The sequence below is a fragment of the Nocardioides agariphilus genome (assembly GCF_015352445.1).
Taxonomy (GTDB): Bacteria; Actinomycetota; Actinomycetes; order Propionibacteriales; family Nocardioidaceae; genus Nocardioides; species Nocardioides agariphilus.
Window position 1 is genome coordinate 279,278 of record NZ_JADKPO010000001.1, and the last position, 57,193, is coordinate 336,470.

Here is a 57,193-nt window from a genome sequence, read left to right on the forward strand (position 1 = left end):
GTGACGGTCATCGCCAACAACGGCGACGACTGGTGGGTACACGGCGTCAAGGTCTGCCCCGACCTCGACACCGTGATGTACACCCTCGGCAACGGCATCGACCACGAGCGCGGGTGGGGCCGGCGCGAGGAGACCTGGCACGCCAAGGAGGAGCTCGCCAACTACGGCGTGGAGCCGACCTGGTTCGGGCTCGGCGACCGCGACCTGGCCACCCACCTGGTCCGGACGCAGATGCTCGACGCCGGCTACCCCCTGTCCCAGGTCACCGAGGCGCTGTGCCGACGCTGGCTCGCCCCGACGTACGCTGACCGGCTGCGGCTGCTGCCGATGACCGACGACCGCGTGGAGACGCACCTGGCGATCACCGACGCCGACTCGCCCAGCGGTCGGCGCGTGGTGCACTTCCAGGAGTACTGGGTCAAGCTCCGCGCCGAGGCAGAGGTCGAGGCCCTCCTGTTCGTCGGGCTCGACGACTCCTCCCCCGCCCCCGGCGTGATCGACGCGATCACCGACACCGATCTCGTCATCGTGCCGCCCAGCAACCCGATCGTGTCGGTCGGCCCGATCCTCGGCGTACCCCGCGTGCGCGAGGCCCTGGTCGCGACCCGGGCTCCTGTCGTCGGCCTCTCCCCCATCGTCGGCGGCCGTCACCTGCGGGGGATGGCCGAGCAGCTCCTCAAGGCCTCCGGCGTCGAGGTCAGCGCGGCGGCGGTCGGGCTGCACTACGGCGCCCGCTCCGACGGCGGCGTCCTCGACGGCTGGCTGGTCGACGAGGTCGACGCCCACGACGTACGCCGGGTGGCCGAGGCCGGGCTGGCCTGTCGCGCCGTACCGCTGCTGATGACCGACCTCGACGCAACGGCCGCGATGGCGGCAGCGGCGGTCGAGCTGGTCGGGCCAGCAAGACCAGCAGCATGACCGGCAGCATGACCGGCAGCATGACCGGCAGCATGACCAGCGGCATCACGATCTGGGCGCCCGACGGTGCCCCCGAGATCTCCGATAGCGACGACCTCGCGGCGGTCCTCGTCGGCCTACTCGGTGACGACGGCCTCCTCGACGGCGACATCGTCGCGGTGACCAGCAAGGTGGTGGCCAAGGCCGAGGGCCGAGTGCGCGCCGGCGACAAGGACGCCGCGGTCGACGACGAGACGGTGCGCGTGGTGGCCAGACGCGGGGCCACGACGATCGTGCGCACGCGCCACGGACTGACGATGGCGGCCGCCGGGGTCGACGCCTCCAACGTCGCGTCGGGCCACGTGGTGCTGCTGCCGACCGACCCCGACGCCTCCGCGAGTGCCGTCCGTCGCCGGCTGCACGAGCTGACCGGACGGGTCGTCGGCGTCCTCGTCACCGACACGGCCGGGCGCGCCTGGCGCGAGGGCCAGAGCGACATCGCGATCGGGGCAGCCGGCATCCGGGTCATCGAGGACTTCTCCGGCCGCGCCGACCCGCACGGCAACCTGCTCGTGGTCACCGCCCCCGCCGTCGCCGACGAGATCGCCGGTGCTGTCGAGCTGGCCCAGGGCAAGCTGGGCCGCCGGCCGTTCGCGGTCGTGCGCGGCCGGGCCGACCTGGTGCTGCCGGCCGGTGACGACGGGACGGGCGCAGCCGCGCTGGTGCGAGCCGAGGGAGCCGACATGTTCGGTCTCGGCAGCCGCGAGGCCGTGGTCCGGGCCCTGGTCGGCGACCCCGACGACGTCGACCTCTACGGCCGCCCCGCACCGGCCGAGGAGCTGGCCGCCGTGCTGCGCGAGCTGCCCGGGGTCGAGTCAGCCCCGCGCGAGGACACCGTCCGCGTCACCACCGCCGATGCGCGAGCGGCCTGGGCGGCTGGCGTCGCGGCGTACGCCCACGGCTGGGAGCCGGTGCCGGGTGCCCCCGATGGCGTCGTCGATCTCCGTCCGTCACGTCCTCTTACGTAGACTCTGCCGACGATTCCCCGAGCAGTCTTCCGACCGCGCCCCTGAACAGCACGAGGACCATCCGTGGCCAAGCAAGCCAAGACCGACCGCCAGGCGGTCATCGAGTCGATCCGCACCCGGCAGAAGAGCGAGGAGCGGCGGCGCGGCCTGATGATCGTCGGCGTCTGCGCGACCGTCGCCCTGCTGATCGTCTTGGCAGCGGCCTACCGGCCCCTCAAGAACTGGTGGGACCTGCGTCAGTTCCGCGACGTCGCCATCGACAAGATCGGTGCGCCGGCCTCGGTCTGCGAGAAGCCGACCACCAAGAAGGCCTCCGGCAACCAGCAGCACGTGCCCGACGGCCAGGCGATCTTCTACGACGACGCGCCGCCGGCCTTCGGCGAGCACTACGGCACTCCCGACCCGATGACCCGCAAGCTCTACACCAAGGGCGACCGACCCGATCTCGGCGTCCTGGTGCACAACCTCGAGCACGGCTACACGGTCGTCTGGTACGACGAGACGGTCGCCGCCGACAGCAGCCAGATGAGCGAGCTGCGCGGTCTGGCCGACAAGTTCGCCGGCACCTCCAACTACCGCTTCAAGTTCAAGGCGGTGCCCTGGCTCGAGAGTGACGGCAAGGCGTTCCCCAAGGGCGAGCACATCGCCTTCACCCACTGGTCGATCGGCGGCGCCGACCAGGACCCCTCGGGCGACAAGCAGGTCGGCGTGTGGCAGTACTGCTCGGAGATCTCCGGCGATGCTCTCAACACCTTCATGATCGACTATCCCTACATGGACTCCCCCGAGCCCAACGGCATGTAACGTCGCGCCGGTGACGCTCCGCGAGCTGGGTCCGTCCGTACACCGGGCAGCCATCGTCAGTGGCTACTTCAACCCGCTGCACGTCGGGCACCTCGACATGATGGAGGCGGCCCGCGCCCTCGGTGACGCCCTGGTGGTGATCGTCAACAACGACGCCCAGCAGGTGCTCAAGAAGGGCAAGGTCATCACGACCCAGACCGACCGCCTGCGCATCGTCGACGCGCTGCGCGTCGCCGACTCCGCCCTCGTGGCGGTCGACGAGGACGGCTCGGTGGCTGCGTCGCTGGAGGTCATCCACGCGGCCTACCCCGGTGTCGACCTCGTCTTCTGCAACGGCGGCGACCGCTCCCCCGACGGCGACGCCGTCCCCGGCGCCGAGGTCGCGGTCTGCGAGCGGCTCGGCATCGAGATGGCCTGGGGCGTCGGCGGCCAGACCAAGGCCGACTCCTCCTCGCGGATCAACGAGGCCCTGGGTCACTGACCTGGGTTACTGACGGCCGCCTGACACCGTTCCCCAGCGTCTGTCGGGGACTTGACGCTGCTGACACCAATTTGAGCCCAATGTCGGCTCGAGAACAGTTCGCCGACCGTTCCTGACCACACACTTCTCGTGGCGCGTCTGGGGATTCGCGCCGGGCCACTCGGGACGGCCCATCGTGTCTATCAAAGGTGGGAGTCGCTGTGGCGTCTCGGCGTGTCTATTTCAGGTTGTCCAAGGCGGTCATCGGTCTTGTCGTCTCGTTGGTGACGGCGGTCGTGGTGGGGCTGCTGCCCGGCCCCGCGGCCGTCACGGCCTATGCCGCCACGAGTTACGGCGGGTCCAACCCGCTTCCCGACACATGTTGGCTCGAAGGCAGCAATGTCGAGTGCCCGCCTGTCTTCGGCCCACCTGATCTCATTCCGCCGAAGACCATGGAGGGTCTGCTTCCTGAAGCCGCGGACGCCTTGAGGACCATGGAGGACCAAGCCGTCGCGGATGTGCTGACCGAGCATGACCTGCCCTCGAGTCAGCGCGCCGCGGTGCTGAGCTATGCCCGGGAAGAAGCGCTCGCGAAGCTGTGGCTGCGGATCGCCGACGCGTTCGAGACCCCGTCAGCCCAGCGGACGGCACGGCAACAGGCCGTCGTCGACTGGCTGGGGCGCAGGTACCGGCAGATGCGGATGGTGGCACCACCGTTCGCCGCCCGCGAGTACGCCCGCTTTGCCGGCAAGAACCTGGCCGCGTTCGACCAGCTGATGTACACCAACGCCAGCGAGGCCGAGATCAGGACCTTCCTCTCCGGGCCTTCGGAGCCATACAACGTCTCGGACCCCGACCAGGCGACCGGCGGCTACTGCAAGTACCGCCCACCCGCTCCTTATCAGGACGAGTACAACGAGTCCACGAGGCAGAGCTGCTTCACTCCCTGCCAGAACTACTTCGGGTGCACCCCGCCGACTCCCGACTACCAGCAGTTCGTGAAGTGGGGGAACACCCACATCGACTCCTACTTCGACAACGGCGCTGTGATGCCCATGTCTGCGGCCATCGCGGGGGCGTGGCTCGGCTCGGCAGCCGTCGTCACCGCGGGAGGGGCGATCGCCGGCGGTCTGGCCGTCACTACGATCGCGCCCCTGGTCAACGCCGTCATGCCGTTTGCAGCGGGATCGGTCGTCGAGATGACACTCGTGGGCCAGGGAGTCCAGCTCGCGGGAACCTTGGGTGGCGCCGCTGTCGGTAGCGCCCTTGCGATCGCCGCTGTTGCCATCACTGCCGCCGTCCTCGTGGGCATCTCCGTCGCGAACATCGACCAGATGGCCGGGAAGCTGGCTTCGGCCATCGCGCAGTCCCGCGAGCCCGTCAACGCCGACGACCTGTGGAACAGCAGCGACCGCAGCGGTCAGATGGTCCTACTGACACTGTTCGTCGACGCCGTCACTCCCTCCCCACGCCAGGACCGCGAGTGCGACAACCTCCAGGTCACCAACCTGTGGCGAACCTGGTTCGACGGGCTTCCCGTGGTCCCGTTCGCCTGGGAGCTGGAGGACCTCAACGTCTACCCGTGTCTCAACCCGATCGCAGTGCCCTCGGCAAACGAGACGGACCCCTTCTTCCAGGTGACCAATGTCGACACCGGCGTGAGCGAATTCTCACCGACCATTTCCGCCGCGGTCATCGACGACGGCAGCGTCGTGATGAGCCACACCGTGAGTCTCAAGGGAGACAACTGGTTCGTGGTGGAGCGGCCCGACGGCTCTCGCTGGCAGATGCTGCGGCTCACCTACACCGACTGGGAGGGGCGACTGGCCCACTCCTGGTTGAGACGCACCCCGTCCGGCTACCAGTTCTACGGCATCGCGCTGCGGCCAGGTGAGGACAACCAGGTCGACCTCGACAACTGCCAGCAGTGCTTCGGCAGCGACGAGCTGAGATTCCTCGGTCCCGACGGCCAGCGCCGGAAGGCGAAGGTCCAGCTCTACACCCCTCCGGTCGGCCAACCGACCTTCAGCGCCGCTCGGCTCGAGAGCCACAGCGCGATCACCTTCGACGCGAACGGCTTCAAGCCCGCGAACCCGGTTGGTGGGATCACCTACCGGTGGCGCTTCCAGAAGATCGGCTGCGAGACGGCCATTGGCACTCCCTTGGGCTGCCAGGTCTACGACACCGGATCCAACAGGTTCGTGCCCGAGTACGGCGACTGGCAGACCGGCGCGAAAGTCACCTACGTGTGGGAGTCGGCAGGATCTCACTGGGCCCAGGTCGAGGGGACTGACTTGGAGGGTCACGCCATCACGCACGACCTCAGGGTGAATGTCGCTTCCGTACCTGCGATCGTCTCGCTGGCCAGGGACTGCTCGGTGACCGCGGTGCCCGTGGGCTGCAACAACTACCCCACGTCGGTCGGCGCGGAGAGCGTGGTCTTCGGCGGTTTGGAGCTTCCGGGCCGTTGGGAGCGCGAGAGCGTGCGCGTTGACTGGGGCGACGGCACGGGTAGCGCGCAAGAGGTCGGCTACCTCGCCGAGAACGATGCGACCTCTGGCATCCACCTCACTCGAGAGTCGAGCACCAACCCCTACCTGTACGACCTCAGGGCGACCCACACCTACCCGCGCGCGGGCTACTACACCGTCGTCCTGGCGGCCTCTGACCAGTACGGCGCGTCCGTGACGAAGTCGACCGTGGTCCACGTCAAGGGTGCCAGCGAGATCACCTTCGCTCAGCCGGGCGCCAAGCGGTACGGCGAGGTGTTCTTGCCGCAGGCGAGAGCCACCTACGAGGGCTCGTCGGTGACCTATACGGCCGCGCCCGACGACGTGTGTCAGACGGCGGAAGGCCCGAGCCCGCAGATCACCATGGTCGGGATCGGGCAGTGCACCGTAACGGCACACCAGCAGGGCGGCGGACCCGTGTTCACCGACGCTGCACCGGTGACCCGCACGTTCGACGTCCTTCCCGCACCGCTGATGGTCAAGGTAGACAACAAGACGAAGACCTACGGGGAACCCAACCCGGAGTTCGCCACTGAGGTCAGGGGTCTGCGCAACGGCGACACCGCACCCAGCCTCGGCGTCACGGTCGTCGGGCCGGCCCCAGACAGCCCTGCGGGTGACTACGACCTGGTGGCGTCCGGGGTCACCAGCCCCAACTACACCGTCGAGTACACCAAGGGTCGGCTCACGGTCACTCGCGCTCCGTTGACCATCACGGCTGACGACAAGACCCGGCGCTACGGTCAGGACAAGCCGACGTACACGGCAGAGTTCGACGGGCTCGTCAACGGCGACACACCCGCCAGCATCACCGGGCTCGCCTTCAACGGCCCGCCGAAGGACGCGCACGTCGGTACCTACGACATCCGGCCGGACGGGGCGACGAACCGCAACTACGACATCAGCTTCGTGACCGGCACCGAGACGGTCACCCCGGCACCGTTGAGCATCAGCGCCAACGACGTGTTCCGTCAGTACGGCGAGACCGCGAAGTACGACGTCAACTACAACGGCATGCTCGTCAACGGCGACCAGTCGGTGCCTGGCCTGGTCTTCGAGGGCGCAGCCAAGGAGGCGGGCGTCGGCACGTACCCCATCACGGTGTCGGGCTCCACGACCGAGGACTACGACATCACCTACTTCGGTGGCACTGAGGTCGTCACGCCCGCCCCGCTCACGATCCGCGTCGACGACAAGGCGCGTACCTATGGCGGCGCGAGCCCGGCGTACACCGCGAAGGTCCAGGGACTCCTGTTCCAAGACGACGTCAGCATGCTGGGCGGTTGGACCTACACCGGGGCTCCGGCCGACGCAGGAGTCGGCGCATACCCCATCAAGGCCCAAGGCGCCGCCAACACCAACTACCGGATCAGCTACGTCGACGGCACCGAGACGGTGACCAAGGCTCCGCTGACCATCACGGCTCACGACAAGAGCAAGGTGTACGGCGCTCCCGACCCGGTCTTCACCGCGAAGTACGACGGCCTGGTCAACGGCGATACCTCCAGCGTGGTCAGCGGTCTGGAGTTCGCCAGCGCGCCCACCGGGAGCGACGTCGGCACCTACCCGATCGTGCCCAGCAAGGCGACGAGTCCCAACTACGACATCGCCTTCGCCAACGGCACCGAGACCATCACCAAGGCGCCACTGACGGTCCGGGCGCAGGACGAGACCATCAGGTACGGCACGCTCGGCACCTACACGTGGAAGGGCGACGGCTGGGTCAACGGTGACACCGACGCGTCGATGGACACGGCTCCGGTCTGCGAGGCCACCATCCAGGGCGCGGCAGCCTCGGTGACCACGGCGCCGGGACCCTACGTGGGCGCGATCACCTGCGCGGGGGCAGCCGACCAGAACTACTCCATCGACTACGCCGGTGCGGACCTGACCATCAACCCGGTCATCCGGCTCGACCAGGCCGGACTGCCGACCACGGTAGCGCGGCAAGCAACGCTCGACGGGCAGACAGTCACGCTGCCGACCACCGAGAGCGAGGTCGGGTTCGGCACGGCGCACACCTACTCGTTCCCGAGCGTGGTGGTCGACGCCAACGGCGTGCCGTACATGACACGTCAAGGTGGCTTCGTCGGCCCGGTCGTGACCAACATCCAGGTCACGGCGTCCTACACGACGATGCCTGCGTTGCTGACCGCTGCGGTCACCAGCAAGGGCATGGACCAGAAGACGGCCAACTCCCTGGGCAAGCTCTGGAACGACGTCATGGCCGGACTCAAGGCAGGCAACGTCAACAAGACCCGCGGCGCGCTCACGCAGTTCGCCGACTCGGTCCGCTCGCAGTCGGGCAAGAAGATCCAGAAGGCGACGGCTGACAACCTGCTCGCCTACGCCCAGCTGGTCTACGTGAGCGTAGGAGGCAGCGGCACCGTCTGAGCCAGCCGTTGGCCAGCAAGGCACCTGCGAACCGGGGCCTCTCCTCACGGAGGGGCCCCGGTTCACATCTCCACTCGTCGGCCCGGTCTTCGTGGTTGTGTCAGCGCGCTGACAGACGCACCGCCTCGTGACGACGAGAGTTGGGCTCGCTCCCTCTGGGGGAAGGAGCACGACGCTCGACGTCCGGTTGGGGGTTCCGGGCGGAGCGTCACAGTGGGCGCCGGTCTCCAGGTCTCGGAGGACGGCGCCCGCTCCGTCTTCTGGTGGTGATGCCATCGGCGGCCGGCGGTGGGTGAGAGGCACCGTTCTCGACCCCCGGACGGCGCCTCGCCCATGGCTGCCCCGGCCACCCGGCACGGTGCCGTCTCGTTGCCATCGGCACGAGACGGCACTGTGTCGCCGACCCGACGGTCCCGCAGCCCCGCGTACGGCGAGCCTGGACGTACTCGGTTCTCGTGGAAGGAATCTCTCGGATGAAGCAACGAGACGAACAGCAGCTGCGCGCCTGGCCGGTGAGCTCGCCCGGGCGGCGCGTGGTGCGCGACCACCTGCTCGACCACCTGCTGGGCGAGCACCGTGCGGTCAGGCCCACCGACGAGGTCGTCGAGGACCCACCGGCCGATCAGGCGGACGACTAGTTCTCGGCGGCCCGCTCGGCGCCGCGCCGCCAGCGGATGCCGGCCTCGATGAAGGCGTCGATGTCGCCGTCGAAGACGGCCTGCGGGTTGCCGACCTCGTAGCCGGTGCGCAGGTCCTTGACCATCTGGTAGGGGTTCAGCACGTAGTTGCGCATCTGGTCGCCCCAGGCAGCCAGGACGTCGCCCTTGAGCTCCTTCATCTGGGCGGCCTCCTCGGCCTTCTTGATCGCCAGCAGCTTGGCCTTGAGGATCACCATCGCCGAGGCCTTGTTCTGCAGCTGCGACTTCTCGTTCTGGCAGGAGACCACGATGCCCGTCGGGATGTGGGTCAGGCGGACCGCCGAGTCGGTGGTGTTGACCGACTGGCCGCCCGGACCAGACGACCGGTAGACATCGGTGCGGATCTCCTCGTCGGGGATGTCCACCTCGTCGGTCTGCTCGAGCACCGGCACGACCTCGACCGCGGCGAACGACGTCTGACGGCGACCCTGGTTGTCGAAGGGGCTGATGCGCACCAGGCGATGGGTGCCCGCCTCGACCGAGAGCGTGCCGAAGGCGTAAGGCGCGTGGATCGCGAACGTCGCCGACTTCAGGCCGGCCTCCTCGGCGTAGGAGGTGTCGAAGACCTCGACGGGGTACTTGTGCTGCTCGGCCCAGCGCACGTACATCCGCATCAGCATCTCGGCGAAGTCGGCGGCGTCGACCCCTCCTGCGCCCGAACGAATGGTGATCAGCGCCTCGCGCGCGTCGTACTCGCCGGAGAGGAGCGTGCGGACCTCGAGCGCCTCCACGGCCTTCTTGACCTTGGGCAGCTCCGCCTCGGCCTCGGCCAGCGAGGCTGCGTCGTCGACCTCCAAGCCGAGCTCGACGAGCGCGCCGAGGTCGCCGATCCGGCTGTCGAGCTCGGTGAAGCGGTCCAGCTCACCTTGCAGCGCGGAGAGCCGACCGGTCACCCGGGTGGCGTTGTCCTGGTCGTCCCACAGGTCCGGGGCCGCGACCTGCTCACCCAGGTCAGCGATCTCGCGCCGCATGCCGTCGAGGTCGAGCACCTGGCCGATCGTGCTCATCGTCGCCTGGAGCTGCTTGATCTCGGAGTCGTAGTCGGGTCCTGCCACAAGGGTCAAGGCTACGGGGCTGCGGAAGCATGCCGCGAATCTGGCGGTCGTGCGGTCAAGGCAGAACGTGCACCGCGATCGGTGTCGCCTAGCTGGCGTTCGCGTGCCGCCACGCCCCAGGGCGTGGCGGCACCCCAGTCCCTACCTCCCGAATAGTCCCTTTGGGTCATGCCACCCGGGGGTACTCCGAGGCAGAGTCTTTGCTTTCTGGCAACCGACTGGGGAGAAGCAATGAGCCTGAAAGACTTCCAACGGCCGAAGATCACCTCGGCCCACATCATCGCCGTCGCAGCGCTGGTCATCAGCTGCGCCGGAAGCGCCAGCGCCGCCATCGTGATCACCAGCGCACAGATCAAGGACGGCACGGTCACCACCAAGGACATCAAGAACCGGACGCTCCAGCTCAGGGACATCAACCCGACCGATCGCGCCAAGCTCAAGGGTGCCGACGGCGCCAGCGCGTTCGAGCCGCCGCCGGCGGGCACGCTTGTCGTCGGTGGCGGGCTGATCCAGGGCTATGTCGCGACGGCAGGTGGTCAGCTCACGACCTACACGGCACTCGGCTTCACCCCCGCGGCCCCGCTGAGCGAGGACAACCCGACCCGCAACGTCTACTTCGCCCCGCACGCGTCGGTCATCGACACCAACGAGAACGGCACGCTGTGCCCCGGGACGGCCGCAGCGCCCGACGCGACGCCCGGAATCACGTGTATCTACGTCGCGGCGACCACCAACGTCGAGCCCAACTCGACCGCGGTGTATGCCGGCGTCACGGCCAGCACTGAAGGCGCCGACGGCCACGGGTTCAACGTCACTCCTGACGCCAACGCGGTCGGACAGATGATCTTCCGCTACGTGTGGGCCTATCGCGCACCCTGACCGTCTGCGCGTCGGGCTGATCGTCTGAAGAAGCCGCGCTGGGCGGCGTACAGCTTGGGCAGCTCCGCTGCCAGGGCGTCGTACGTCGCCCGGCGCTGCGGGTCTGGACGGAACGGCGGATCGGTGGGGACGAGCCCGCGGAGCTCGTCCTTGCGCACCTCGCCCAACGCGAGTGCGGCGAACAGCGCGGCTCCTCGCAGACCGGCCAGCCACGGGTCGCTGACCCGCACGATGGTGCGGTCGGTGACATCGGCGAGCACCTGGCACCACAGGTGCGACCTGGCGCCGCCGCCGACGAGACGGATGTCGTCGAGCCGTCCGCCGACGAACCTCTCGGCCGCGCCGAGAAGCCAGCCGGCATTGAGGGCGACCCCCTCCAGCACCGCCCGCGTGAGGTGAGCGCGGGTGCTGCTCTCACCGATGCCGTGGAAGCCGGCGCGCGCGTTGCGGTCGTCGATCGGCGACCGCTCACCGGTGAGCCACGGCGCGAAGACCACGCCGCCAGATCCCGGCGGGACCTGCGCTGCCTCGGCGAGGAGCACGTCGTACGACGTGTCGGGGGCGACCAAGTCGCGCCACCACTGCAGGTTGCGGCCGGCCGAGTCCTGGTTGTTGGCCAGCAGGTACGACGCGTTGTCCAGGCCCGGCACGCTCGCCTGCTGCCGCATCACGTCGGTCTTCTTGCGAGGCACGGGTGCGCTGATCCAGGCCGTGGTGCCGATCGAGGCATGGGGCTGGCCGAGCTCGACGGCGCCGGCTCCGACGGCGGCGGAGTGGAGGTCGGGCAGCCCGGTCACCGCGACGGCTGTGGCCGGGATGCCCAGGGCCGCCGCTACGTCGGGGAGCACCGGCCCGACGACCGAGCCCGTGGGCACGAGCGGGGGCAGGTTCCGCGCGTCGATGCCGGTCGCCCGCACCAGCACCTCGTCATAGGCCAGCTTCGCCAGCGACCGGTTGTCGGTCAGCCACGCGCCCGTCATCGAGGCCAGGGTCGCCGCCGGCACACCCGTGAAGCGCATCGTCAGGTAGTCCACCGGCTCCAGCACCCAGCGGGCCCGGGCCAGCACGTCCGGGCGCTCGTGCTTCCAGAACAGCAGGTGCCCGACGGGGTCGGCCCCTGACGTCGTCGGGATGCCGCCACTGCGGCGCAGCCAGGTCGCCAGCGGCTTGGGTGCGTACCCGGACACAGGTCCACCGACCAGCTCGGCCGAGTACGGCGCGCCTCTGGTGTCGCTCCACAGCACGCACTCGTCCACCGGTCGGCCGGCCTCGTCGACGGGGACGGTGCTGGCCCACTGCCCGGTGACGCTGACGGCGACGACGTGCTCGCCGCCCACCGCGGCGACCCCGCGGCGTACGGACTCGCAGATCACCGTCCACCAGAGCTCGGCATCCTGCGTGCGGGCGCCGCCGTCGGCTGCGTTCGTCGGGACCGGCGTGTGCTCCCACCAGATGATGTCGCCACGCATCGAGACGAAGCCCACCTTGGGTCCGCCCGTGCCCAGGTCGACGGCGAGGACGACGTCGCTCTCGGTCATGCAGGCGGCAGCGACTGCTGCTTGTCGAGCATGTCGTCCATGACCGCGACGATGAAGTCGGCTGTCGCCTGGTCGAGCCCGCCGGCGACTCCGCCGTAGATCGCGCCGGCGTAGGCCTGCTCGCCCGACGACTCCTTCTGCTTCGCATAGGCGATGGCCTCGGCGAGGTCCGCGGTGAACTGCTCGACCACGCCGGCGCGCGTCTGCGGGCGCGTGACGGCCATGTGGATCGCGTTGGGGTACTGCTGGCCGTTGAAGCGCCAGCCCTTCGGGCCCAGGAAGTCGACGAGGTGGTAGATCTCGAACTCGTCACTGGTGAAGGAGAAGCAGAACGTCGGTGCGCCGCTGGTGCCGTCGCCCATGATGCGCAGCTCGGGGTGGGAGCGGACCACGTCCATCATGGCCGCGGCGGTAGCGAAGATCTCGCGTGCGTGCTCGCGGTACCCCTCGCGGCCGAGCGAGACCATCGAGGCCCAGGTGCTGGCGATCAGGCCGCCGGAGCGAGAGCCCTCCATGCCGGGCGACATGTACTTCCCGCCGCTCCAGTCGAGCAGGTGGAAGTACTGCGCCTGGCGCAGCGCCTTGTCGCGGAACAGCAGCGTGGAGCTGCCCTTGAAGGCATAGCCGTACTTGTGGGTGTCGGCCGAGATGGACGTGACCCCCGGGACGCGGAAGTCGAAGAGCGGGATGTCAAGGCCGGCGTCCTCGGCGAACGGGAGGATGAAGCCGCCCAGGCAGCCGTCGACGTGCATGCCGACACCGCGCTCGGCGGCCAGTGCGGCCAGCTCGGCGATCGGGTCGATCGTGCCGTAGGCGTAGTTGCCGGCCGAGCCCATGATCGCGATCGTCTGGTCGTCGATCAGGGCGGCCATCGCGTCGACGTCGGCGAGGGTCGTCTTCGGGTCGACGGGAGCTACGCGCAGCTCGATCCCGAACAGGTGACAGCCCTTGTCGAACGCCGCGTGCCCCGTCTCGGGCTTCACGAAGTTGGGGCGCGTGACACCCCGGGTCTCGCGCGCATGCTCGCGGTAGGCCACCAGCGCATGCAGGATGCTCCCCGTCCCGCCGGTGGTGAGCAGGCCCGCCGGCTCCGTGTCGGTCACCGCGTCGGCGTGCATGAGGTCGAGTGCCATCGCGATGACCTCGCCCTCGAACTTGGTCTGGCTGGGGCACATGTCGCGCTGGAGGGCGTTGACGTGGGCGAACATGCCGAACGCGTCCGCGAGGAAGTCGTAGTGCTCGTGGTCCCCGCAGTACATCGTCCCCGAGACCTTCCCGGTCTCCCAGAACGCGTCCTCCTCCTGCGCCATGGACCGCATCTCCGCAAGTACGTCGGAACGCGGCCGCCCGCTCTCCGGAAGGGTGCGGTTGACGCTGAACCGCTCGGCGTAGGGAAAGTCGTTCACGATCGGCGATCCTACGGATGGGGCACACTCAGGCCCATGAGCGAAGGACCGACCGCCGACACCAGCTGGCTCGAGTCCATGCCGGAGGTCTACGACCGGTGCCTCGGGCTCGCGATCTTCGCGCCCTACGCCGCCGAGCTCGCCCTGCGGGCATCGGCCGTCCCCCACGGTCGTGTCCTCGAGCTGGCCGCCGGCACGGGCATCGTGACCGCCGGACTGGTCGAGGCACTGCCGGACGCCGAGATCACCGCGACCGACCTCAACCAGGCGATGGTGGCCTACGCCTCGGCCCGCACTCCAGGACCGACGTGGGAGGTCGCGGACGCGCAGGCCCTGTCCTATGCCGACGACTCGTTCGACCTGGTGGTCTGCCAGTTCGGCGTGATGTTCCTGCCCGATCGCATCGGCGCCTACCGTGGCGTGCGCCGGGTGCTTGCACCGGGCGGATCGTTCCTCTTCAACGTCTGGGACACCTTGGAGAGCCACGAGGTCGAGAGCGCCGTCATCGACACCATGGCCGAGCTGTTCCCCGACGACCCGCCCGACTTCTTGCGCCGGGTCCCGCACGGGTACGCCGACCCGTCCCGACTGCGCGCCGACGTCCAGGCCGCGGGGCTCACCCTGGCCGACCTGGACCGGGTGCAGCTGACCGGCAAGGCACCCTCGGCCGCCGTGCTGGCCGAGGGCTACTGCCTCGGCACTCCCCTGCGCTTCGAGCTCCAGGAGCGCGGCGACCTCGCCGACCTGGTGCCCCGGGTCACCAAGGCCCTGACCCGTCGGCTCGGCGACGGGCTCATCGAGGGTGAGATGTCGGCGTACGTCGTCCGCGCGGTCGCTCCCGCCTGAGAGCCGTCCGTGTTCGAGCCCTGGTCCACCTCGCACCTGGTGGTGCTGGGGGTGTTCGTGCTCGGCGTGGTCGTGCTACTCGCCGTCGGCCCGGTCCTTCGCGGCAGCCACGTCGAGCAGCCACTGGCCGTCGCGATGGCGCTGGGCAACATCGGCTTCGGCCTGATCGGCGTCGTCACCGAGTTCGGTGACGGCGACGTCAAGGGCAACCTGCCGCTCCAGCTGTGCGACTTCGCCTGGATCCCGGTCGCGTGGGCCCTGCTGACCCGGCACCGGTTCGCGTTGGCCCTCGCCTACTTCTGGGGTCTGACCCTCGCCCTCCAGGCCTTGGTGCAGCCGACCCTCGACGAGGCCTTCCCCGACCCGAACTTCTTCGCGTTCTGGGGCAAGCACGTGCTGTTGGTCTGGGGCGCGGTCTACGCGACTCTCACCCTGCGTCAGGGCCCGAGCTGGCGCGGGTACCGGCAGGCCGTCTTGGCCACCTTCGCCTGGCTCGCGACTGCCATGACCATCAACACCGCCCTCGACACCAACTACGGCTACTTCAACGCCAAGCCCAAGGGCACCGTCTTGGACTACCTCGGTCCCTGGCCCTGGTACGTCCTCGCCGAGATGGCCATCGTCCTCCTCGTCTGGGCGTTGATCACCTGGCCGTGGGTGCGGCGGCCATCGGGATAGTCCGGTACGAACCGAACCCTGGGACAGCCCCCTCAGGGTGCGGTTCGTACCGGACTATCCGGGCAGACCTGTGGAGAGAGCCCAACGCGAGCGACTCGCCTCGTGCAGGCTCACCTGGCATGTACTCCGGAGTGACCGTCATGCCGAGGCCGTTCCATCCGCGCAGAGCAAACCTGGTGAATCCCGTTCGGGTGGCGCAGCGCAGCGGGGGCTACCGGCCGACCAAGCGGGCGGCTCAGTGTGGCCGCTGGCGCCGAAGCAGCCACGGGCTCTACGTACCGTGGTGGGTCGACTCCACGATCGTCGAGCAACGCATCGTCGAGGCGGCCGCCGTAGAGCCTGGGTACGCCGCAGTCACCGACTGGGGTGCGCTGCGTTGGCTCGGGGGCAGGTGGTTCACCGGCACCCGAGCCGACGGCTCCCTGATACCGGTCACTCTGGCCGCCGACACGATCCGGGCGCAGCCAGGCATCGCCGTCTCCGAGGAGCGCATCAATGCCTCCGAGATCACGGCTGTCGACCGGTTGTGGATCACCCGGCCGCTGCACGCGACGCTGTTCGCGATGCGGTACGCCGACTCGATGTGGGACGCAGTCATCGTCGCGGACATGGCGGCGTTCAACGACCTGGTGGCGATCGACGAGCTGTGGTCCTATGCCCTCAGACATCCTGGCATGACCGGCATCCCCCAGGCGCGCAACGCCATCGTGCTGGCCGACGAGAACAGCTGGTCGCCCATGGAGACCGTCATGCGGCTGATCTGGGAGCTCGTGGCCGAGCAGCCGAGGCCGCTGACCAACACGCCGGTCTTCGACCTCCAAGGACGCCACATCGGTACGCCGGACCTGCTCGACGTCGAGTCCGGAACCTACGGCGAGTACGACTCGGCGTACCACCTCGACGGCGCGCGCCGGGTCGCCGACCTCCGCCGCGAGCACGCGTTCAAGAGCGTCGGCCTCGAACCGGTCGTGATGATGGCGGGCGAGCCCGGCGGCCGAGACGCAGTGGCAGCACGTATCGTCGCCACCCGCGACCGCGCCCTGCGGCAGGGTCGAGACCGCCTGTGGACCATCGACCAGCCCGACTGGTGGCTCCCCACCCAGACCGTCGCCCAACGTCGCGCCCTCTCCGACGTCGACCGCGCTCGCCTTCTCGCCCACCGCCAGATCTGAGCGGACCCCGGGATAGTCCGGTACGAAGCGAACCGTGGTTCGCGCGTTCGAGGGTTCCGATCGTCGGGGACTACCGGGATTTCCCGCATTTCTCGCGCGTCGACGTAACACCGGGGCGTGGTGGCGACAAGTCAGGGTGCACGACGTACCCCCATCCCCCCGAAGGAGATCGATCACATGCAGCGATCCACCATCCGCCGGGCCATCGGCCTCGGCTCCGCCATCGCCCTCCTGGGCTTCGGCGGTGCGTACGCCGTCGGCTCGACCGTGGCCGGCAACGCCGCCCCCGTCGACGAGACCGGCAAGCCCGACGTCGTTCCTGTCGGTCCGGCCGCCCTGCCCAGCCAGGCCGCCGACCGTGCCGAGCAGGCGATCGCAGAGCGCGGTCGCGACGCCCACGCACAGGGCCCGAAGGACGACGCCACCACCGAGGCCGCCGACGAGACGACCGACGAGACGACCGACGACACGACAGACGAGTCAGGCGACGAGTCAGGCGACGAGAACGAGGGCAGCGGCCCCGGCTACGGCCCCGGCGTGCACGCCGGACCGCACGGCGACTATGGCCCGGAGGTCCACCCCGACTCGACGAACCACCCGAGCGCCGATGACCACCCGGACTCGGAGAGCCACCCCGACACGACCAACCACCCCGGCGGTCAGCCCGACTGAACGCCGCACGAACCCACGGCAGCCCGGTCCTGTCCCCGTCCGGACCGGGCTGCCGTGACTGTTGAGGCTGGCCGCCACTCTCCGTGACGACGTGACATCCTCGCCAAGCTGCCCAGTACTCCGGAGGTCCACGTGACCAGCACCCGCCGCTCGCTGCGGGTCGAGGCACCCGCTCTCGAGCCCGACGACGCCCTCGTGGCGCGACTGGCCGACAGCGCACGTGACTCCCTCCCGACCCGCAGGCGCAAGGCGCTGGCGCAGTGGCGGGTCGCGCTGGGAGCTGCGGGAGTCGTCGTCGTCACCACCGGCGGCGCCTACGCCACCGGCGTGCTCGGTCCCCTGCCCGGGTTCAACCCCCTCGATCGCCCGTCCCACCCCTCAGAGGAGACCGAACCGGTGCCGGGCTCCTCCTCCGGGAACGGGACCGACACCGAGCCGCCGGTGGGCCGGCCGAGCGTCCTCCCGACGGAGGGGCCGGGCGGACCGACCGACCGACCCACCGGCCCGCCCTCTGGCAGGCCGACGGGCAAGCCCACCGGCCACCCCACGGGCAGTCCCACCAGCCACCCCACCGGGCCTCCGTCCGGCGTGCCTACCCAGCCGCCCACCCAGCCGCCAACCCAGCCGCCCACCCAGCCGCCCGGCCAGCCGTCCAGCCTGCCCACGACTGAGCCGCCGACCGGCAGGCCCACGACCCTGCCCAACCCGTTGAACCGACCGACCAGCCCGGCGGCTCCTACCGACCTGCCACCGTAGGAGGCGATGACGGACGGGGACGACGGGCTGCGCGACGACGAACTCGTCGCGCGGGCCAAGGCGGGTGACGAAGAAGCCTGGCGGGAGCTCTACCGAGCCCACGCCGGGCGTTTGGTCGTGTGGCTGCGCACCATCGCGGGCGGCGACCCGGCCGTCTCGCCCGAGGACCTGGCCGCCGAGGCGTGGCTGACGGCTGCCGCCAAGGTCGCCGACTTCGAGGGCACGTCCTCGCAGTTCGCCGGCTACCTGTTCGGCATCGGCCGGCACCTGGCCGCCAACGACCGGCGTCGCGTCGGGAGGCGCCAGACCTTCGACGTCGACCCGGCTGACCTCACCGCCGCCGGACCAGCCGAGGAGCCGCACCAAGAGGTCGACGACCAGGCGTGGGTGCGTTGGAGGCTCTCAGCCCTGCCCACTCGCGAGCGCGAGGTGATCGCCTGCCTGGAGGTCGTCGGACTCGACATCGCCACCACGGCCGCAGCCCTGGGCATGTCAGCCACAGCCGTGCGCGTCGCCCGTCACCGGGGCCTGCGGCGCCTGCGTGCCACCTCCGACACGCCCACGACGACGAGCACCACGACGACCACCAAGAGCCACCCGGCGGTGTAGCCGCGGTCGAGGATCGTCGGATTGTCCGGACGCTCACCGAACCGTCCGATGACAGGGATGGCCAGCACCGTGAGCGTGCCGAGCACGACCAGGCCGGCGGCAGCACGAGGGCGCAGGCCCGCCGGCACCAACCGCGAGACCAGCCACCCGAGTGCCAGCGTCAGCGGGACCAGCACGAAGTCGTGGAGCACGACTCCGGCGCCGAGCCACACCGCGGCGTCGACGAGGTCCGCGAGGTCTTCGGCGAGCAGCAGCCAGGCGCCGTACGCCGCGAAGGCGACGCCGACGACCGCGATCCCGATCCGGGCGATCACGCCTCCACCTCCAGGCGGGCGACCCACTTGGTCTGCAGGACACCCGGGCGGTTCGGGGCGATCAGCCGGGCCGGGTAGCCGTGGTCGATCGACAGCGACTCACCGTCGAGCCCCAGCGCGAGCAGGGTGAGGTCGTCGTCGGCGAACTGTCCCGGCAGGTGCGTCACCTTGAACGCCCCCCGCTGCTGCAGCGAGGTCACCTTGACCGCCGCTCCCGTCGGCGCCTCGACGAGGTCGAGCAGGTCCCGAAGGCGCACTCCGGTCCAGTCGCCATGGGCGCTCCAGCCCTCCACGCACGCGATCGGCAGTCCCGAGGTCTGCTGCCGCATGGCCAGCAGCTCCTCGCGGGCCAGGGAGACCGAGCGGTCGCCGTACGTCACGACCAGGCGGTACGCCGGGTCGGTCGCGCTCGCAGTGACACGTGCGGCCCGAGCGCTCTTGTTGATCGGTATCCCCTGGGGGCCGTCGCCCGACCGCGGCGCAAACACCGAGACGCGCCGCAGCCACGGCACCGCGCCTCCGGCGGTCAGCAAGACGGCAGCCACCGATGCGACGCCGGCGATGCGTACCAGGCCCCGACGGGTCAGACCCTCGCCGGGTGGTTCGTCCACGTCGGGCCGGGCGAACGCCGCGCGCACGATCGGCAGCTTCACCGCGATGTGCAGCACCAGAGCCCCGACGACCACCCACGCGACCGCGAAGTGCGTGGGCCGGAAGGAGAAGGACCACGGGTACCACGTGGTGACGTTGGCCAGCCCGGTCGCCAGCTGGAAGATCGCGGCGGCCACCAGCACGCCGATGGAGGTGCGCTCGGCGGCGTGCAGCAGCAGCTCGCGCGAGGGTCGGGGCGGGCGGATCCAGAACCGCGGGTAGACGGTCCACAGCTTGACCAGGAGCAAGGGCACGCACGCCGTCCCGGCTGCGACGTGGACTCCCTGGGTGACGCGGTAGCCCCAGACCGGCCGGCTGGGCAGCCAGCTGTCCGGCTGTTGCGCCAGGTGGCTGATCACCCCGGTGACGAAGGCGACCAGGAAGCAGATGCCGAGCCAGGCGCCGATCCGTGCGGCGACGTGCGGGTGGTGCAGCCGCGAGGGGAAGTCGCGCTGCTCGGGCGCTCGCAGGGCCGTCATGCGGCCGCCTCCTGCAGCACACCGACCCAGCGGCCGTCGAGGTCGAGCGTGCGCGCCGAGAACCCCGCCCGGGTGGCCACCTCCCCCAGTGCGTCGGCACCGACCACTGCCCAGGGGAACGGCTCCGACGTCATGCCGCCGGAGGTGAGCCGCACCGTGCCGGTGTGCCAGCCCGTACCTGGAGGTGCCACGTCGGCGACGACCCGGCCGCCTGGTGTCAGGAGCTGGGCCACTCGCCGCAGCAGCCGGACGGGGTCGCCGCCGATGCCGAGGTTGCCGTCGGCGAGCAGCACGGTGTGCCAGCGTCCCTCGGCTGGCACGCTCTCGAAGACGTCGCGCAGGATCGCTGCGACGCCGCGGTCCCGGGTCTGCCACACGGCTTCGGGAACGACGTCGATGCCCAGAGCGACCCGCCCTCGTTCGGCGAGCAGCTCGGTCATCCGCCCCGGGCCGCACCCGACATCGAGCGTCGGTCCGTCACACAGGTCGAGCAGGGCATGGTCGCCGGCCATCGTGCCGGTCCAGCCATGTTGGACGTCGAAGGGCGTGGCCACGTGAGCGGAGACGTCCTCGTGCTCGGCGGTGGCCACCACGCAGGGATGCCCGCGGAAGGCCTGGGCGAAGACGGCGGAGACGGGGTAGCCGCTCATCGCGCACGCACCTGCATCCCCGACCACAGCCGCGCGAACGCCGAGTCGTCGGGGCACTCGGCCACGACCGAGGCCGCGTCGACAGCGGTGTCGACGTCGTCGAGGACGGCCGTCCGACCCACGCTGAGCCCCGCTGCCTCCAGGGCCCTGCGGGTGTCGATCCCGGTGGTAGGCGTGGACATCGGTACTGCGCGCAGCACGGTCGCCTTTCGCGGATCGGCGAGCCCGAGCACCCACCATCCGCCGTCCTCGGCGTCTCCGAGGACGGCGTCGTGGTCGGCGAGCCCGTCGATGACGTGACCGAGCAGGTCAGCGGTCACCTGGGGAGTGTCCATGCCGACCTGCACGACCGGACCGGGCGCCTCATCGGCGAGGTCGAGGTGCGCCGCCGCGAGCCGGTCCCCCAGCCCGTGGCCACGCTGCGGATGGATCCGCCAGCCCACCAACGCGGCCAACAGGCGACGGCCGTCCACGGCCTCGGTCAGGTCGCCGTGCAAGGCCAGCCGGCACCGCTCGGCCCCGACCGTCGCCGTACAGGTCCTCAGCGTGTCGAGCAGGGCGGCGGCTGCGAGCTCGGCTGCTCGCTCCATGCCGACCTCGGCCCCGAGCCGGGTCTTGACCAGGCCGGCGACGGGCGCCTTGGCGACGACCAGCAGTCGCGGTGTCATCGCAGCACCCGGGCGAAGTCGCGTGCCGCCCGGGCGCTGCCGACCAGAGAGCCCGAGACCTTGGACCGCGTACCTGCCGCCCGCGGGTGGTAGGCCACGTCGCGCTCGCTGAACCTCCAGCCGGCCCCGACGGCGCGTTGCATGAGCTCGACCGGGTAGCCGAACGCTCGATCGCGAACGCCCAGGTCGAGCAGCGCCTGTCGGCGACTGACCCGCATCGGCGCGATGTCGTGGGCCGGCATGCCGATCCGGCGACGCAGCCAGGCCACCACCAGGGCGTTGCCGGCGCGGGCATGCCAGGGCCAGACGCCTCGGGAGGTCGGGCGGCGCCGACCGACGGCCAGGTCCGCACGACCCTCGCGCACGTCGTCCAGCAGCGCCGCCAGGTCGGCGGGGTCGAACGAGCCGTCACCGTCCATGAACGCCACGTACTCCCCCGTCGCTGCCTCCAGCCCCGCGTGGACAGCCGCCCCATAGCCTGGCTGGTCCTCAGTGACGACTCGGGCACCGAGGTCCCGGGCCACCTGCGCGGTGTCGTCCTGGGAGCCGTTGTCGACGACGATCACCGCGTAGGACTCAGGGATCCGCGGCAGCAGGCCGGCGAGCGCGGGGCCTTCGTCGCGGCACGGAAGCACCAGGTCGCACCTGTCTCGAGACATGCCAGCCACGGTAGGTACGGCAGGTGGGGCCACACACGCCCCTGCGGCTTACGAAGTCCTCACGTCTGGCTGCACCACCGGGTCGCGGCGCCTTGGCTCCGTAGGCTCGACCGGTGCCCCGGACAACGCGCGCCGCCGCCGTCGGCCTCGCGGCCGCGGTCGTGCTGATGGCCGCGGCGATGGCCGTGCCAGCGGCGCTGGACTGGAATGTCCACGTCCGCTGGTTCCCGCCGCTGCACGCGGACTGGGACCCCCGACTCGGTGCGGGCACGCTTCCGGCACTGGCCCTCGGCGCGGTGTGCGTGCGGTTCGCCGTAGATCTCGCGCAGCGGCTGCCGTGGCGCCGCCTGCTGCTCGCGTCGTACGTCGGTGGGCTGGCGTGGATGGTCTCGCTCGCGCTGGTCGACGGGGCCGGTGGCATCGGCGACGTGCTCGACGGGCCGTACGAGTACCTGCGCACGGCTCGGGCGACCGACGACCTGCCCCACACGCTCGACATCTACATCAGCCGGATACCGGCCGACGCGCTGCCCAGCAACTGGCCGGTGCACATCGCCGGTCACCCGCCCGGAGCGCTCACGTTCTTCGTGCTCCTGGCCCGCCTCGGACTCGGCAGCGGCCTGGCCGCCGGTCTCGTGGTCACGCTCATCGCGGCGTCGACCGCGGTGGCCGTCCTGCAGACGCTGCGCATCCTGGGCGCGGAGCAGCACGCGCGCCATGCCGCACCGTTCCTGGTCATCGGACCGGCTGCGATCTGGCAGTGCGTGTCGGCCGACGGCATGTTCGCGGCGTGGGCCGCCTGGGGCATCTGCACGCTGGCCCTGGCGGCGACACGGCCCTGGCGTTGGACGGGCCTCGGCTGGTCCGTCGTCGCGGGCCTGCTGCTCGGGTGGTGTGTGATGAACAGCTACGGCCTGCCGCTACTGGGCCTGCTGGCGGTGGCCGTGCTGGTGGTCGCCCGTGCGTGGCGCCCGGTGGTGCCTGCCGCCGTCGCGGCCCTGGCCGTGGTGCTCGCCTACGTGCCGTTCGGCTACTCCTGGTGGGAGGCACTGCCAGTGCTGCGCGAGCGCTACTGGGCGGGTGTGGCGAGCAACCGGCCCCCGCAGTACTGGATGTGGGGCAACCTGGCCGCCCTCGCCTTCAGCGCCGGGCCGATGTCGTTCGCCGGTGTCGCGCACGCACTGTCACGCCGGTCCGGTCCGTCGACGCGGGCGGTGTGGTGGCTGGTCCTGGGGGGTACGGCGATGGTCGTGGCCGCCGACCTGTCGCAGATGAGCCGTGCCGAGGTCGAGAGGATCTGGCTGCCGTTCGTGCCGTGGCTGCTGATCGGGTGCGCGCTCCTGCCCGAGTCCTGGCGGCGCCGCGGGCTGGCCGTGCAGGTGGTGCTGGCCCTGGCGGTCCAGCACCTGCTGTTCACCGGATGGTGAGGCTCAGTCGCGCAGTGGCGCGGAGGCGAACCCCGCGAGTCCCTCGTAGGGGCTGATCTGAGCCGCGAAGCCCAGCTCGCGCGCGGAAAGCGCCGGTGAAGCGACCACGTGGCGCACGTCGCCCGAGCGGTACTGCCCGGTGACGACCGGCTCGGCCCCGCCGGCCTGCCGGGCCAAGATACGCGCGACGTCGAGGATCGAGACGGGGCTCCCGGAGCACACGTTGTAGGCCGACAGCTCACCCACCTCGCGGGCTCCCACCGCGCGCACCGCCGCGAGGTTGGCGCGGGCCACGTCGTCGACATGCACGAAGTCGCGCATCTGGCCGCCGTCCTCGAAGACCCGCGGCGCCTCGCCACGCGCCAGTGACGACCGGAAGATCGCCGCAACCCCGGAGTACGGCGTGTCCCGCGGCATCCCGGGTCCGTAGACGTTGTGGTACCTCAGCGCGACTGCCGATGCCCCGGCCTGCCGGGCCCACGCCGACGCGTAGTGCTCCTGGGCCACCTTGCTCGCGGCATAGGAGCTGCGCGGGTCGAGCCTTGCCGACTCCTCGACGAGCTCCCAGGCCAGCACCCGGTCACAGGCCGGGCAGTGGTTGTCGAAGTCCCCGGCGTCGAGTGCGGCGACCGACCTCGGGACCGGGGCGACCGTGGCGTGCTCGGGGCAGGCGTAGCGACCCTCGCCGTAGACCACCATCGACGAGGCCAGCACCAGGTTGCCCACGTCGTGGGCTGACATGGCGGCCAGCAGTGCTGCCGTACCGAGGTCGTTGTGGGCGGCGTACTCCGGCAGGTCGGCCACCGTGACACCAGCCCCGACCAGTGCTGCCTGGTGGCAGACGACGTCGACGCCGTCGAGGAGGTCGCCCCACTCGCCCGCGTCGCGTACGTCGAGCCGGTGCACGCCCTCCACGTCCGGCGGCGTGCGGTGCGCCTGCGGCAGCAGCGCGTCGACCGGCACCACGTCGTGGCCGTCGGTCTCGAGCGTGCGTCGGACGGCCGTGCCGATGAAGCCGGCCGCCCCGGTCAGCAGAACCCTCACGGCACCTCGTAGGTGAGGTCGATGCCCTCGGCCCACGACGAGCACGCGCAGCCATCGGGCGACGGCAGGTCGCCCAGCACCCGCGTCAGGATCTGCTTGAGCCGCGCGATGTTGGCGGCGAACATCGCGAACACCTCAGCCTGTCCGACGCCCTCACCGGCCTCGATGCCGGCGTCCATGTCGGTGACCAGAGCGATGGCCGAGTAGCACATCAGCAGCTCGCGGGCGAGGACCGCCTCGGGGTGGCCGGTCATGTTGACCAGGCTCCAGCCCTGGGCGGCGTAGGACAGCGACTCGGCGCGCGAGGAGAACCGCGGGCCCTCGATCACCACCATCGCCCCGCCCTGCTTCACGTCGGGGTCGACGCCGGCCACGGCGTTCGACAACCGCTCGCAGTAGGGGTCGGCGAACGGTGCGTGCACCGCACCGCGCTCGACGTAGGTCTGCACGCGCCCGCTGGTGCGGTCGACGAGCTGGTCGGGCACCACGATGTCGCCGGGCGACACGCTCGGCAGCAGCCCGCCGACGGCGCAGGGCGCCAGCACCTGCCGCACCCCGAGCGACCGGAGCGCCCACAGGTTGGCGCGGTAGTTGATCAGGTGCGGCGGGTAGGCGTGGTGCTCGCCGTGGCGCGGGACGAACGCGACGCGAGTGCCGCCCACGGTGCCGATGGCCACCGGCGCCGACGGATCGCCGTACGGCGTGGTGAGCGGTACGTGGGTCGCGTCGTCGAGGAACTCATAGAAGCCACTGCCACCGATCACGGCGACCTCGGCACGGGAATCTGCCACGGGCCAACCCTGGCAGACCGTCGGTCGCGGCCCCACGCGGACGTCATACCGGACGTCATACGAAGTGGTCGCTATAGCGACCAGAACGTATGACGTCCGGGCCGCCAATCAGAGAATCGTCAGCACAGCTTGGGCGTAGGCCTTCTCCGGGTCGACGTCGACGTGACGGGAGCCGTCGGCGAGGACGACCGCGTAGGCCTCGACCTCACCCAGCTCCTGGTCCATCGGCACCCGCTCCATCGACGCGAACCGCTCGCCGAGCAGCGCCCGCAACTGGTGCTCCCACGGCACCCACAAGACCTCGTCGGCCGGCACGCTGTCGAGTGCCCACTCGGTCGTCCCGTTGAAGCGCAGGAGCCGCCCGCTCGGGTGGTCGTGCACCTCGATCACCATCTCGCTGACGATGAACGGCTCGTCGAAGTCGCGGTCGGGTACCAGGAACCGGTCGCCCGGCGCCGGCGTCCACGGCACCTGTGCCCGCTCCATCGCCTCGCGCAGGGTACGAGCGGTCTCGAGGGTGATCACCCGACCATTGTTGCTAGCGTCGGCGCGTGCTGAAGACGATCGCGGTCAGATGGGTCAAGCCGGTGCTGAGCGACGGGGCGTGGCAGCGCCTGCGCCGGCTCGGCGACCAGGCCACCGACGTGGTCGACGAGCGCAAGCGCCAGCGACGGCTGGCCGCGATGAGCCTCACCGAGCTGGGCCGGGAGTTCGGCACCGACAAGGTGGGCCTGCACCACTACACCCAGCACTACGAGCGGCACCTGCGCCACCTGCGCGACGAGTCGTTCACGCTCCTGGAGATCGGCATCGGGGGGTACGAGAAGCAGCTCAAGGGCGGCCACTCCCTGCGGATGTGGAAGCAGTTCTTCCCCCGAGCCCAGATCGTCGGCCTCGACATCCACGACAAGTCCTTCGCCCAGGAGGACCGCATCCGCACCTACCAGGGCAGCCAGGTCGACCCCGCGGTCCTCGACCGGATCGTCAAGGACGCCCATGACCTGCGCGTGGTCATCGACGACGGCAGCCACGAGTGCGAGCACGTGCGCGAGACCTTCCGGCTGCTCTTCCCCCGGCTGCCGGACGGCGCCATCTACTGCATCGAGGACACCCAGACGTCGTACTGGCCCGAGCGCGGCGGCAGCGCCGACCTCGACGCCAAGACGACCTCGATGGCCCTGGTCAAGGAGCTGGTCGACGGACTCAACTACGAGGAGTTCATCGACGACGACTACGAGCCGACCTACACCGACCTCAACGTCGTGGCCGTGCACTGCTACCACAACCTCGTCGTCATCGAGAAGGGCACCAACGTCGAGGGCACCAACCGCGTCAACGTACGCCGGCGCTACGAGCTGCGGAAGCAACGAGGGCGCGTCGCGCCGGTGTGACCACCCTCGGTCGGCGGACGGCGTCTGGCTGCTTCTGGCATACCGGCTATTGGCGGCGGTGCAAGGTGGTGGTGCCGTCGGGGTGGTAGGGGGGCGCCCCGGGCACACCAGCGGAGGTCGAGCGCCCGCGCGAGACTTCCGCGCTGGTTGGGTGGCGACGATCCGGTGATCGCGTCACTCGTCGACCGCCACCACCGCAGCCCCCGTCGCGCCGATCCGTGCGGACTCCTGTCCGCCCGGCACCTTGAGCGGGAGCCGCAGCGGCGCGGTCAAGCGCACCCGTACGGACTGGGTGGCGACCTCGGCGTCGACGGAGACCGCGAGGCCGGGGTACCTCTCGAAGGCCTGGGCGCGACGCAGGTAGTCGAGCACGGCGGCTTGAGCCTCACGCTCGGTGACCGCGAGTCGCCCGTCGTCGAGGCCACCGGCGTACACGTCGTCACTGGAGGCACCGAGGTCCGCGCCGGCCAGGGCGGCGCCGTCGGCGAGGTTGTCGAGACCTTGACGCTGGAGGTAGGCAGCCGAGGCGTCGGTGACCACAGCGACGCCCATCGCGAGGACCGTCGCCAGGCCGACGATCAAGATCGTGACCTGCCCGGACTCGCTGCGACGACCGGTCACGGGTCACCGCCGGCCTCTTGGTACTGCCCGATCGGCACCCGGTGGGTCGCGTCGAGCGCGAAGCCCATCGCGCCGCCCAGCAGGTCGGGGACGAACGGCAGCTCCACGCGGGTCGCCACCCACACGGTCACCACGGCGCCACCGACATGGCAGTCGCGACGCGGCGGACAGGAGATCGCCAGGCGCCAGCCCGGTGAGTCGAGACCCTGGTCGGACAACGCCACCTCTGCAGCCGCACGAGCCTGGCGACTTCCCGTGGCGTCGTCAGGAGCCAGGGCGTAGGCCCGTCCCGCCGAACGCGCCGCAGCCGTCACGGCGAACGCCCCACGCTGCACCTCGAAGACCGACAGCACGATCCACACCATCGGCAGCAACAACAAGATGCCGAGCCAGGTCAGCTCGACCAGCGCACTCCCGCTCTCATCACGGCGCCGCCTCACTGCTGCTCCTCGATCGCGTGGCCCGACACGTCGAGCTCGACCGCAGGCCCGCCGAGCCCGAGAGCGGGTACGACGACGTGCACGGTCACCTCGACCCCGGGCGAGCCATCGACCAGGACAGGGTGCGCGTCGACATCCTCGGCGTACCTCGCCGCCAGCGCCCCCGCGATCTGCGCGCGGGTCTTGGCGACGCCGTCCTCGGGTCCGCGGTCGAGGGTCGCGGCGTACCTCGCCCCCTCGGAGGCAGCAGCCGCCAACGTATTGCGCACCAGCAGCACCAGCGCGAGCTGGAGGATGCCCAAGAACACCGGCACCAGCACGGCCAGCACCAGCACGAAGTCGACGACCGCCGACCCTCGCGCGGACCGCGCCGGCACGGTCAGTTCTTCACCGAGTCGAGCGCGTCGCGCAGCATCTGCCGCAGCTGGTCGTCGGCCAGGCCCCACAGGCCCATCACCAGGCCGGCGGTCATCACGGTCACGAGCACCCACCCAGGCACGTCGCCACGCTCGTCGTCGACCGGCCACAGCCGGCTGTGCACCAGGATGGCAAGGAGTCGGTTCATCGGTTCCTCTCTCACGGGATGGTCAGGCTCAGGCCGATCACGCCCGGGAAGAACGCGAACAGCACGGTCACGGGCAGCACGAGGAACACGACGGGCACCATCATGAAGACCTCCTTGCGCGCGGCGGTCTCGATGAGCTCGCGACGCGAGGCCTCACGTACGTCGCCCGCCTGCGCGTGCAAGACATCGGCCAAGGGCGTGCCGCGCTCGACGGCGACAGCGACGCCCTGGGCGAAGCGCGCCACGACCGGCACTCCGGTGCGAGCGGCGAGAGCGTCGAAGGCCACCGCAACAGGCACGCCGGTGCGCACGGAGGCCAGCACGCGACCGAGCTCTTCGGAGAGGTCGCCGCGACTGCGCGCACAGACCCGGTCGAGCGCGGCCACCGGCCCCTCGCCAGCGGCCACCGCGAGCGAGAGCAGCTCGGCGAGGGTCGGGAACTCGGCCAGGATCCGGCGCTCGCGCTGCTTGACCTGTGACGAGAGGTGGTTGTCGCGGAGCACCACGCCGCCCACGAATCCCAAGCAGGACAGGAGAAACGACGAACCCAAGCCTGCTCCGCCACCCAGCGCACGCAGCAGCGAGTAGGCCGCTGCCAGGGAGAACCCGACCAGTCCCCACACGACCTGCTCGATCCCTAGCTCGTGCACGGTCTTGTCCATGGCGGCGCGGTCGAGGCGCCGTCGTACGGAGCTGGCGCCGCCGAGCACCGCCTCGACCGCGGCTGCAGCGGAGGCGAGGAACGGCCCGAACACCACGACCGGTGCCGAGCGAGGCCTTGCCGGCATCGCACGTAGCGGCTGCGTGCCGCCGCGACGCGGGACGTCGCGCAGGTATGGCAACACCCGAGAGCTCAGCGTCTGCTTGCGCAGCGCGACGACCCGGGAGGACGAGAGGACCAGACCCGCCGCCGCGAGCCCGCCCAGCACAGCGCCCCACCATGCGAGGCTCACCGCAGGATCCGCCTCTCCACGGGCAGGCGACCGATCCGCATCATCGACCAGTACGCGACGACGCAGAGCACCGCTCCGAGCCACAGGATCACCACACCGGCCGGCGAGGCGTAGCGGCGGATGACATCAGACTGGAACGACATGATCAGCAGCACCAGCCAGGGTGCGGCGACCGCGAGTCGTGCACCGTTGACCGTCCAGGCCTGACGCGACTCCATCTCCGAGCGGGTGCGGGCGTCGTCGCGCAAGTACGCCGAGAGGTTGCGCAGCAACCGTCCGAGCTCTCCCCCGCCCACCTCGCGAGCGATGCGCAGGCCTTCGACGACGCGGTCGCCGACCGGGTCGGCGAGCTCGTCCTTGAGCCGGTCGAGGCAGTCGCCGAAACGACCCGTCACCTGGTAGTCGAGGGCGAACGCGTCGAACGCCGGACGCAGCGGCGCTGGTCCGCGGACGCCGAGCCCGGCCAGCGCGTCGGGAAGCGACAGTCCAGCACGCACCGCCGAGGCGAGGTTGTCGACGGCCTCGGGCCACACCTCCGCGAACTCCCGCCGACGACGCCGCGCACGCGCCGCCACGACAGCGAGTGGCAGGTAGGCGGCCATCGCAGCGAACACGAGCGCGACGGGCGGGGTGTGGGACACCAGCTGGATCACGGCTGCTGCGACAGTTCCGAGTGCCAGGCACATGGCGAGCAGACCTGGCACCGAGACCTGGCTCATGCCTGCCTCGCCCAGGCGACGAGCCAGCCAACCTGTACGCCGGGCGGCAGACCGCGGCGCGGGAGTGGTGGTGAGCGCCCACCACACCAGCAAGAGTCCGACGCCGACGCCGAGCCCGACCAGCGCACCCATCAGGACACCGCCCGCCCCGACAAGATCGCGTGGACATCGATGCCCGCGCGCTCGAACCTGTCCAGGCGCGGCGGCATGCCGCCCGTCGCGACCAGCTCTCCCCGCACGCGCTCGAACACCGTCTCGGTCTCGATCACGTCGTTCTCCACGCGGCCGGGCACGGCCACCACCTCGTTGACCCGGCGTACGCCGGTCGCATCGACGCCGAGGTGCACGACCAGGTCGACCGACGCCGCCACCGTCGGCAGCACGAACCGAGCCGAGATGTTCTCCCCGGCGAGCAGGGGCAAGGTGCACATCTTCACGAGCGCCTCCCGCGCGCTGTTGGCGTGAAGCGTGCACATGCCCGGCAGGCCGGAGTTGAGTGCGAGCAGGAGGTCGAGGCATTCCTCGGCCCGGACCTCGCCCACGATGATCCGGCTGGGCCGCATCCGCAGGCTCTCGCGCACCAGGTCGCGCAGCGCGATCTCGCCCGTGCCCTCGAGCCCGGCCTGCCGGGTCTGCATCGGTACCCAGTCGGGGTGGGGAAAGCGCAGCTCGAAGACCTCCTCGGCGCTGACCACCCGATCGCCTCCCGGGATCGCCGCGGCCAGACAGTTGAGGAGCGTCGTCTTGCCCGCCTGCGTGCCACCGGCGACCAAGATGTTGAGACCGGCCCGCACGCTCGCCGCGAGGAACGCCGCGGCAGCCGGCGAGAGACTGCCGAGCTCGACGAGGTCGGACAGCCGGGCTGCCTTCAGCACGAACTTGCGGATGTTGACCGCCGAGAAGCCGCGGCTGATGCCTTCGAGCACGACGTGCAGGCGGTGCCCCTCGGGCAGCATCGCGTCGACGAACGGCCGGCTCACGTCGATGCGCCGGCCACTCGACTTCAGCATCCGCTCGACCAGCTCCTCGACCTGGCCGCGGGTCAGCAGGAGGTTGGTGAGCTCGTGGCGACCGTGCCGCGCGATGAAGACCCGCGAGGGCTCGTTGACCCAGATCTCCTCCACCGCCGGGTCGTCGAGGAACGGCTGCAGCGGTCCGAACCCCGACAGTCGCGCCACCAGCTCGTCGACCACGGCGTCGGCGTCGACCACCGGCACGACCTCGCCGGTGAGGCTGCGCTCGTCGTGGTCGCGTACGACGGTCTCGGCGATCCGGCGTACGACGGAGGCCTGGCGCTGGGGATCGACGCCCTGACGCCGCACCGCATCGCGCACCTGCACGTCGAGCTCGTCGACCAGGGCCAGCGTGTGACCGCGCGCCTGATCGTCGACAGCCGTTGCCGACATGCCGCCACCTTCCCGAGAGATTCAGTTTCTGGACGGGAAGGTAGCGGCGTTCGAGGTGCTCGGTCGCCCCCCAGAACTGAATCTGTGGAGAACTTGGTGCCAGCCCGGATCTCCGCCGACGACGACCTCACGTGCACGTCCCGGTGAGTTGACCACTCGGTCGCCACACCGATCTGCCACCAAATCAGTGGTTCTGTCAGGAAGCGAACACGTCTCCCACGAAACTCGCGACGCTGTCGGTCTCACCAGTGGAAGACGATGCTCGGGCCTCGGACCGCAGTGAGTGCACAAGAGCGGCCCCGGGATGCCACGTTCGTCGCCCCGCCCGCCCGCCCGACCATGCCGCCCGGCCTGCCCCGCCACATATAAGGCACCCGGTGGTGCCCGGCCGGCGCACGATCATGGCCGAACGGTCGGTCGATCGTGCCAGCGACTTTCATGAGGGGACCGCGGCCTGCTGACGTCCGTTGACCGATCGCTGCCTACGGCTTAGACCGTTCTCATTCGTGCTGGCCGGCAGGGACGGCCCCAGGCAGCAAGCCAGGGTCTGCCTCGTTGTGGCTAAGGTCTGGAGCGAACACGTCCCCGTCGACAACTGGTGCTTGACCTTTGGTGACCAGGATCGAGCGGGCATCCGAGGCGCCTCGCCCCAGTCATCGAGGTGCTGCCGCTAAACCTCCTGAAAGAAGTGTGCTGTTGCTAGTCCTGCGCTGGTGTGAGGGACTCGGCCAGCTTAACGAGCTCCGACATTGGCACTGAGCCATCGTTCGTGATCCGGATCTGCGTCCCGTTAACCTCGAACTCGACAAGGGACATAAGATTCTCTGGGTAACGAGGAACTACGAGCGCGGGCACATTCTGCACCACCGTTACCATCGGTTCGGAACCATCCGTCGACTTCGTCGCCTTTTCGCTGACTGACTCCACATACGACCTGTAGTTGGCGCTCCGGTCAGCATCGGAAAGTTCCTCATCCTCACCAACCTGCCCGCTCAGAACTATCGTATTCCCTGGGAGTAGCGCAGCAATTCCCGACCCGCTGCAAGACCAGATCGTGATCGCTTGTTCGAGCGAGCTGCCCGCGGGTAGATACACCGGCTGCTTCCCAGAACCTGCTAGGGCCGACTTGGCGTCGACCTCCTGCGCCCCCAAGCACGGCGGCCCCTCTCCAGGCGTCATGGGTGGGGCAAGAATCGACATCGGGCCAGCCACATTCGAGTCCGGGGAGGCGGAGCTGAAACCACCCGCTGCCCCTATCGCAGCTACGCTCGCCGCAAACGCGGCGACGGCGATCAGCGACAGGCCGGCGATTCCAGGGCGCCGATCCATTGGCGCAGTGTCCTTCAACTTGGCCTTGACGCGCGTGACGCTGTCGCTTCCAATGAGTTCGCTCTCAGCCTCGAAGGCTGCCCGGACGTCATGATCACTTATATGGGACATCTCGCTCCTTGTCATCCTGAAGTCGCGTGCCGTGAAGTTTGATTCGCAGGGTCGCATGGCCACGGTTCAAGCTGCTTCTGACAGTGCTCTCTCGAATGTTCAGCGCGTCGGCTATCTCTCGTGTACTCAGGTTCTCAAAGTGCTTCAGGGTCACGACTGCCTGCTGGTGGGGCGGGAGGCTTCGAACGGCCGCTCTGATCTCACGATCCAGTTCACGGTTAAGCAGGACGCCCTCGGGGGTGACTCCGCCGTGTTCGCCCACTTCCGTGGGCCTGGAAGGCTGGGCACTAGCCCGGCTCTTGCGCGCTAGGTCGATGTGGGCGTTGACCAAAGAGCGCCGGGCATACGCATAGCGGCCTCGCGCATCCAACCTCGCCCACCTCCTAAACGCCACAATCAGCGCTTCCTGGACCAGATCCTCCGCCGTGGCCAAAGACCCTGTGAGGGCAAGACCCAAACGCAGGAGCCTTGGCGTAGCCTCGTCGACGAAGGTTTCGTAGTCGCTCATCGCTAGTAAATACGGCTGCGGGACGCAAAACGCTGCTTCAACGCAGAAACTTCCTGGTGAGCCTGGTCTCGCGCGGACATCCCAGCGCGCCTCCACTAGTCGTGGACGACCTTGCCCGAATCAGCTGTTTCCCGCTCAAAGTGGTAGTCGGGGTCGTTGTTGAGCAGGTAGCCAGTAGCGACTCGGAAATTGTCCCATGGGGTCCACCCATTGTCTGTGTGATGCTCCTGAACGTCAACCCAACGTCCATAACTAGAGTCCTGCGAGTTCGAGCGCTCGGCTGCGGCAAATCCGTATGCTCCGATGTATCCCAAATTGATGTGCGAACTTGCGATGTCGCTCCCATTAAGCTTACCCGCCCATTCGTAATCTCGCTCAGGATCAGCCGCCCGGACTTGGTTATAGTTGCCCATCGAAGGGCTGTAACCTGTGTATATTTCGCACCAAAAGAACCCCGTGTTGTCATATGTCCATTCGAACATGGCCGGCTGGGCTAGCCACGAGGGCACATTGCAGGTCTCCCACCCGACCACATATCCGAACTCGAACAAGCCGGGTCCTGTCTGGTCCTTCATGTACAACGAGGAGATTCTTTGGCAGTACATGGTTGCGGCCACGTGCATCTGAGCGATAGTGCCGTTGGAGCCTCCCTATGCCATCGCGTTGTTGCTCGTCTCAGCCTCCATCCCGCCCTCGCCCCAATTGTTTGCGACGCAACTTGACCCCGGCCCCTCGGCCTCAGCGGATCCAGCCACTAGGGCGAGTCCTATGGCGACCGTTGCACCCACGGCCACGGCCCCCATCCGCGGAAGTAACGATGCAAGTCCCATAGCTTGTCCATTCCTTTGACGGGTCCGGCCAACGATCGTGACAACAGCGCCTCCTGTCAAGGAGTTGACCAGCGCCCTGCATGGGAGATGGCGGACGTCGAGACCGACCCTGTTCGCCGGCATCCGGCGCGGCCAGCTCCTCGCGGTTGGCCCAGCTGCGCCAGTGAGCCCCCAATGCCACGCGCGAGCAACGCCGTGCCAGCCACCTGACGTCGCTTTCAAGCTGGGCGATTGAGAATGCTCGTCGGACCGGACTTCTCTGCCAGACATAGCTGTCGCACACCGACGCAATTCTGCGCTGGACATCCCGGGCAGAGCGTCCAACTCGCGGCAACAGCCCACCGACTCGCAAGGTGAAGGAGGCAATCGCGGTGCCTACAACTTCGACAGCGACGACAACCGGAACCGCGAGCAACGAACACCAGCCCGGCAACGAGTGCGGGGACGACCAGCACCACCGCTATGGCGATGGTGTAGTTGAGGCCGTACGTCATGGCAAACAGCTTCCCCGTCGTCGCTTTCAGTGCGACGAAGCCCTCGCCCATCTGCAGCTCGAGCTCGGACACCACCTCGGCGTCGGAGACCGGTTCGTTCTCATCCTCAGGAAGCTGTTCGACATCCGGCCAATGGATGGGATCGGCTTCACCGCCGACCATGCCGATGAACATGCCGGAAACCGCTGAAGGGGAGAGGACCCACGTCTCCTTCGGGCTCACGTCCGTCGCCGTCGAGAACAACCCCTTCAGCTCAGTGGCTCGCAGTCGGATCAGCTGCCGAGCCGCACGCGCAGGGAGTCGGAGGCTCCACGCGAACAGTTGAGCCAAGGTGGGTGGCACGAATTGAGTGGCCCACTAACTCTCTGCCAGCCAGCGCGGACCGCTGACGACGACCTCACGTGCACGTCCCGGCGAGTTGACCACTCGGTCGCCACACCGATCTGCCACCAAATCAGTGGTTCTGTCAGGAAGCGAACACGTCTCCCACGAAACTCGCGACATTGTCGGTCTCACCAGTGGAAGTACCGCTGGCGAACGGAGGATGCCCGGTGTGCCGATCGACGTCCGGACGCAGGAAATGACCGGGGCATGACCGAGACCGTGCTGCTCGTCGACAACGAGCGCGACATCACCTTCCCGCTCGGTCGCACCCTGGAGCGCGAAGGGTACGACGTCGCGTGGGTCGGCACCGGCCGCGACGTCTTCGGCGTGGTCGACGAGAGCGACGTCGACTGCGTCATCCTCGACGCGACCCTGCCCGACATGGACGGCCAGGACGTCTGCCGCGCGCTGCGCGAGAGCGGCTACGACGGGGCCATCATGCTGGTCACCGACCGGGCCACGGAGCTCGACGCCGTGGTCGGTCTCGACAGCGGCGCCGACGACTACGTGAGCCATCCCTACGGGCTGGCCGAGCTCTTGGCGCGACTTCGCGCCGTGCTGCGCCGCACCCGCGCCAACCCACCCGCCCACGCACGTTCGCCGCACGTCTTGCAGGTCGACGTCGACGGGCGTCGCGCGTTCGCCGGCGGGACCGAGATCCCGGTGACCAACAAGGAGTTCGGGGTGCTCGCCGTGCTGGCTGCCCATCGCGACAAGGTGGTCTCCCGCGACCGGCTGATGAACGAGGTGTGGGACGAGAACTGGTACGGCTCGACCAAGACCCTCGACGTCACGGTCGGCCGGCTGCGCACCAAGCTCGAGGCAGCCGGTCTCCCCGAACGCATCGTGGCCGTGCGCGGCGTCGGCTTCCGGCTCGAGCAGATCCGTGCTCTGGCCTGACGCCGAGGACCAGCCGCAGGATCAGGCAGTGGCCGGAGTCCGGCTTCGCTCGAGGTACCGCTCCGCCGCGTGCGACGAAGGCCCGATGCCCAGCGCAGCGACGAGGACGATGGCGGCGATCACCACCCACCCGGGTGCACCCCACGTCATCGCGAGGAACGTGTAGAGAGCCGGCGCCCAGACGTCGCCCATCGTGTAGCCGAGCCCGGAGACGCCTTGGTACTCGCCCAGTCGCTCGGGGTCGGACAGCTCGGAGACCAGCCCCCACATGCCGGCCGACTGGAACAGCTCGGACCCGGTGACCGTCACGTGCCCGACCCACACCAGCACGATGGTCACCCAGCCGACGGTGTCGTGGGTGACCAGCACGATCGCGCACGACAGCGCGAAGCAGGCGGCGCCGCGGTACTGCGCGCGCAGGCTGCGGCGTACGTCGGTCACGCCACGCGCCGCGGCGACCTGGAGGAAGACGGCCATCACGGTGTTGGTGCCGAACAGCCAGGCCAGCAGCACGTGCGGCGCATCGGTCTCCTGGACCAGCCACAGCGGGATCACCACGTTGAGCAGCACACCGTGGGTGCCGAGCACGCCGTTGCACACGCTCATCAGGAAGAAGCCGCGGTTGTGCAGTGCGCTGCGCTTCTCACCTGCGTGCTCGACGGCCTGCTCGATCGGCGACTCCGCGGTGTCGTCGTCGACCAGATCAGGCAGCCGGAAGACCCACAGCGCATTGACCGCCAGGAGCGCAGCGGTGACGAGCGGAACCATGCGGACGACGTTGTCGCTGTCGGTCGCCAGCGCGAGTCCAGCCGCCAGGGCGCCGAAGGTGTAGCCCACGTTGCGGGCCGCGCGCAGGTAGGCCTGGGAGCGCACCCGCTCCTCGCGGGCGAAGACCGCCAGACCGTAGGCGCCGCGGGCATTGCGACGGCCGGCCTCCAGCACCGCCATCACGACCATCATCGCGACGAACGCCCACCAGCCCGTCAGCAGCGGCCACACGGCGTAGGCCGCTGCTTCGAGAGCGCTGGTCACCTGCCACGTCGGCTTCGACCCCCACCGGTCGACCAGCTTGCCGAGCGGCACCGACACGGCGAAGCGCACCAGCGCCGCGACCGACAGCCCGAGCCCCACCTGCTGGGCCGACAGCCCGACGATGATCGTGAAGAAGACCGCGCTGCCCGTGAGGAACGCGCCCTCACCGAAGGCCGAGATCACCGACTGCCCGGCCAGGCTGCGCACCAGTGGCGTCGGCCCGATCAGGCGCAGGAAGCGGTCCCGGAGCTGCGTCACCCGCCTACCTTCTCTCACGACTTATCTTGACGCCAAGATAATGAGCGCCTGGCCTTCAGCCGGCGGCCCGTCGTAGATTGCGCAGCACCGGCGGCGCTGGACATCAGCCGAACACTCGCCGGGGCCCGGGGGACGAGATGCCGACGAACGACGCACGCACGCCCGCGCTGTCGCCTGACCGGACTCCCGCTCCGCCTCCGGGCCTGTCGCCCGATCGGGCGACGTGCGACAACTGCCTGGCCGAGCTGCGCGACCCGCGCAACCGGCGCTACCGCCACCCGTTCATCAGCTGCACGGCCTGCGGTCCGCGCTACTCCAGCCTCGCCGCCACTCCGGGCGCGGGCTTCGACCGCTGCCAGGAGTGCGAGGCGGAGCTCTCCGACGCGACGAGCCGCCGCAACCTCGCCCTGGCGGCGTGCTGCCCGCAGTGCGGACCGAGGCTGCGGCTCCTCGCACCGACGCACCAGACCCTCCACGCCGAGGGCGCGTTGGCCGAGGCGCGCGCCGTGCTCGCAGAGGGCGGGATCCTCGCGGTCCGAACCCTCGGTGGCCACCGCCTGATGTGCGACGCGACCCACGGCCACACGGTGGACCTGCTGCGCAAGCGACTGCACCGCGGCGACGAGCCGTTCGCGGTGCTCGTCACCGGGCTCGACGAGGCCCAGCGCATCGCCGCGATCGGGCCCGCCGAGGCACAGCTGCTGTCGGACCCGTCCCGGCCGGTCGTCCTGGCTGCGCCGACCGGGCGCTCTCGCCGCGGCCGTCGCCCCGGGGCAGGCCGACCTCGGGGTCCTCCTGGCGGTCGAGCCCCTGCACCACCTGCTGCTGGGCCTGCCCGGCGACCCGCCCGGACCCCAGGCCCTCGTGATCACCGGCGCCCGGGTCTCTCGTGAACCCGTCGTGGCCGACGAGCAGGACGCCCTCTCGCGGCTCGACGGCATCGCCGACGCCTGGCTCGTGCACGACTTCCCGATCGGTGTGCCCCTTGACGACTCGAAGACGCGAGCAGTGGTGGGCCGGTCCGCGCCGGTCCGCATCGGGCGCGGCAGCGCACCGGTCGCCTTCGACCTTCCGTTCGATGCCCCGCCCTCCCTGGCCATCGGCGAGGACGAGGAGGGCAGCCTCTGTGTCGCCGACCAGCGGCGGGCCTGGGTCTCCGGCCGGCTCGGCCACGTAGGCGAGCCCCTGACGCGTCAGGCCTTGGGCCCGGTCGTCGATCAGCTCCTGCACCTGACCGGAGTGACGCCCGCAGTGGTCGGCGCCGACGACGATCCGGAGTCGTTGTCCCGGCGCTGGGTTCGCGGTCACCTCGCGACGAGCGTGGCCGTCGACGTCCAGCACCACCATGCCCATGTGGCCGCCACCATGGTCGAGCACGGCATCCCCGGCGGCCGACAGGTGATCGGGGTCGTCCTCGACGGTCACGGTCGAGGCGACGACGGTGCCTTGTGGGGCGGGGAGTTCCTCGTCGCGGACTACGCCGGCTACGAACGCGCGGCGCACCTCGCCTACGTCGACCTGCCCGACCGCCAGGGGCCGCACCAGCCGTGGCGCGTCGCGCTCGCACACCTGCGCGCGGCCGGCGTGCCGTGGGACCCGTCGCTGCCCACCGTCCGAGCCAGCGACGACCACGAGCGCGGCCTGCTCGACGACCACCTCCACGACGCCGGGAGGCGGACGTCGACCTCCAGCATGGCTCGCCTCTACGACGCGGTCGCCTCCCTGTCCGGGATCTGCCACCACACCGACTACGAGGACCAGTCGGTCAGCGAGCTCGAGGCCCGCGCCCGCGCGTTCGGGCTGGGCGACCTGAGCCGCCGCACACGCGTCTACGCCTTCGGCGACGACGGCGATCCCACGCCGATCATCTGGTCGGTCGTCCAAGACGTCCGCAAGGGCGTCGATCCGGGCCTCGTGGCCGCCAGGTTCGAGCATGCGGTGGTGGAGCTGGTCGTCGGCAACGTACGCCGACTGCACGAGCGCACCGGACTGTCGACGGTCACGCTCAGCGGCGGCCTGTTCGTGCATCCGCTCCTCGCCCAGGCCTGCCTCGAGCGGCTGAGGTCCGAACGCTTCGAGGTGCTCACCCACAGTCGGGTGCCGGCAGGCGAGGGCGGCCTGGCGCTGGGCCAGGTGGCCGTCCTCGCCCACCGACGGGGCGGATCAGCTGTCGGGCGCCGACCGGCGTGAGCCGCGTCTCGCGCGACGTGCCAGACGCGACGACTGGGCCTCGCGGACGAGGTCTTGTTGGCGGTACTTCGCGAGCTGCATCGCGATGTAGATGTTGGTTCCGCTGTTGCTCATGCCTCGAGAATGCTCGTAAGTCGCGCCCGGCGAATCGGTCAACCTCCCTAGGTTCGGCGACCTACCTACCCATCTCACGCGTCTGAGGCACCCCGGGTTGGTCTGAGGCGTCAGGATCGGAGCGTGCTCGACGCTCTGGCCCCCGCGCGGAGGCGGTTCCTGCTCGGTGTGCTCGCGCTCGCACTGGTGGCGGTGGCCGGGCTCGGCGTCGCGATCTGGCGCACCCACGACAAAGCCGTGGAGCCGGTCTCGCAGGAGACCCAGGGCCCGGTCCTGCTCGTACCCGGCTACGGCGGAGGTACGGCGGGCCTCGAGGTGCTGGCCGGCGCCTTGCGCGCCCAGGGACGCGACGTCGAGATCGTCGACCTGCCCGGCAACAACACCGGCGACCTCGACCGCCAGGCCGGCGCGCTGGGCAAGGCCGTGATCCTGGCCCTGCAGCGCGCTGGCGCCCGGTCGGTGGACGTCGTCGGCTACTCCGCCGGCGGCGTCGTCGCGAGGCTCTGGGTGCGCGACCACGGCGGCGGCGGTCTGGCTCGCCGCGTCGTCACCCTCGGCTCGCCGCACCACGGATCCGACCTGGCCGGCCTGGGCAGCGACGTCGCCCCCGACTCCTGCCCGCGGGCCTGTGAGCAGCTCCAGCCGGACAGCGACCTGCTCCGGGCGCTCAACGCCGGGGACGAGACCCCCACGGGACCGAAGTGGGTCTCGATCTGGACCACCGACGACCGCGTCGTCGTACCCCCGTCGTCGTCGAACCTCGACGGCGCCCTCGACTTCACCATCCAGTCGGTCTGCCCGGGTCACGAGGTCAGCCACGGCCAGCTCCCCCAGGACCCCGTCGTGATCGCAGCGGTCATCCGCCAGCTCGTCGTCGCCGATCCCGCCGTGCCCGGGCCCGAGATCTGCTGAGGGGGTGGTCCCCTACTGCGTCACGTCCCGCGTCATGAAGTTGGCCCAGCCGGCCCCGAGGAAGACCACGACGTAACCGGCCTGGAGCAGGGTGCCCCGGATGACGTCGCGCCAGTGGATGGGGTCGCGGAACAGGTCGATGAACGCCAGCCAGTAGCGGGTGGGCAGGTAGTCGGAGACCACGTCGGCGGCATCGAGGGTCAGCAGCAGCGTCGAGGCGACGAGCACCGCCATCGTGCCGAGCGCGGCACCCAGCGGAGAGTCCACGACGGTCGAGAGGAACAGCGCGATGGACGCGACGCCGAGCATGCACAGCAGGGCGAACGCCAGGGCGAGGAACGTACGCCCGATCATCTGGCCCTGCGTCAGCGAGGTCCCGGAGACGGTCGTGGTCTGGCCGGCGTCGCTGGTGCCGAGCAGCAGCACGCCGACGACGTACGCCGTGACGGCCACGACCGCGAGCGTCAGCAGCACGAAGGCCATCACCGAGACCAGCTTGGCCACCAGCAGGCGCGTCCGTCCGACGGGCCGGACCAGCAGGTAGCGCAGCGTGCCCTGCTGCGCCTCCCCCGCGATCGCGTCACCCGCCTGCACGGCAACCGCGATCGGCAAGAACAGCGGGAGCACGATCGCCAGCGCAGCAAGGGGAAACAGCGTGCCGTCGGTCAGCACGGCCGACAGGAACGCCGGCCCGGTGCCGGGACGCGGGCCGATGTCGGTGACTGCCAGAAGCACCGCGACGATCGTCGGCAGTAGGTCGATGAGCAGGATCGTCACCCACGTACGCCGGCTCCGGACCAGCTGGTGCAGCTCCACCGTCAGCGCCCGCATCACGAGCCAACTCTCGGGACGTCCCGGTCGAACCGGTCGCCCGCGGCAGAGCTGGCGGCAAGCACGACGTCCTCGAGGGTGTGCTTCTCGGGCGCCAGCTCGCTGATCCTCACGCCGGCGCCCACCAGCTGCGCGTTGAGCGCAGCGACATCGCGCACCCGCACGAGCAGCGACGCCTCGTCGTACGCCTCCACCTGACCGTCGAGCAGTGCCCGTGCCGCAGCCACGTCAGGCGTGCGCACGTAGGTGCGGCCCGTCGGCCGCTTGAGCACCTCCAGGCTCTCCTGGAGCACCAGCCGGCCGCGGTCGAGCACGCCGACGCGCGTGGCCATCTGCTCGACCTCAGCGAGCAGGTGGCTCGACAAGAAGACGGTCGTGCCTGCGGCGTTGAGCTCGGTCAACAGGTCGCGGATCTCCCTGATGCCTTGGGGGTCCAGCCCGTTGGTCGGCTCGTCGAGCACGAGCAGTCGCGGCTGCGAGAGCAAGGCGTGCGCCAGGCCGAGCCGCTGACGCATGCCGAGGCTGTAGGCCCTCACGGGGCGTTGATCGACACCGCCGAGGCCCACTCGGTCGAGCACGTCGTCGACCCGCCCTGCCCGGCCACGCCGCCTCCCTCCGGCGAGCGCGTCGTGTACGCGCAGGTTGGCGCGCCCCGACAAGCGCGGATAGGCGGCCGGCGACTCGACCAGGGCCCCGACCTGCGGTAGCACCTCGCGGCCCGCCCTGGGCATCGCCCGCCCGAGCACCTCCGCAGTGCCCGAGGTGGCGAGCACCAGGCCGAGCAGCATGCGCACCGTCGTCGTCTTGCCCGAGCCGTTGGCGCCGAGGAAGCCGTAGACATCGCCCTCACGCACGTCGAGGTCGAGCTGGTCGACGGCAGTGATCGCGCCGTACCTCTTGGTCAGGCCGTGGGTGCGGATCATCGTTCGTCACCCACGATCACCATGCCGCGGTAGAGGTCGCGCACCGCCCGCAGCAGCGTGTCCGGGGTGACCGTGCCGGCCACGAGCCAGCCCCCGTCGCCACCGCTCCCGCCCAGGGCCACCCCCAGCGGTCCGATCATGACCAGAGCCGCTTGCGGCTCCTCGCGCACGCCGGGTGTCAGGCGCAGCTGCTCGCGCAGCGGCTCCGCCTCGCGGCCACGGAGCGGGATGGCGATCAGCCTGGTCGCCCCGGAGCCGTAGACGCCGACGGCCCGGTCGGAGGCCGGCCCCTTGACCAGCCCCGCGACCCGGTCCGGCGGCACCACGGGTGCGTACTGGTTGGCGGCGTCGGCGATGTCGAGCACGTCGTCGAACTCGAAGTCGGCACCCGGCGGTGTCACGAACCGGGTGCGCTCCGCCGGTGGCGTCACCGGCGAGAAGTCGGCGAACTCCGTGGTGAACGCGGCTTTGCCCGAGCCCTTGCCCACGACGACCGCCCGGAGGACCACGCCGCTGTCGGCGTCCGCCCACACGTCGACGTGGTCGATGCTGGTCTGCCGCGCACCCGGCCGCAGCCGCAGGCCCAGCGCGTCGCGCCCCGCCACACGTGCTGCCGACAGGCGACTCACCTCCGACGGCTCGGCGTCGGACAGCATCAGGTCGGCGACCTCGGGCGGCACGAGGTCGGCGGTGCGCGGCAGCCGGATGTCGGGGTCGTGGCTCAGGTCGGCGTCGTTCTGCTCATAGCGCCAGCGGGTGGTGCCCTGCGCGTTGTGGATCAGGTCGGTCTCACCGGTCGCGAGCAGCCTGTCAACGCGCCACTCGTCGGCCGAGCGCCACCACACCCGCAGCCGGGTCGAGCTGCCGAACAGCTCGCCCACATCGGTGAACCGGTCGGCGACCGGGAGGAGCAAGGTGCCTTGCGCTTCGACGTACCCGGAGTAGGGATGGTCGAGGTTGCCTTGGACGGTGGTCAGCAGCTCGGCCGCGCTCACGTCGCTGTCGTCGGCGGGCCAGGCACGCACGGCGATGGGCCCCACGACGAGCAGCGCGGCGCTCCCCGCGACGACCGCCCACCGATGCGCAGGCCTCAACGGTCCCCCATGTGGGGAGGGTACGTCGGGCGGCGCGAAGCGGTTCGGTCTCAGCCCGCGGAGTACGGGAAGCCCTTGGCGTGGGGCCGGTAGTCGGAGGACGCGATCTTGGCGTAGACGCTCGGGTGCACCAGGTCTCCGTCGACGACCTCGCGCGGCTTCCATCCTCCGAGCAGGCTCCAGATCCTGCCGTTCTCGTGGACGATCCCCTGGCTGCGCTCCTCGGGCGCCGCGGACCCGAGCGGGAAACCGGCCAGCCTCTTGAACGCGGACGCGTCGACCTCGAGCCCCGCCTTGACGGCCTCCTCGATCATCCAGCCGAACGCGATGTCGGAGAGCCGGTGGTCGTCGTACTGCCCGCCGACGTCGCTGTGCACGCCGGCGAACCACTGCTCGACGTACCTTCCGCCGGACGCCGCCACGGCCTTGGCGTCGAACCTGTAGGCGGGGTAGGGCCGACGCCGCTCGTCGAGCGCCATGGCGTGCCGCGCGATGTCGACGTTGGTGATGCGCCGGGTGAAGGGCCAGCGCGCCTGCTCGAACTGCGCCCTGAGGTTCAGCCAGCCGATCGTCTTGACGGTGTCCCACACGCCCAGGAACCGCACCTGGTGCTGGCTCTTGTTGAAGGGGTTGGGGAACTCCGGGTTGCCGAACCGGTCCATGAACCCGCGGCGCACCTTCCAGAACTCCTTCTCCTCACCCTCGGACGGCACGTCCTTGCCGTGTTGGGCATAGAGCTTGAGGGCGTACGGCGTGAGGTTGCCCGTGCCGGGGCGCAACAGCCCGACCGTGCGCAGCATGCCCGTGAGCGCGCGCGCCGTGTAGGCGCCGCGGGAGAACCCGAAGACGAAGATCTGGTCGCCCGGCTGGTAGTTCGCGGCCAGCCAGTCGTAGGCCTCCTCGATGTTGTCCTTGACCCCGAAACCCACGACCAGGCCGGCCACGCGCGTCGCGGCCTTGCCGATCCGGGTGACCGCACCGCGTGCGCCCATCGTGCCGACGCCAGGGTCGTAGTACACGAGCTGCGAGTCGGACTTGGCCGCCACCGCGTAGGTACGCGCGACATTGGTCGTACCGGACTCCGGCTCGTTGCTGGTGCCGTCGAGGCACACCACGAGATTGCGAGCCATGCCTCAGCATGAGGCGGGCAGGGCCGTCGGCGCTACCGCACCGGCCGCTCGAGCAACCGAAAGGTGAGGGGGCAGGGCCTCCTCCAGCTCAGCCGACGGGCTTGGTGTGCTCCAGCCGGAAGCCCACCCCGCGCACCGCGACGACGCGGTCCTGCAGCCCGGCTTCCTCGAGCTTGTGGCGCAGGCGACCGATCGTCACGTCGAGGGTCTTGGTCGAGCCGTACCAGTTCTCGTCCCAGACCTCCGACATCAGACGTCCACGCGGCACCACCTTGTCGCGGTGGGCCTCGAGCACGGTCAAGACGTCGAACTCTTTACTGGTCAGCTTGATCTCGTTCTCGCCGGCGTAGACCCGGCGGGCCTCGATGTCGAGCCGCAACCCGTAGCTGTCGTGCGCCGCGTAGGTGCCGCGCCGTCCGGTGCGCCGCAGCAGCGCGCGCACCCGGGCCTGCAGCTCCGCCAGGCCGAAGGGCTTGCTGAGGTAGTCGTCGGCGCCGCTGTCGAGGCCCACGACGCGGTCGAGCTCGCCCGTGCGTGCAGTGACGATCAGGATCGCCCCGTCGTACCCGCTCTCGCGCAGCGCCTTGCAGACGTCGAGGCCGTCCATGTCGGGCAGGGAGAGATCGAGGATGACGACATCGACGGCCTGCTCGCCGACGGCGTCCAGCACTTCGCGGCCGTTGTCGATCCACGCGACGTCATATCCCTCACGCTCGAGCGTGCGGACGAGCGGAAACGCAATATCACGCTCATCCTCGACGACGAGAACTGAACCCCCCACGGGGCCTGAGCATAGGACGATCTGCGGCGATCAGGCCGCTCATCGTGCAGAAGTTGGGCTCCACGCCGCGAGCATCGTCAGGAACTTGCGTTGGACAGTGACGCGATGGGCGCTGCGCGATCAGTGGAGCGCAGCGAAATGCCAGGTTCGGGACGTCCCCCCGGTCGTACCCGAACCTGGCAGGTTTCCTGCGCAACGCTATGTCGGCCGGCCACTCACGAAAACTACGGAACACCCACAGCACATCAACGCCTTGGTAACAAGGCTAGTGCTCGCCGGCCAGGCGTTCGAGTACCTCCTCGAACCGGAACTGCTCGAGACCCAACGGGTCCTGCGCCCCCACGTCGACCTCGTCCCACGAGACGGGCGTGGCGACGGTCGGCAGCTCGCGACCACGCAGGGAGTACGGCGACAACGTGGTCTTGGAGCCGGCGTTCTGCGACCAGTCCAAGAAGACCTTGCCCGACCTCTTCGACTTGGTCATCGTCGCGGTCACGAGCCGCGAGTGCTCCTTGGCCAGCTCCTCGGCCACCTCCTTGGCCAGCGCCGTGGACTCGTCCGGGTCGAGGCGGGGCTGGAGAGCGGCGTACAGGTGCAGGCCCTTGCTGCCGCTCGTCACGGCCTCGGTCTCCAGGTTGCGCTCGGCCAGCTTGTCGCGCACCAGCAGCGCCACCTGGCAGCACTCGTGCAGCCCGGCACCATCGCCCGGGTCGAGGTCGATCACCAGCCGGTTCGCCTTCTGCGGCCTGCCCGCCCTGGTCACCGTCCACTGATGGACGTGGAGCTCCAGCGCGGCGAGGTTGGCCAGCCAGGTCAGCGTGGCCAGGTCGTCGATGATCGGGAAGACGAGGGTGTCGCCGTTCCTCGTCCGACCACTTGCCTGGGCGCGCGAGCCGGTCGTCGGCACCTCGGCGGTGCGGACCCACTTGGGGGTTCCCGGGGGGATGTTCTTCTCGAAGAAGCTCTGCTTCTCCACGCCGTTCGGCCATCGGACCCGCGTCGCGCAGCGGTCCTTGAGCAGCGGCAGCATCGCCGGCGAGACCTGCGCGTAGTAGTTGAGCACCTCGCCCTTGGTGGTGCCGGTGCGTGGGTAGAGCACCTTGTCGAGGTTGCTCAGCTTCAGGGTGCGACCCTCGACGTCGACGCGGATCTCCTCGCCCGAACCCGGGCTCACGAGAGCAGGTCCTCCGGGGTCAGGTCGCTGCGCACGCCACGAAATGACGGCTGCCGCAACCGCTGGTTCTTCGCCGTGGCGTGGCTGTCGACGTCGATGACGATGACGGGGTCGACGAAGGTCACGCCGATGGTGTCGACCTGGGGGACCTCGTCGTCGAACGGACTCTCAGCGCGCTCGAGCGGCTGGAGCAGCGCAAGCAGCCGGGCCCCAGCCTTCGGTCCGATCCCGCTGCCGACGCGACCTCGGTACATCAGGCCCTCGGGCGTCATCTCGCCCACCAGCACGGAGGCCGGAGGTCCGACCGTCGTCCCCTCCTGCGGCTTCCAGCCGCCGATCACGAATGACGCGTTGAGCCGGTGGGCGAGCTTGAGCCAGGAGTCCGTACGGCGGTCGAAGGCGTACGTCGAGGACCTGCGCTTGCTGACCACTCCCTCGAGCCCCTGGGCCCTGGTCGCCTCGAACAGCATGTCCCCGTCGTCGTACACCGCCGGCACCTGCCAGGTCGTGTCGAGCCCGAGTGCCTCGAGCCGGGCACGCCGGTCCTCCCACGCGAGGTGGGTGAGATCCTCGCCGTCGAGGCGGAGCAGGTCGAAGACCATATAGGTCGCCGGAGTGCTGGCCGAGAGCCGCCTGGCCGTCACCGCGTTGCGCAGGTGCATCCGATCCTGCAGCATCCGGAAGTCCGGCAGTCCGTGCTCGTTGAGCGCGATGATCTCGCCGTCGACCAGCAGGTCGCGCTCCCCCAACGGAGGGGTAGCCAGCTCGGGCCACGCGACCGTGATGTCGTTGCCGTTGCGGCTGTACAGCCGCAGCCGCCCCTCACGCACCTCCGCCAGCGCCCGCACGCCATCCCACTTCACCTCGTGCACCCAAGCCTCCCCCTTCGGTACGAAGGTCCCCTTCGAGGCCAGCATTGGACGCACGCCCGCGATTATCCACAGGTCCACCCGGATAGTCCGGTACGAACGGAACCCTCGAACTCGCGACCCAGGGTTCCGACCGTCGGGGACTACCCCGTCAGCCCGGGTCACATCCACAGGCGGGAGGTCGGCGGCAAGCCGTACGCTGCAGGCATGCGAGCCATCTGGAAGGGCGCCGTGTCGTTTGGGCTGGTCAGCGTGCCAGTGAAGCTATACGCCGCGACCGAGTCCCACGACGTGTCGTTCCGTCAGGTCCACGCCAGCGACGGCGGCCGGATCAAGTACCAACGGGTCTGCTCGATCGACGGCGAGGAGGTGCCCTACTCCGACATCGCCAAGGGCTATGAGACCGAGGACGGCGAGATGGTCATCCTCGACGACGACGACTTCGCCGAGCTGCCGTCCAACTCCACCCGCGAGATCGCGGTCGAGAAGTTCGTGCCGCGCGACCAGATCGACCCGATCTGGTTCGAGAAGTCCTACTACCTCGAGCCGGAGAAGAGCGGCACCAAGCCCTACGCCCTGCTGCGTCAGGCGCTGCTCGACGCCGACCGGATGGCCGTGGTGACCGTGGCGATCCGCAACCGCACGTCGATGGCCGTACTCCGGGTGCGCGACGACGTGATCGTGCTGCAGACCATGATGTGGCCCGACGAGGTCCGCAAGCCCGACTTCTCCGTCGAGCCCGGCGAGGTCAAGGACGCCGAGGTCAAGATGGCCAACATGCTCGTCGAGACCCTCGCCGGCGACTTCGACTCCGACGAGTTCGAGGACGACTACGCCGAGGCCGTCGAGGCCCTCGTCAAGGCCAAGATCGAGGGCGGAGAGGTCAAGAAGACCCCGCAGTCGACCAAGTCCTCCGGCGAGGTCGTCGACCTGCTGGCGGCGCTGCAACGTTCGGTCGACGCCGCCAAGACCGCACGTGGCGAGTCGACGCCGTCAAGGACCAAGGACGATGACGACGACGCCAAGCCCGCCAAGAAGGCGGCGGCGAAGAAGGCCACCAGCAAGAAGTCGACGACCAAGAAGACCGCCCCCAAGAAGGCGGCGAAGAAGGCCAGCTAGCGGCCTAGGCCGCCCGTGGCCGCGTCCGAGTCGGGGTGCCGGCTGTCATAGCTGCTCATCAGGGCATCGCTCAACCTCGGCGCGATGAGGTTGAGCACCTCACCGACCCGGGCGACCTTGTTGTCGAGAGTCACCGGCCGCTCCTCGAGCGCGCGGATGACCCGGGCCGCGGCCCGCTCCGGGCTGAGAGCCTTGCGGCCTTCGTAGCCCGGCGTCGGCACCACCATCGGCGTACGCACGAGCCCGAAGCGGATGTTGGTGAACGTCACCCCGTCGGCGTAGGTCTCCCGGCCGGCGATCCGAGACCAGGTGTCGAGTGCCGTCTTGGAGGCGATGTAGGCGGTGAACTTGGGAGCCTTCATCTGCACGCCCCAGGTGCCGATGTTGACCACGTGGCCGAAGCCCTGCGCCCGCATGCCCGGCAAGAGACCCAGCATCAGCCGCACGGGTCCGAAGTAGTTGACCGCCATGGTCCGCTCGAAGTCGTGGAAGCGGCCATAGCTCAGCGTGAGGCTGCGGCGGATCGACCGTCCGGCGTTGTTGACCAGGTAGTCGACGCCACCGTGCTCGGCCAGCACCTGCTCGACCAGAGCGTCGACCGCCTCGTAGTCGGTGAGGTCGCAGACGTACGTCGATGCCCGGCCGCCGCCCGCCTCGATCGCCTCGCGCACCCGATCGAGCTCGGCCTGACGCCGGGCGACCAGCAACACGTGCGCTGCCCGCTTGGCAGCGGCGTACGCCGTCGCCTCGCCGATGCCGCTCGAGGCACCGGTGACCATCACTCGTCGTCCGGCGAGTGGACTGGTCACGCTGCCCGTGATGCGCCCGCGAAGCCGTCGCAACCGCGCCGCCGGGGTGAGCAGCAGGCGGGTCACGTGGTCTCCCACCGAAACAGCTTCGCCGCGATCGCGGTGACGACCAGGGCGAAGGCGGCGAGCACCACCATGGGCAGCAGGACAGCAGTCGCGGACTCGCCTCGCACCATCACGTCGAGCATGCCCTCGTTGAGCCACCACAACGGCAGCACGTGCGCGAGGCCTTGCAGCCACGCGGGCGCGGCGTCGAGCGGGAAGAACGACCCGCTGAGGAAGGACATCGGCAAGACGATGAAGTTGGCCATGTTGACCGCACCCTCAGTCGTCTTGGCGACCGCGCCGGCCAGCAGCCCGATCGCCATGAAGCACAACGTGCCCACCACGAGGAGCGGGATGGCGACCGGCCAGGCTCCCGTCAGGGTCAGTCCGAACGCCGCTGCTCCCAAGCCCAGGAAGATCGCCATCTGCGTCAGCGCGATCGCGATCGTGACGCTGACCCGGGCGCCGACCAGCGTGCCGGTCGGCACTGGTGAGAGCTGCAGGCGCCGGAGCAGCTTGGAGTTGCGCCAGCCGTTCAAGGTGGCAGCCGCGCCGAAGCTGGCGCTCATCGCGACCGCCCACCCCAACAGGCCGGGAGTGACGAACTGGATGACCTTGAGCGAGTCGTCCTCGACCCGCTCTGCCTGGAGCTCGTAGGTCGGGGGCTTGCCCGACAGGGCGAGGTTCGTGCTGTCGACGAATGCCCGCAGCACGCCTTGGGTCACCGCGGCCTTGACCTGGTCGGTCTGCGTGTAGTGGGCGATCAGGGTCTTGCCCCGCATCTCGACAGCGACGTCGGCGTCGCCCTTCTTGACCTTCGCGACCGACGCCTCGAGATCGTCGCTGTGAGTGATGTGGAAGGTCTCCTCGAACGTGGCCTTCTCGGCCCGCGGCATCTGGTCGATGAAGGCCACGTCGCCGACCTGGATCATCTCGACCCTCGAGGTCGACGCGTCACCGAACAGCCCGCCGAACAGCACCAGGAACATCAGCGGGAAGACGATCGCGAAGAAGACCGACGCCTTGTCGCGCACGAAGCCTCGGATGATGGCCAGGCTGAGGTTCTTGAACGCCAGGGAGCTCATGCCCGGTACTCCCTGCCGGTCAGCGACAAGAAGACGTCCTCGAGCGTGCCGGTCTGCACCTGTACGCCGGCCAGGTGCTGCTGCTCGGCCAGTGCGGACAGCACGACCGCGGGCTGACGCGTGCGCAGCACGAGGCCGGTCGAGCCCTCCGTCACGTCGTCGACCCCCGAGATCGCGAGAGCCTCCTGCGTGGAGAGCTGGCCGGGCGCCACGGTGATGCGCGTCGCTGCGTCGAGCCCGCGCACCAGGCTGGCGGGCGAGTCGAGCTGGAGGATCCGACCGTGGTCGACGATCGCGACCCGGTCACACAAGACCTCGGCCTCGTCCATGTAGTGGGTGGTGAGCACGACGGTGCGGCCGCTGTCGTTGAGGCCGGACAGCAGCTCCCACAGGTTGCGGCGGGCCTGTGGGTCCAGCGCCGCCGTGGGCTCGTCGAGGAAGACCACCTCGGGCTCGTGGACCAGCGCGCAGGCGATGGAGAGACGTTGCGCCTGTCCCCCGGACAGCTGCTCGACCCTGGTGTCGGCCTTGTCGACCAGGCCCACCCGCTCCAACCAGTCATCGGCAGTGGCGGCCTTCACGCCGTACAGGGACGCCAGGGTGTGGATCTGCTCGCGAGCGGTGAGCCGTTCGAAGAACGCCGAGCTCTGCAGCTGCACCCCGATGCGCGGCAGCAGGGCGGGGTTGCGCGGCCAGGGTGGCTCACCCAGGAGACGGATGGTGCCAGCATCGGGCTGGCGCAGCCCCTCGATCATCTCCAGAGTCGTGGTCTTGCCCGCGCCGTTGGGCCCGAGGATCCCGAAGAACTCACCCTCGGCCACCTCGAAGCTGACCGCGTCGACCGCCCGCAGCTCTCCATACGACTTGGCGAGGTCGACCACCTCGATGGCTGCGCCCACGAGGCGCGAGGCTACCCGCCGCCCTGGCGAGGACCTGTAGCTGCTGGTGCTCGGCCGGGTCCGGCTCAAGCCAACGAGCTGACCCACGCGTCGTGCAGGTCGGAGAACCGGCCCTCGCCGCCGGCGATCAGCTCGGCCGGAGTGCCGTCCTCGACGATCTGACCGTGCTCCATCACCAGCACCCTGTCGGCGATCTCGACCGTCGAGAGGCGGTGGGCGATGATCAGCGCCGTGCGCCCGGCCAGGATCGTGCGCAGCGCACGTTGGACCAGCCGCTCGGACGGGATGTCGAGCGACGAGGTCGCCTCGTCGAGGATCAGCACGGCGGGGTCGGCGAGGAAGGCACGGGCGAAGGCGACCAGCTGACGCTGGCCGGCACTCAGCACGCCGCCGCGGTTGGAGACCTGGGTGTCGTAGCCCTCGGGCAGCTCGCGGATGAAGCCGTCGGCCCCCAGAGCCTGGGCGGCCTCGACGACCTCCTCGATGCCGGCACCTGGCCGCCCGAAGCGGATGTTGTCGGCGATGGAGCCCGAGAACAGGTAGTTCTCCTGGGTCACCATCACGACAGCTCGGTGCAGTGTCTCGTCGGACAGCTCGCGCAGGTCGACACCGTCGAGCAGCACCCGTCCGTCACTCGGGTCGTAGAAGCGGGTGGCCAGCTTGGCCAGGGTCGTCTTGCCCGCGCCGGTCGTGCCGACCAGGGCCAAGGTCTGACCCGCTGGCACCTCGAGGTGGAGGTCGGGCAGCACCGGCACGCCCTCGACGTAGGAGAACCTGACGTGGTCGAAGGTGACCGCACCCTGCGGATCGGGAAGCGCCACAGGCCGCTCCGGCTCGGGCACGCCCGGCTGCTCCTCGAGCACGCCGGACAGCTTCTCGAGCGCTGCCGAGGCCGACTGGAAGGTGTTGTAGAACTGCGAGATCTCCTGCATCGGCTCGAAGAACTGGCGCAGGTAGAGCAGGAACGCGGCGAGTACGCCGACGGTGACCTCGCCGTGGAACGCGAGATAGCCGCCGTAGAGCAGCACCACGGCGATGGTGACGTTGCCGATCAGCCGGATGCCGGGCATGAACCACGCGACGAGCCGGAAGGCGACCAGGTTGGCGGCGCGGTACTGGTCGTTGACGTCGTCGAAGATCTCCTGGTTGCGGGGCTCTCGCCGAAACGCCTGGACGGCGCGGATGCCGCCCATGGACTCCACGAAGTGGACGATGACCAGCGCGACCTTCTCGCGGGTGACGCGATAGCTGCGCGCCGAAGACTTGCGGAACCAGTTGGTCAGCCACGCCAGGAACGGGCCGCACAGCAAGGCGACCAGGCCCAGCTTGAGATCGAGGAACAACAGCAGGGCGGAGGTGCCGACCAGGGTCAGGGCCGCGGTCACCAGTCCGTCGAACCCGGACTCGAGCATCTCGTAGATCGCGTCGACGTCGGAGGTCTGCCGGGAGATCACGCGCCCGGAGGTGTAGCTGTCGTGGAACGCCGGGCTCAGCCGCTGGAAGTGGCGGAACACCCGTCGCCGGATCTCGAACAGGATGTCTTGGCCGATCGTGCCGGACCGGACGAGGAACAGGTTGCGAGCGATCGCCTGGGTGATCGTGGCGATCAGCACGGCGCCGACGACCAGCAGCAGCGGCTCGAGGTTGTCGTCCTCGCGGATCGGGGGGATGCCGGTGTCGATGCCGACCTTGACCAGGTAGGGGATCGACAGACGAGCGGCGTTCTCGATCACCACGATGCCGATCAACCACTTGATGGCGGTGCGATAAGGGCGCAGCAGGTCGGCCAGCAGCCGACGCGACCGGGTCGCAAGGCGGGCGGAGGTCGCGTCGGTGAGCTCATCGCCGGCGATGTCGTCGCCAGCGACACCGCGCCAGTTCTGCTCGGTCGTCGGGGTGGTCACGAGGCGGCCTCCTCGAGATCGGCATCGGCGGCCAGCAGCTCGCGGTAGGCCGGCACCTGGTCCAGCAACTCGCGGTGGGTGCCGACGTGGGTGATGGTGCCGCGCTCGAGCAGGGCCACCCTGTCGGCCAGCATCACCGTCGAGGCCCGGTGGGCCACGATCAGGCCCGTGGTGTCGGCCAGGACGCGCCGCAGGGCCTCCTCGACGAGCTTCTCGGTGTGGACGTCGAGCGCCGACAGCGTGTCGTCGAGCACCAGCACGCGCGGCTGGGCGAGCACCGCGCGAGCCAGCGCGAGCCGCTGGCGCTGGCCACCGGAGAGCGACATGCCCTGCTCGCCGATCCGGGTGTCGAGACCCCAGGGCAGGTCGAGTGCGAAGTCGGCCTGCGACACCGAGAGCGCCTCGCTGATCTCGTCCTCACTCGCCTCTGCCCGACCCAGGGTGAGGTTCTCGCGGGCGCTCATCGAGAACAGCGTGGGCTCCTCGAAGGCCGTGGCGACCATCGAGCGCAACCGCTCCAAGGTGAAGTCGCGAAGGTCGACCCCGTCGAGGGTGATGCGTCCTCCGGTCACGTCGTAGAGGCGCGGCACCAGGGCAGTCAAGATGGTCTTGCCGCTGCCGGTCGCACCGACCAGGGCCACGGTCTCACCGGGCCTGATGTCGAGGCTGAGGTCGCGCAGCACCAGCTTGTCGGGCTCGTCGGGGAAGGCGAAGTCGACGTGCTCGAAGCGCAGGTGGCCGCCCTCGACGGCCGGCTGCTCACCCGGCCCGTCGACGATGTCGGGCTCGGTGTCGAAGATCTCGAGGATGCGAGCGGCCGCGGTCATGGCCTCCTGGGACATCGCCAGGATCACACCCAGCGAGGCGACCGGCCAGACCAGCGAGAGCATCAAGGTGATGAACGCGACCAGCTCGCCGGGGGTCAACGCGCCCCGGCCCACACCGATCGCACCGAGCAGCAGCACGACCACCACGGCGAAGTTGGGAATCACCTCGAGGAAGGTCCAGAAGCGGGCCGACAGCCGCACCTTCTCCAGGCTGGTGCCGCGCAGCTTCTGCGCCGCCTCGTCGTAGCCGCGCGAGACGTGCTCGCTGCGGCCGAACGACTTGATCACCCGGATGCCGACGGCGCCCTCCTCGGCCCGCGTGGCGAGATCGCCCTGCTCGTCCTGCACGCGGCGCGACAGCACGACATAGCCCTTCTCGAAGCGCATGGACAGCCACACGATGGGAGCCGCGGTGCAGGCCACCACCAGCCCCAGCGGCCAGTACATGTTGAGCAGGACGATGGTCACCACGGTGACCTGGAGGATGTTGATGATCAGGAACAGCAGGCCGAACCCGCTGAACCTGCGGATCGCCGACAGGTCGGTCGTCGCCCGTGAGAGCAGCTGGCCGGACTGCCACTTGCTGTGGAAGCTCATCGGCAGCTCCTGCAGCCGCGCATAGAGGTCGCGTCGCATCTCGGTCTCCATCTGGAGCACCGCGTTGGACTGGACCCAGCGCCGCCAGAAGATCAAGACGGCCTCGAGCACTCCCAGGCCCAGCGCGAGCAGCCCGAGTGGCAGCACGCCGTCGATCTCCCCGTTGGTGATGGGCCCGTCGATCAGCGCCTTGGTGACCAGCGGGATCGCGATCGAGAGCCCGACCCCGCCCAGCGCCGTGCCCAGCATGATCGCGAGCGCGAGCAGGTGGGGGCGGAGGTAGCCGCGGAGCCGCCAGAGCGACCTGACGCTGGCTGGCGGGTGTGCGTGGGGGTCGGCCTGGCTGGTGGCAGGGGCCGAGACAGAGGAGGTTGGCATCGCTTGATCGACCATACGACGACCTACCGACGTCGGTGAAATCGTTTAGCGCGGCTAACGGAATCCGTTGCCAAGGTCAACCTTCGCCCTCGCGACCCCGGTCACATGTCGTTGCCGATGAACATCGGGTCGCCGCCCTTCGGGTCCAGCGGACCGAGCTCCTCGCAGGCTCCCGCGGGGACCTCGCAGTCGTAGATCGTGAAGCCGTTCTTGTCGGGCGCCGCGACCAGCACCGTCCCGTCGGTGTCGATGGACCAGAACCCGGAGCGCTTCCCGGGTGGCTGCTCCAGCACGACGGGAGACCCGGACGGGTCTGTCGGCTCGAGCGTGCTCGACCAGTACAGGACGTACTTCCCGTCGTAGGTCAGCTGCGCGTCGATGGCGCCCCTGACCAGGTGCCACGACGACGACTCCGCGGTGTCGGGTGCGGGTCCGTCGTACAGCACGGTCCCACTGCGTACGTCGGCGACCCGGGTCTTCGATCCGGCGAAGGGCACGAGCTCATCGCTGTCGCCATAGCGCCAGATCGAGGTGCCGTCGGCGTCACGCACGAACACGGCGCCGGAGTCGATGCCGTCGATGACCAGGCCGCGACAGGACCCGCAGTCCAGGACCCGCGAGGCGACGACCTTGTCGCGCGCGGTGTCGATCACCTTCAGCACCACCGCGTCGTCCTGCTCCAGCGCATAGGCCACCAGTGGCTCGGACGCGTCGGCCTTGGCAGTCGGGCGGAACCGTCCGGGCGTGCGCGCTCCCTTGTCGAGCGTCTTGGTCGTACCGTCCTCCTGCACCAGCAACAGGTCTCCGCGGGCGTAGTACACGACGCCCTGCTCGGTCGCCACGGCATCGGTGTCGAGCCACTCCAGGCCCGACGCGTCGACCGTGCGGCCGCCGATGTGCAGGGTGTACCCGGGGTCGCCGTAGGCCTGCAGGCCGTGGGAGAAGTCCATCTGGCCGAGCGGCTCGACCGCGGTGTCGGGGCGAGGGCCACCACCCGACCCCGTCATCAACGCGGCGCCGACCGCTGCGACCGCGACGAGAGCGGCAGCCCCGGCACCTCCGGTCAGCAGGCGACGACGACGGCGCAGGACGCGTCCGCGGGCGACGGCGCTGCCCATGTTGCCACCCGGTGGCGCCACAGCCTCCAGGCGCTCGTCGAGCAGGTCGCGCAACTGGGTGTCGAGGTCACTTCTGGGGCTCATGACTGGTTCCCCTCGGTCAGGCCGGTCATCCGGCGGAGGTTGTTGAGGGCGTCGGCCGCCTGGGACTTGACGGTTCCGCGCGAGCAGCCGAGCACCTCGGCGATCTCGATCTCGCTCAGACCCTCGTAGTAGCGCAGCACCAGCACGGCTCGTTGCCGCGGCGCCAGTCGGCCCAGAGCGGACCAGAGGGCGTCGCGATCGGCGACCTGCTGGTCCGGTGGCGACGTCGGCGAGTCCCACGTGTCGACGGCATCGGTGAGGTGCTCGGGTCGTCGCGCTGCCCACCGGCGCGCGCCGAGCACCTCGTTGACGACCATCCGGCGCAGGTAGGCCTCCGGCTCGTCGGCACCCGACACACGTCGCCACGACGCATAGGCCTTGGCGTACGCCGACTGCAGCGCATCCTCCGCAGCTCCCGCATCCCGTGCGATCGCGTAGGCCGTGCGATACATCCGCGGCCACGTGACGGCGTAGAAGTCGGCGTAGTCCGGGTCCGTCACGCGGACCCCGTTCTCCACGTCGTCCGTGGCCAGCACCCCGAGCAGCTCCATGCCCTCTTGATGCCATGCCGACCACGACGGTTGGGGCGGCGGCCAGGAATTCTCAGCCGGACAGCAGCCCCCGCACGACGCGCAGCCCCACAGAGACGCGCGCCAGGTCGCCCGTCTCGTCGGCGCAGATGTCTTCCAGCGTCGCGGCGGCTCGAGACACCACGAGGGCGTCGTCCTCCTCCCAGCTGGCGATCCTCGCCGGTGCGGACTCACCGTCGCCCGTCGCCCGCAGCACCTGTGCGGTGAGCTGGGCGTGCACGGCGTACACGTCGTCGCGCAGCGCCGCCCGGGCCATGGTCTGCCAGCGGTCGTCGCGGGGCAGGGCCAGGATCTTGCCGACCAGCATGGGCAGGCCGAGGCGCTCGCCGAGCTGGAAGTGCAACCGCGCGACCTCGATCGGGTCGAGACCCTTGCGGTCGGCTATCTCCAGCACGTAGAGCAGCTGGTAGGCCGGGTGGAGCACCGCCGTGCGGCTGGCGAGGTCCTCGGGTACGTGCCCGCTCTCGACGAACAGCTTGCGCCGGGTCTCGAAGGTGTCGAGCTCGCGTCCGGTCAGCAGGGTCGGCAGCTCGCGCATCACGGCCTGCACCCGGTCGCGGAAGAACTCCACGGTCGCCTGGCTGTCGAGCGGCGGCCGGCGGTTGGTGACCAGCCAGCGCGAGGCCCGCTCCACCAGGGTGCGCATCTCGATGCGCATCCGCGTCTGCACGGCGGCTTCGAGCACGTTGTCGTA

At 69.8% G+C, this 57,193-nt stretch carries 57 protein-coding genes and 1 pseudogene (2 of these 58 cut by a window edge); 21 read left to right on the forward strand and 37 right to left on the reverse strand.

Annotated features, from left to right (window positions below):
* From cofD to ISU10_RS01475, 6 genes are all read left to right on the forward strand, one after another.
* Positions 1–918: the 3' portion of a 2-phospho-L-lactate transferase gene (gene cofD, locus ISU10_RS01450; RefSeq protein ID WP_194694555.1), read on the forward strand. The gene continues 132 nt to the left of window position 1, outside the view; 918 of the gene's 1,050 nt are visible here — the last part of the coding sequence; its start codon lies off the left edge, out of view; its stop codon occupies positions 916–918.
* A complete protein-coding gene (gene cofE, locus ISU10_RS01455) occupies positions 915–1,925 on the forward strand; it encodes a coenzyme F420-0:L-glutamate ligase (protein ID WP_228499038.1) in 1,011 nt (336 codons plus the stop codon). The genes cofD and cofE overlap by 4 nt, the downstream gene beginning before the upstream one ends.
* 63 nt (positions 1,926–1,988) lie before the next feature.
* Complete coding sequence (locus ISU10_RS01460; protein ID WP_194694556.1) at positions 1,989–2,729, forward strand: DUF3105 domain-containing protein; 741 nt, start codon at positions 1,989–1,991, stop codon at positions 2,727–2,729.
* Positions 2,730–2,739: 10 nt separating this feature from the next.
* Positions 2,740–3,210 (forward strand): adenylyltransferase/cytidyltransferase family protein, encoded by a 471-nt coding sequence (locus ISU10_RS01465; protein WP_370864525.1) that lies wholly within the window; start codon positions 2,740–2,742, stop codon positions 3,208–3,210.
* 200 nt (positions 3,211–3,410) lie between these two features.
* Positions 3,411–8,093, forward strand: a complete 4,683-nt coding sequence (locus ISU10_RS23980) for an MBG domain-containing protein (protein WP_194694557.1) — start codon at positions 3,411–3,413, stop codon at positions 8,091–8,093.
* 473 nt (positions 8,094–8,566) lie between these two features.
* On the forward strand, positions 8,567–8,731 hold the full coding sequence (locus ISU10_RS01475; RefSeq protein WP_194694558.1) for a hypothetical protein: 165 nt from the start codon (positions 8,567–8,569) through the stop codon (positions 8,729–8,731).
* On the opposite strand, the gene prfB is transcribed toward ISU10_RS01475, so the two are convergent.
* Positions 8,728–9,846, reverse strand: coding sequence for a peptide chain release factor 2 (gene prfB, locus ISU10_RS01480; protein ID WP_194694559.1), 1,119 nt, complete (start codon positions 9,844–9,846; stop codon positions 8,728–8,730). The genes ISU10_RS01475 and prfB overlap by 4 nt on opposite strands.
* Positions 9,847–10,077: 231 nt before the next feature.
* Here prfB and ISU10_RS01485 point away from each other — a divergent pair, with 231 nt between their 5' ends.
* The gene (locus ISU10_RS01485) at positions 10,078–10,725 is read left to right on the forward strand and encodes a hypothetical protein (protein ID WP_194694560.1); all 648 of its coding nucleotides are present in this window, start codon (positions 10,078–10,080) and stop codon (positions 10,723–10,725) included.
* On the opposite strand, the gene ISU10_RS01490 is transcribed toward ISU10_RS01485, so the two are convergent.
* Complete coding sequence (locus tag ISU10_RS01490; protein ID WP_194694561.1) at positions 10,710–12,263, reverse strand: xylulokinase; 1,554 nt, start codon at positions 12,261–12,263, stop codon at positions 10,710–10,712. The two genes, ISU10_RS01485 and ISU10_RS01490, sit on opposite strands and share 16 nt — an antisense overlap.
* Entirely contained in the window at positions 12,260–13,669 is a 1,410-nt protein-coding gene (locus tag ISU10_RS01495; protein ID WP_194694562.1) for a pyridoxal phosphate-dependent decarboxylase family protein, read from the reverse strand. Before ISU10_RS01495 ends, ISU10_RS01490 begins: the two co-directional genes overlap by 4 nt.
* 36 nt (positions 13,670–13,705) lie before the next feature.
* Between ISU10_RS01495 and ISU10_RS01500 the strand changes: the two genes are divergently transcribed.
* The 6 genes from ISU10_RS01500 (at position 13,706) to ISU10_RS01525 (ending at position 18,402) form a co-directional block, all read left to right on the forward strand.
* On the forward strand, positions 13,706–14,515 hold the full coding sequence (locus ISU10_RS01500; RefSeq protein ID WP_194694563.1) for a class I SAM-dependent methyltransferase: 810 nt from the start codon (positions 13,706–13,708) through the stop codon (positions 14,513–14,515).
* A gap of 9 nt (positions 14,516–14,524) precedes the next feature.
* On the forward strand, positions 14,525–15,193 hold the full coding sequence (locus ISU10_RS01505; protein WP_194694564.1) for a YwaF family protein: 669 nt from the start codon (positions 14,525–14,527) through the stop codon (positions 15,191–15,193).
* Between the two features lie 176 nt (positions 15,194–15,369).
* A complete protein-coding gene (locus tag ISU10_RS01510; protein ID WP_194694565.1) occupies positions 15,370–16,365 on the forward strand; it encodes a hypothetical protein in 996 nt (331 codons plus the stop codon).
* A gap of 177 nt (positions 16,366–16,542) precedes the next feature.
* Entirely contained in the window at positions 16,543–17,037 is a 495-nt protein-coding gene (locus tag ISU10_RS01515; protein WP_194694566.1) for a hypothetical protein, read from the forward strand.
* A gap of 132 nt (positions 17,038–17,169) precedes the next feature.
* Positions 17,170–17,793 carry a hypothetical protein gene (locus tag ISU10_RS23430; protein ID WP_194694567.1) on the forward strand — a complete coding sequence of 208 codons (624 nt, stop codon included), beginning with the start codon at positions 17,170–17,172 and terminating at the stop codon, positions 17,791–17,793.
* 6 nt (positions 17,794–17,799) lie between these two features.
* Entirely contained in the window at positions 17,800–18,402 is a 603-nt protein-coding gene (locus ISU10_RS01525; protein WP_194694568.1) for an RNA polymerase sigma factor, read from the forward strand.
* Here the strand turns inward: ISU10_RS01525 and ISU10_RS01530 are convergent.
* The 5 genes from ISU10_RS01530 to ISU10_RS01550 are packed head-to-tail and all read right to left on the reverse strand — an operon-like array spanning position 18,312 to position 21,823.
* Positions 18,312–18,716, reverse strand: a complete 405-nt coding sequence (locus ISU10_RS01530; RefSeq protein ID WP_194694569.1) for a hypothetical protein — start codon at positions 18,714–18,716, stop codon at positions 18,312–18,314. The two genes, ISU10_RS01525 and ISU10_RS01530, sit on opposite strands and share 91 nt — an antisense overlap.
* The gene (locus ISU10_RS01535) at positions 18,713–19,846 is read right to left on the reverse strand and encodes a molybdopterin-dependent oxidoreductase (RefSeq protein WP_194694570.1); all 1,134 of its coding nucleotides are present in this window, start codon (positions 19,844–19,846) and stop codon (positions 18,713–18,715) included. Before ISU10_RS01535 ends, ISU10_RS01530 begins: the two co-directional genes overlap by 4 nt.
* Entirely contained in the window at positions 19,843–20,496 is a 654-nt protein-coding gene (locus tag ISU10_RS01540; RefSeq protein WP_194694571.1) for a class I SAM-dependent methyltransferase, read from the reverse strand. The genes ISU10_RS01535 and ISU10_RS01540 overlap by 4 nt, the downstream gene beginning before the upstream one ends.
* Entirely contained in the window at positions 20,493–21,164 is a 672-nt protein-coding gene (locus ISU10_RS01545; RefSeq protein ID WP_194694572.1) for a TIGR04282 family arsenosugar biosynthesis glycosyltransferase, read from the reverse strand. The genes ISU10_RS01540 and ISU10_RS01545 overlap by 4 nt, the downstream gene beginning before the upstream one ends.
* The gene (locus ISU10_RS01550; RefSeq protein WP_194694573.1) at positions 21,161–21,823 is read right to left on the reverse strand and encodes a glycosyltransferase family 2 protein; all 663 of its coding nucleotides are present in this window, start codon (positions 21,821–21,823) and stop codon (positions 21,161–21,163) included. The genes ISU10_RS01545 and ISU10_RS01550 overlap by 4 nt, the downstream gene beginning before the upstream one ends.
* A 113-nt stretch (positions 21,824–21,936) precedes the next feature.
* On the opposite strand from ISU10_RS01550, the gene ISU10_RS01555 reads away from it, so the two are divergent.
* Positions 21,937–23,250 carry a hypothetical protein gene (locus ISU10_RS01555; protein WP_370864534.1) on the forward strand — a complete coding sequence of 438 codons (1,314 nt, stop codon included), beginning with the start codon at positions 21,937–21,939 and terminating at the stop codon, positions 23,248–23,250.
* A gap of 3 nt (positions 23,251–23,253) precedes the next feature.
* On the opposite strand, the gene ISU10_RS01560 is transcribed toward ISU10_RS01555, so the two are convergent.
* The 3 genes from ISU10_RS01560 to ISU10_RS01570 form a co-directional block, all read right to left on the reverse strand.
* Positions 23,254–24,294: an NAD-dependent epimerase/dehydratase family protein gene (locus ISU10_RS01560; protein WP_194694574.1), complete on the reverse strand. Its 1,041-nt coding sequence runs from the start codon at positions 24,292–24,294 to the stop codon at positions 23,254–23,256.
* Complete coding sequence (locus ISU10_RS01565; RefSeq protein ID WP_194694575.1) at positions 24,291–25,085, reverse strand: S-methyl-5'-thioadenosine phosphorylase; 795 nt, start codon at positions 25,083–25,085, stop codon at positions 24,291–24,293. Before ISU10_RS01565 ends, ISU10_RS01560 begins: the two co-directional genes overlap by 4 nt.
* Before the next feature lie 108 nt (positions 25,086–25,193).
* A complete protein-coding gene (locus ISU10_RS01570; protein WP_194694576.1) occupies positions 25,194–25,610 on the reverse strand; it encodes a pilus assembly protein CpaE in 417 nt (138 codons plus the stop codon).
* Positions 25,611–25,636: 26 nt separating this feature from the next.
* On the opposite strand from ISU10_RS01570, the gene ISU10_RS01575 reads away from it, so the two are divergent.
* Entirely contained in the window at positions 25,637–26,476 is an 840-nt protein-coding gene (locus ISU10_RS01575; protein WP_194694577.1) for a class I SAM-dependent methyltransferase, read from the forward strand.
* A gap of 174 nt (positions 26,477–26,650) precedes the next feature.
* Here ISU10_RS01575 and ISU10_RS01580 read toward each other — a convergent pair whose 3' ends face one another.
* From ISU10_RS01580 to ISU10_RS01620, 9 genes are all read right to left on the reverse strand, one after another.
* On the reverse strand, positions 26,651–27,097 hold the full coding sequence (locus ISU10_RS01580) for a pilus assembly protein TadG-related protein (RefSeq protein WP_370864536.1): 447 nt from the start codon (positions 27,095–27,097) through the stop codon (positions 26,651–26,653).
* Positions 27,094–27,537, reverse strand: coding sequence for a hypothetical protein (locus ISU10_RS01585; protein WP_194694578.1), 444 nt, complete (start codon positions 27,535–27,537; stop codon positions 27,094–27,096). Before ISU10_RS01585 ends, ISU10_RS01580 begins: the two co-directional genes overlap by 4 nt.
* Positions 27,534–27,914 (reverse strand): TadE/TadG family type IV pilus assembly protein, encoded by a 381-nt coding sequence (locus ISU10_RS01590; protein WP_194694579.1) that lies wholly within the window; start codon positions 27,912–27,914, stop codon positions 27,534–27,536. The genes ISU10_RS01585 and ISU10_RS01590 overlap by 4 nt, the downstream gene beginning before the upstream one ends.
* 2 nt (positions 27,915–27,916) lie before the next feature.
* Positions 27,917–28,102 (reverse strand): hypothetical protein, encoded by a 186-nt coding sequence (locus ISU10_RS01595; protein WP_194694580.1) that lies wholly within the window; start codon positions 28,100–28,102, stop codon positions 27,917–27,919.
* Between the two features lie 11 nt (positions 28,103–28,113).
* Entirely contained in the window at positions 28,114–29,055 is a 942-nt protein-coding gene (locus ISU10_RS01600) for a type II secretion system F family protein (RefSeq protein WP_194694581.1), read from the reverse strand.
* The gene (locus ISU10_RS01605; RefSeq protein ID WP_194694582.1) at positions 29,052–29,906 is read right to left on the reverse strand and encodes a type II secretion system F family protein; all 855 of its coding nucleotides are present in this window, start codon (positions 29,904–29,906) and stop codon (positions 29,052–29,054) included. The genes ISU10_RS01600 and ISU10_RS01605 overlap by 4 nt, the downstream gene beginning before the upstream one ends.
* Positions 29,906–31,180, reverse strand: coding sequence for a TadA family conjugal transfer-associated ATPase (locus ISU10_RS01610; RefSeq protein WP_194694583.1), 1,275 nt, complete (start codon positions 31,178–31,180; stop codon positions 29,906–29,908). The genes ISU10_RS01605 and ISU10_RS01610 overlap by 1 nt, the downstream gene beginning before the upstream one ends.
* A gap of 699 nt (positions 31,181–31,879) precedes the next feature.
* Positions 31,880–32,683, reverse strand: coding sequence for a hypothetical protein (locus ISU10_RS01615; RefSeq protein WP_194694584.1), 804 nt, complete (start codon positions 32,681–32,683; stop codon positions 31,880–31,882).
* Positions 32,604–33,128, reverse strand: a complete 525-nt coding sequence (locus ISU10_RS01620; protein WP_194694585.1) for an RNA polymerase sigma factor — start codon at positions 33,126–33,128, stop codon at positions 32,604–32,606. The genes ISU10_RS01615 and ISU10_RS01620 overlap by 80 nt, the downstream gene beginning before the upstream one ends.
* Positions 33,129–34,311: 1,183 nt before the next feature.
* Here ISU10_RS01620 and ISU10_RS01625 point away from each other — a divergent pair.
* Both ISU10_RS01625 and ISU10_RS01630 read left to right on the forward strand, forming a co-directional pair.
* Positions 34,312–34,641 (forward strand): hypothetical protein, encoded by a 330-nt coding sequence (locus tag ISU10_RS01625; protein WP_194694586.1) that lies wholly within the window; start codon positions 34,312–34,314, stop codon positions 34,639–34,641.
* Positions 34,642–35,043: 402 nt separating this feature from the next.
* Positions 35,044–35,736, forward strand: a complete 693-nt coding sequence (locus tag ISU10_RS01630) for a response regulator transcription factor (protein WP_194694587.1) — start codon at positions 35,044–35,046, stop codon at positions 35,734–35,736.
* A 21-nt stretch (positions 35,737–35,757) separates the two neighbouring features.
* Here ISU10_RS01630 and ISU10_RS01635 read toward each other — a convergent pair whose 3' ends face one another.
* Complete coding sequence (locus tag ISU10_RS01635) at positions 35,758–37,026, reverse strand: MFS transporter (RefSeq protein ID WP_194694588.1); 1,269 nt, start codon at positions 37,024–37,026, stop codon at positions 35,758–35,760.
* Between the two features lie 137 nt (positions 37,027–37,163).
* On the opposite strand from ISU10_RS01635, the pseudogene ISU10_RS23435 reads away from it, so the two are divergent.
* Positions 37,164–37,718, forward strand: a pseudogene (locus tag ISU10_RS23435) (Sua5/YciO/YrdC/YwlC family protein); the annotation flags it as partial.
* A gap of 40 nt (positions 37,719–37,758) precedes the next feature.
* On the forward strand, positions 37,759–39,216 hold the full coding sequence (locus tag ISU10_RS01645) for a Kae1-like domain-containing protein (RefSeq protein ID WP_267239097.1): 1,458 nt from the start codon (positions 37,759–37,761) through the stop codon (positions 39,214–39,216).
* On the opposite strand, the gene ISU10_RS01650 is transcribed toward ISU10_RS01645, so the two are convergent.
* Positions 39,190–39,330, reverse strand: coding sequence for a hypothetical protein (locus tag ISU10_RS01650; protein WP_194694591.1), 141 nt, complete (start codon positions 39,328–39,330; stop codon positions 39,190–39,192). The two genes, ISU10_RS01645 and ISU10_RS01650, sit on opposite strands and share 27 nt — an antisense overlap.
* Positions 39,331–39,453: 123 nt before the next feature.
* On the opposite strand from ISU10_RS01650, the gene ISU10_RS01655 reads away from it, so the two are divergent.
* Positions 39,454–40,242, forward strand: a complete 789-nt coding sequence (locus tag ISU10_RS01655; RefSeq protein ID WP_194694592.1) for a lipase family alpha/beta hydrolase — start codon at positions 39,454–39,456, stop codon at positions 40,240–40,242.
* Positions 40,243–40,254: 12 nt separating this feature from the next.
* Here ISU10_RS01655 and ISU10_RS01660 read toward each other — a convergent pair whose 3' ends face one another.
* From ISU10_RS01660 to ligD (ISU10_RS01690), 7 genes are all read right to left on the reverse strand, one after another.
* Positions 40,255–41,073, reverse strand: a complete 819-nt coding sequence (locus ISU10_RS01660; RefSeq protein ID WP_194694685.1) for an ABC transporter permease — start codon at positions 41,071–41,073, stop codon at positions 40,255–40,257.
* Positions 41,073–41,996: an ABC transporter ATP-binding protein gene (locus ISU10_RS01665; RefSeq protein ID WP_194694593.1), complete on the reverse strand. Its 924-nt coding sequence runs from the start codon at positions 41,994–41,996 to the stop codon at positions 41,073–41,075. Before ISU10_RS01665 ends, ISU10_RS01660 begins: the two co-directional genes overlap by 1 nt.
* Positions 41,993–43,090 (reverse strand): transcriptional regulator, encoded by a 1,098-nt coding sequence (locus ISU10_RS01670; RefSeq protein WP_194694594.1) that lies wholly within the window; start codon positions 43,088–43,090, stop codon positions 41,993–41,995. Before ISU10_RS01670 ends, ISU10_RS01665 begins: the two co-directional genes overlap by 4 nt.
* Positions 43,091–43,140: 50 nt before the next feature.
* Complete coding sequence (locus ISU10_RS01675; RefSeq protein WP_194694595.1) at positions 43,141–44,220, reverse strand: T6SS phospholipase effector Tle1-like catalytic domain-containing protein; 1,080 nt, start codon at positions 44,218–44,220, stop codon at positions 43,141–43,143.
* A gap of 88 nt (positions 44,221–44,308) precedes the next feature.
* A complete protein-coding gene (locus ISU10_RS23730) occupies positions 44,309–45,001 on the reverse strand; it encodes a response regulator transcription factor (RefSeq protein ID WP_194694596.1) in 693 nt (230 codons plus the stop codon).
* Between the two features lie 265 nt (positions 45,002–45,266).
* Positions 45,267–46,175 (reverse strand): non-homologous end-joining DNA ligase, encoded by a 909-nt coding sequence (gene ligD / locus ISU10_RS01685; RefSeq protein ID WP_194694597.1) that lies wholly within the window; start codon positions 46,173–46,175, stop codon positions 45,267–45,269.
* Positions 46,172–47,092 (reverse strand): non-homologous end-joining DNA ligase, encoded by a 921-nt coding sequence (gene ligD, locus ISU10_RS01690; protein WP_228499230.1) that lies wholly within the window; start codon positions 47,090–47,092, stop codon positions 46,172–46,174. The genes ligD (ISU10_RS01685) and ligD (ISU10_RS01690) overlap by 4 nt, the downstream gene beginning before the upstream one ends.
* Positions 47,093–47,251: 159 nt before the next feature.
* Here ligD (ISU10_RS01690) and ku point away from each other — a divergent pair, with 159 nt between their 5' ends.
* Positions 47,252–48,163, forward strand: coding sequence for a non-homologous end joining protein Ku (gene ku / locus ISU10_RS01695; protein ID WP_194694599.1), 912 nt, complete (start codon positions 47,252–47,254; stop codon positions 48,161–48,163).
* On the opposite strand, the gene ISU10_RS01700 is transcribed toward ku, so the two are convergent.
* From ISU10_RS01700 to ISU10_RS01735, 8 genes are all read right to left on the reverse strand, one after another.
* Positions 48,160–49,050 (reverse strand): SDR family NAD(P)-dependent oxidoreductase, encoded by an 891-nt coding sequence (locus tag ISU10_RS01700; protein ID WP_370864539.1) that lies wholly within the window; start codon positions 49,048–49,050, stop codon positions 48,160–48,162. The genes ku and ISU10_RS01700 overlap by 4 nt on opposite strands.
* Positions 49,035–50,102, reverse strand: coding sequence for an ABC transporter permease (locus tag ISU10_RS01705; RefSeq protein ID WP_194694600.1), 1,068 nt, complete (start codon positions 50,100–50,102; stop codon positions 49,035–49,037). Before ISU10_RS01705 ends, ISU10_RS01700 begins: the two co-directional genes overlap by 16 nt.
* Entirely contained in the window at positions 50,099–51,001 is a 903-nt protein-coding gene (locus tag ISU10_RS01710; protein WP_194694601.1) for an ABC transporter ATP-binding protein, read from the reverse strand. The genes ISU10_RS01705 and ISU10_RS01710 overlap by 4 nt, the downstream gene beginning before the upstream one ends.
* 65 nt (positions 51,002–51,066) lie before the next feature.
* Positions 51,067–52,905 carry an ABC transporter ATP-binding protein gene (locus tag ISU10_RS01715; RefSeq protein ID WP_194694602.1) on the reverse strand — a complete coding sequence of 613 codons (1,839 nt, stop codon included), beginning with the start codon at positions 52,903–52,905 and terminating at the stop codon, positions 51,067–51,069.
* Complete coding sequence (locus tag ISU10_RS01720) at positions 52,902–54,707, reverse strand: ABC transporter ATP-binding protein (RefSeq protein ID WP_194694603.1); 1,806 nt, start codon at positions 54,705–54,707, stop codon at positions 52,902–52,904. Before ISU10_RS01720 ends, ISU10_RS01715 begins: the two co-directional genes overlap by 4 nt.
* A 101-nt stretch (positions 54,708–54,808) precedes the next feature.
* Positions 54,809–55,909 carry a hypothetical protein gene (locus tag ISU10_RS01725; RefSeq protein ID WP_194694604.1) on the reverse strand — a complete coding sequence of 367 codons (1,101 nt, stop codon included), beginning with the start codon at positions 55,907–55,909 and terminating at the stop codon, positions 54,809–54,811.
* Complete coding sequence (locus ISU10_RS01730) at positions 55,906–56,460, reverse strand: SigE family RNA polymerase sigma factor (RefSeq protein WP_194694605.1); 555 nt, start codon at positions 56,458–56,460, stop codon at positions 55,906–55,908. The genes ISU10_RS01725 and ISU10_RS01730 overlap by 4 nt, the downstream gene beginning before the upstream one ends.
* Positions 56,461–56,512: 52 nt before the next feature.
* Positions 56,513–57,193 carry the 3' end of an NAD-glutamate dehydrogenase gene (locus ISU10_RS01735; protein WP_370864541.1) on the reverse strand. It continues 4,209 nt past the right edge of the window, so 681 of the gene's 4,890 nt are visible here — the last part of the coding sequence; its start codon lies beyond the right edge, outside the window; its stop codon occupies positions 56,513–56,515.

Excerpts from the sequence above, each read along its gene's own strand:
- ISU10_RS01515 (WP_194694566.1), top strand. The coding sequence starts at position 16,543 with ATGCAGCGATCCACCATCCGCCGGGCCATCGGCCTCGGCTCCGCCATC.
- ISU10_RS01675 (WP_194694595.1), bottom strand. The coding sequence starts at position 44,220 with ATGGCTCGCAATCTCGTGGTGTGCCTCGACGGCACCAGCAACGAGCCG.
- ISU10_RS01485 (WP_194694560.1), top strand. The coding sequence starts at position 10,078 with ATGAGCCTGAAAGACTTCCAACGGCCGAAGATCACCTCGGCCCACATC.
- ISU10_RS01500 (WP_194694563.1), top strand. The coding sequence starts at position 13,706 with ATGAGCGAAGGACCGACCGCCGACACCAGCTGGCTCGAGTCCATGCCG.
- ISU10_RS01730 (WP_194694605.1), bottom strand. The coding sequence starts at position 56,460 with ATGGAGCTGCTCGGGGTGCTGGCCACGGACGACGTGGAGAACGGGGTC.
- ISU10_RS01610 (WP_194694583.1), bottom strand. The coding sequence starts at position 31,180 with ATGTCGGCAACGGCTGTCGACGATCAGGCGCGCGGTCACACGCTGGCC.
- ISU10_RS01535 (WP_194694570.1), bottom strand. The coding sequence starts at position 19,846 with ATGACGGCCCTGCGAGCGCCCGAGCAGCGCGACTTCCCCTCGCGGCTG.
- ISU10_RS01720 (WP_194694603.1), bottom strand. The coding sequence starts at position 54,707 with ATGCCAACCTCCTCTGTCTCGGCCCCTGCCACCAGCCAGGCCGACCCC.
- ISU10_RS01475 (WP_194694558.1), top strand. The coding sequence starts at position 8,567 with ATGAAGCAACGAGACGAACAGCAGCTGCGCGCCTGGCCGGTGAGCTCG.
- ISU10_RS01725 (WP_194694604.1), bottom strand. The coding sequence starts at position 55,909 with ATGAGCCCCAGAAGTGACCTCGACACCCAGTTGCGCGACCTGCTCGAC.
- ku (WP_194694599.1), top strand. The coding sequence starts at position 47,252 with ATGCGAGCCATCTGGAAGGGCGCCGTGTCGTTTGGGCTGGTCAGCGTG.
- ISU10_RS01605 (WP_194694582.1), bottom strand. The coding sequence starts at position 29,906 with ATGGGTGCGCTGGTCGGGCTCGGCGTCGGCGTCGGACTCTTGCTGGTG.
- ISU10_RS01665 (WP_194694593.1), bottom strand. The coding sequence starts at position 41,996 with ATGATCCGCACCCACGGCCTGACCAAGAGGTACGGCGCGATCACTGCC.
- ISU10_RS01650 (WP_194694591.1), bottom strand. The coding sequence starts at position 39,330 with ATGAGCAACAGCGGAACCAACATCTACATCGCGATGCAGCTCGCGAAG.
- ISU10_RS01660 (WP_194694685.1), bottom strand. The coding sequence starts at position 41,073 with ATGCGGGCGCTGACGGTGGAGCTGCACCAGCTGGTCCGGAGCCGGCGT.
- ISU10_RS01705 (WP_194694600.1), bottom strand. The coding sequence starts at position 50,102 with ATGAGCTCCCTGGCGTTCAAGAACCTCAGCCTGGCCATCATCCGAGGC.
- ISU10_RS01540 (WP_194694571.1), bottom strand. The coding sequence starts at position 20,496 with ATGAGCGGCTACCCCGTCTCCGCCGTCTTCGCCCAGGCCTTCCGCGGG.
- ISU10_RS01595 (WP_194694580.1), bottom strand. The coding sequence starts at position 28,102 with ATGAACCGACTCCTTGCCATCCTGGTGCACAGCCGGCTGTGGCCGGTC.
- ISU10_RS01545 (WP_194694572.1), bottom strand. The coding sequence starts at position 21,164 with ATGACACCGCGACTGCTGGTCGTCGCCAAGGCGCCCGTCGCCGGCCTG.
- ISU10_RS01525 (WP_194694568.1), top strand. The coding sequence starts at position 17,800 with ATGACGGACGGGGACGACGGGCTGCGCGACGACGAACTCGTCGCGCGG.
- ligD (WP_228499230.1), bottom strand. The coding sequence starts at position 47,092 with ATGCTGGCCTCGAAGGGGACCTTCGTACCGAAGGGGGAGGCTTGGGTG.
- ISU10_RS01490 (WP_194694561.1), bottom strand. The coding sequence starts at position 12,263 with ATGACCGAGAGCGACGTCGTCCTCGCCGTCGACCTGGGCACGGGCGGA.
- ISU10_RS01620 (WP_194694585.1), bottom strand. The coding sequence starts at position 33,128 with ATGAGCGACTACGAAACCTTCGTCGACGAGGCTACGCCAAGGCTCCTG.
- ISU10_RS01550 (WP_194694573.1), bottom strand. The coding sequence starts at position 21,823 with ATGTCTCGAGACAGGTGCGACCTGGTGCTTCCGTGCCGCGACGAAGGC.
- ISU10_RS01630 (WP_194694587.1), top strand. The coding sequence starts at position 35,044 with ATGACCGAGACCGTGCTGCTCGTCGACAACGAGCGCGACATCACCTTC.
- cofE (WP_228499038.1), top strand. The coding sequence starts at position 915 with ATGACCGGCAGCATGACCGGCAGCATGACCGGCAGCATGACCAGCGGC.